Origin of the sequence: Anaeromusa acidaminophila DSM 3853 (genome assembly GCF_000374545.1) — a bacterium.
GTDB lineage: Bacteria > Bacillota > Negativicutes > Anaeromusales > Anaeromusaceae > Anaeromusa > Anaeromusa acidaminophila.
Window position 1 is genome coordinate 1 of record NZ_KB894593.1, and the last position, 57671, is coordinate 57671.

Consider the following 57671-nt stretch of genomic DNA (forward strand, 5'->3'; position numbering starts at 1 on the left):
ATTCTTCAATTTCCGGCAAATTGACGCTCGAAAAATTGCATCCACCAATCTTCTGGAACGGCTAAACAGGGAAATACGCCGTCGCACTAAAGTCGTAGGCATTTTCCCAAGTATGGATTCCTACATTCGCCTAGTGACCAGCTATCTTATCGAATATAGCGAGGACTGGTCTAGCGGGCGTTCTTATATAAATCCTATGCTTATCAACGAAATTCAACAACAGTTGAGCAAAAGCGCTTAGCTATTTCGGAGTGCGATGGTTTTTGCGAACATTCCTTGACACTATCTAAATTTACGAAAAATATCGCATTAAATAGAATAAAATAAAAGTATACAAAAAACAAAACTGATAAAACTGAAAGAACTTTATTGGAAAAATGTCGTATTGAATAGAAATATAGACTAAACGAGAGGAAATAAAAGAAAGAATGCTGGCAATGCGAGTGGTTGAGAAGATAGGATGGGAGAAGGATTTTGGTTACGTAAGTAGAATTAAGAAAAGACAGAAAAAATATAAAATATTAAAAAATAAAGCTAAATTGCGAAAAAGAAGGTAACCGGGTTGCGCCGGCTTGCCGTATTGCTTTCCGAAGTAAGCGGGAAAGGAGGAACTGAGAAGACGCAGGAAGGCAATGAATAAGGAATACAAGCTGAACCCCCGTTTTATTAAGGAGATGAAATAAGGAAGCAAAGGAGTGTATTGCATGACATGGATTCAGACATACGATCCTCTTGGTAATATTGTTGTCTCTGCTTTAGTAGCGGCTATTCCTCTTTTTATCATTCTCTTTATGTTGGGTGTACAGAGGGCCAAAGGGCATGTGGCGGCTGCGTTTGGCTTAACCTCGGCGGTGCTTGTTGCTATCTTTGCCTGGGGCATGCCTGCAGGCTATGCAATTAATTCTGTATTGTATGGGGCGGCATTTGGTATCTTTCCGATCGTCTGGATTGTTGTAACTGCTATTTGGGTGTACAACATGACCGTGGAGTCCGGTGAATTCGAAATTATTAAAAATTCGTTGGCTTCCATTACTGATGATCGGCGTTTACAGGCCTTATTCATTGCCTTTGCATTTGGGTCCTTTATTGAAGGCACTGCTGGCTTTGGTACTCCGGTAGCTATCACGGCAGCCATGTTGACCGGTTTGGGGTTTAATCCCATCTATGCAGCCGGTATTTGTCTGATTGCCAATACGGCGCCGGTAGCTTTCGGCGCAATCGGGATTCCGGTGGTTGTAGCGGCTCAAGTTGCCAACTTGGATCTGATGCATGTCAGTCAGGTTGTTGGACGCCAGTTGCCGTTCCTGTCCATCTTAGTTCCCTTATGGCTGTGCGTGACTATGGCTGGCTGGAAGCGGGCTATGGAAGTTTTGCCGGCTTTGATTGTAGCTGGCGTTTGCTTCGCAGGCACCCAGTTTTTTACCTCTAACTATGTAAATGCATATCTGCCGGACATTACCTCGGCAGTTGTGACCATTGTCGGTCTCTTAATATTCCTGAAAATCTGGAAACCGGCTACGATCTGGAAATTCCCTGATGAAAAACAAACTGGTGAAGGGAAAGTTGAGCTGCAATACAGCATGGGCGAAGTGCTACGCGCTTGGGCGCCTTACTTGATTTTGGCTCTCTTAGTGTTCTTGTGGGCGGATGATAAGTTTATCGGCCTGAAGAAGGTTCTTGTGAATATCGACAAACAGATGCCATGGTTTGCGCTGCAGTGGCCTGGTTTGCACAACATGGTTATCAAGGCTGCGCCGGTTGTAGCTAAAAATACTCCTTACGGCGCTATTTACACAGTGAATCTTCTGTCAGCGGCAGGTACGGCTATTTTCTTCTCCGGTTTGCTGTCCTTGCTGATCATCCCCAATTATGGCTTGGGACGCGCTATGAGTTGCTTGGCTCGTACCACAAAACAATTGGTTTTCCCGATTTGCACCATTGCTATGATTCTCGGTTTAGCGTATATTATGAACTTCTCGGGCATGAGCTCTACAATGGGCCTTGCTTTCACGAAAACAGGGACGCTCTTCCCATTCTTCTCGCCGATTCTTGGCTGGTTGGGCGTATTCTTGACTGGCTCGGATACGTCGGCGAATGCGCTATTCGGCAGCATGCAGCGTACCGCTGCCGAACAAATTGGCGTAGATCCTTACTTGACGGTAGCTGCTAACTCTTCCGGCGGCGTTTGTGGTAAAATGATTTCTCCCCAAAGTATTTCCGTTGCTACTGCTGCTACCGGTATGGTCGGTCACGAAGGCGATATCTTCCGCTTTACTGTGGGACATAGTATTGCGATGTTGATCTTTATGTCTGTGTTGACGTACTTGCAGGCGTATAGTTTGCATTGGATGCTACCTTAAGGAATTGAAGAAAGAAGGGCGGCAGGCGTAAGCCTGCCGCCCTTCTTAGTTGTCTTTTTTTTAGTTGAACGGTATAATGAAATACATGGATTTACGCAAGCAATAGCAGAGAAGGGTTGTGGCAATATGTTCAGCTTTAGTATGCCTGAACTGGTTTTGATTTTGGTGATTGCTTTGGTGGTTTTTGGACCAGGGAAATTACCGGATGTTGGTAAAGCCTTGGGACGGAGTTTGCAGGAATTTCGTAAAGCAACTACTGTGGCAAGCGAAGAAACAAAACCGGAAGAGTCTAAAACCATTGACGTGAAAGCCGTGGAGAAGGAACAACAGGCACCGGAGAAAAAGTGAGGTTGCGCATGTCCACAGATGATAAAAAACGTGAAGAGGATTCCCAGCCTGCCGTGATCAATACGGAGCCGGAGCCGGTGGAACCGCCGTCTGGCGAAGATGAGATGTCTCTAGTGGGCCATTTGGAAGAATTACGCCGACGGATTTTAATCGTTCTGGCTGCGGTGGCTGTAGGTTCCGGCGCTTGTTATTTTTATGCCGAACAACTGGTGGCCATGATTACGGCGCCAGCGGGGAAATTATATTATTTGAATCCGATGGAAGCCTTTTTTGCTTATTTGAAGGTTTCCGTATTTGCCGGCTTTTTGCTGGCTTTACCTATTGTTTTATACCAGGTATGGGCTTTTGTCGTACCGGCGTTAACACAGAAGGAACGCAAGATGCTGCTGGTGCTGCTTCCTTCTTCTGTGCTGCTGTTTTTTGTCGGTATTTTGTTTTCTTATTTTCTTGTATTACCAGCGGCTACCCAGTTTTTTATGGGCTTTGCCACGGAAACGCTAACACCAATGTTTTCGTTAGGCCAATATCTATCTTTTTTTGTTTCGATGTTATTGCCATTCGGCTTTGTGTTTGAATTACCGTTATTTGTAATTGTTTTAGCAAAAATGGGCATTATTACATCTGCTTTTTTACGTGCGAAACGCAAAGTGGTTTTGGTAGGTTCTTTTATTGTGGGGGCGATTATTTCGCCGACACCGGACGTGTTTACTCAGTCAATGATTGCCATTCCCATTATTCTGCTTTATGAGGCAAGTTTGTGGGTGGTGCGTTATATACTGCGCCGCTGACAAGGAAGATATTGCAGCAGGGAAGAGCATGCGGCGGACGCATTCTTCCCTGCTTTTTAGCGTTGAAGAAGCCATATAGAGCCGAGGAGAAAATGAAAAGCGGTCAATATGGTAGAAATATTGGTTTGGATAGAGAAAGGAGATTGCTTGTGGCCTATAATGATTTACGGGAATTCATTCGTGATCTGGAGCAGCGGGGACTTTTAAAGCGCATTCAGACCGAAGTGGATTGTGATTTGGAGATTACGGAAATAACTGATCGCGTTTCTAAGATGACCGGGGAAAAGAATGTAGCGTTGCTCTTTGAAAATGTTAAAGGGCATACTGCGCCGGTCTTGATGAATGCTTTTGGCAGTATGGAGCGCATGGCTTTAGCGTTGGGAGCGGAAAAACTTGACGATATTGCCGAGGATATTGCGGAAATTTTTCGATTGCCTCATATTTCTTTGCAAAACAAGCTTGATTTATTAAAGCTGATTCCGAAAGCGAAAAGCGCCATCAATTTTCCGAAGTATGTAAAAACAGGCCCCTGTAAAGAAGTCATTATTAAAGATGCGCCGACGTTGGAAGCGTTTCCTATTTTGCAATGTTGGCCAGACGATGCTGGTAAATTTATTACGTTGCCGTTGGTTTTTACCAAAAATCCTCGCAATGGCAAGCGCAATGTAGGCATGTACCGCATGCAGGTGTTTGACGGTCAGACGACAGGCATGCATTGGCATATTCATAAAAATGGCGCTGAAAATTTCCGGGCTCACCAGGAATTGGGCAAAGACCGCATTGAGGTGGCCGTAGCCATTGGAGCGGATCCGGTACTGACGTATTGCGCAACGGCTCCCTTGCCGAAGGATATCGATGAAATGGTATTTGCCGGCTTTTTGCGCAAAAAAGCCGTGGAACTGGTAAAATGTGAGACTGTAGACTTAGAAGTGCCGGCGCATGCGGAAATTATCCTGGAAGGCTACGTGCTGCTGGATGAGCTGCGCCGCGAAGGGCCTTTTGGAGACCACACGGGCTATTATTCACTGGCTGACGAATATCCTGTATTTCATATTACCTGCATTACCCATCGGAAGAATCCCATCTATCCGGCGACGATTGTAGGCAAACCTCCCATGGAGGACTGCTATATGGCCAAGGCGACAGAACGAATTTTCCTGCCTGTATTGAAGTCGCAGCTCCCGGAGATTGTGGATATCAATCTGCCTTTGGCAGGGGTGTTCCACAATTGCGCCATGATTTCCATTAAGAAGAGCTTCCCGCAGCACGCTAAGAAGGTAATGCACGCTGTCTGGGGCATGGGGCAGATGATGTTTACCAAGATGGTGATCATTGTGGATGAGCATGTTAATGTCCAAGATGAGCAGGAGGTTTGGTGGCGCGTATTTAACAATATTGACGCTCGGCGCGATATTGTGATGGTGGACGGGCCGCTGGACGTGTTGGATCATTCGTCTCCTATGCCGAATTGGGGGACTAAGGTTGGCATTGACGCTACCAAGACCTGGCCTTCGGAAGGGTACAGCCGCGAATGGCCGGATGAAATTGTTATGTCAGAAGAGGTAAAAAAACGAGTTGATGCGAAATGGAAGGAATTGAATCTTGAGTAAGATAAAAGCGCACATGGATAACATTGCCTTGTCGCACTCGGTATTCGCGCTGCCTTTCGCTTACATGGGATTGGTCTTGGCCTCGGGAGGCTGGCCTTCAGGCAGCGATCTTTTGTGGGTGACCGTCGCCATGGTGGGCGCCCGCAGTGCGGCATTGGCTTTGAACAACTTGATTGATCTAAAGTATGATCGCCTGCATCCGCGCTTTAAGGCTCGGCCAATGGTAACCGGCGCGGTGAAGCCTTGGGAAGCGGTATTGTTGATTGCGGTCAGTCTGGCGGTGTTCTTTTTTGCCGCCAGTCATTTGCATCCGATTTGCATTCCTTTAGCGCCGGTAGCGGTGATTCCGTTTACTCTGTATCCTTATATGAAGCGTATTTCCTGGACCTGTCATTTGGTGTTGGGACTGGCTCTTTCGATTGCGCCTATTGGCGCTTGGATGGCGGTAAAGGGCGAACTGACTGCGGCAATTGTGATTTTAGGCTTGGCGGTAGCAATTTGGATTGCCGCCTTTGATGTGATTTACGGCAGCCAGGATGTGCTTTTTGATGGACGGCAGCGTCTGCATTCCATGCCGCTGCGCTTTGGCTTGCGGAGGGCGCTATTTTTTGCCAAGCTGATGCATGGACTAAGTATTTTGTGCTTTCTTCTTGCGGGAGCGCTATTTTCTTTAGCCTGGCCCTATTACATAGGAGTGGCTTGCGCCGCAGCGGTGTTGGTATACCAGCATCGGCTGGTGGAACCGGATGATTTAAGTCGGGTGACGCAAGCGTATTTTATGCGTAATGGTCTGGTGAGTATTTTGGTGTTTATTTTCACGCTCATAAGTCTTTATATGTAGAAAAAGGAGGCTTGACCATGACCGCTCGTGTTTTGTCAGGCAAAGAATTTGCCCTGCAGATTAAAGAAGAAGTACGGCGGGATGCGGCGGCGCTGCTGGAAAAGACCGGTGTGATTCCTGGCTTGACAGTAGTGTTGGTTGGTGAGGATGCGGCATCCCAGGTATATGTGAACAACAAGCATAAGGCTTGTTTAGAGCTTGGCATTCGTTCGGATATTGTGCGTTTGCCGGGAACAGCAAGCAAGGAAGAATTACTTGCTGTTATTGAACTCTTGAATCAAGATAAGACAGTGCATGGAATTTTAGTGCAGCTACCTTTGCCGAAAGCGCTGCGAGCAGTAGAACAGGAAGTATTGCTGGCTATCGATCCGGCCAAGGATGTCGATGGTTTTCACCCGCTTAATGCGGGGCGGCTAGCGGTGGGAGACGAGCATCTCGTACCGTGTACGCCTGCTGGCTGTGTGAAAATGCTGGAGATGGCTGGGGTGGAAATTCAAGGTAAGCATGCCGTCGTTATTGGACGTAGCAACATTGTAGGGAAACCAATGGCGCAATTGCTGTTGGCCCGGAATGCCACGGTAACCATCTGCCATTCCCGCACGAAGGATTTGGCGGCTATGGCTCGTCAAGCGGACATTTTGGTAGCCGCTGTGGGTAAAACGCATTTTGTTACGGCAGACATGGTGAAGAGCGGCGCTGTAGTGATCGACGTAGGCATCAACCGTCTGCCAAACGGCAAGTTGGCGGGAGATGTTGATTTTGAGAAGGTGCAGCAAGTTGCAGGAGCTATTACGCCTGTGCCTGGCGGCGTAGGATTGTTGACGATTGCTATGCTGCTGGCCAATACGGTGAAGGCGGCGCAGTTGGCGGCACAGTAAGAAGCGATTTTGGAGGAGGGTATTGCAGTGAAGAGTGATGTGGAAATTGCCCAAGAGGCAATTATGAAACCTATCGCAGAAGTAGCGCAGCATCTGGGGATTCCCGAAGAAGGGCTGGAGTTGTACGGGCGTTATAAAGCCAAGTTGTCCAGAGAAGCTTGGGAAGCGGTACAAAATCGTCCTGATGGCAAATTGGTGTTGGTGACAGCCATCAATCCGACTCCGGCTGGAGAAGGGAAAACTACGACAACCGTTGGCCTGGGAGATGCTTTGAAGCGTTTGGGTCATAAGGTGGCCATCGCTTTGCGCGAGCCGTCGTTGGGGCCTTGTTTCGGAATTAAAGGCGGCGCCGCTGGCGGCGGTTATGCCCAGGTTGTGCCGATGGAAGACATTAACCTGCATTTTACCGGTGATTTTCACGCCATTACTTCAGCGCATAACCTGTTGGCAGCTGTTCTTGACAACCATATTCATCAAGGTAATGAGCTGAATATTGACCCGCGGCGCATTACTTGGCGGCGCGTGCTGGATTTAAATGATCGGGCGCTGCGCAGCGTGATTTGCGGCCTTGGGGGCAAGGTCCACGGCGTGCCGCGTGAAAGCGGTTTTGACATTACCGTGGCTTCGGAGATGATGGCTATCTTGTGTTTAGCCAGCGATCTGGAGGACATGAAGGAACGTATTGGCCGGATTATTGTGGGATATACGTACGATAATAAGCCGGTCACAGCAGCGCAGCTTAACGTGACCGGTGCGCTGACGCTATTGTTCAAGGACGCCATTAAACCAAACATGGTACAGACGCTGGAACATACACCTGCTTTTGTACATGGCGGTCCCTTTGCCAATATTGCTCATGGCTGCAATAGCGTGATGGCGACGAAATACGCCTTGAAGCTGGCGGATGTAGTGGTAACGGAAGCTGGTTTTGGCGCCGATTTGGGGGCCGAAAAGTTTTTGGATATCAAGTGCCGCTTTGCCGGCCTGCGTCCAAGCGCCACAGTTATTGTGGCGACTGTACGAGCCCTCAAAATGCATGGCGGCGTGGCGAAAGAAGAACTGGGCCAAGAAAACCTAACGGCTTTGGAAGCCGGCATGGCCAACTTGACGAAGCATATTGAAAACATGAAAAAATACGGTCTGCCGACGGTGGTAGCCATTAATGCGTTCCCGACGGATACGACGGCGGAATTAGCCAGAGTGGAAGAATGCTGCAAAAAGCTGGGCGCTGAAGTGGCTTTATCCGAGGTTTGGGCTAAAGGCGGCGCTGGCGGCGAAGAGCTGGCCAAGAAAGTATTGGCAGCCTGCGAACAGCCTAGCAACTTCAAACTGCTTTATGATGCAGCGCAGCCGATTAAAGAAAAAATTGCCGCCATTGCCAAAGAAATCTATGGAGCGGCGGATGTAAACTATACAGCGGCGGCGGATAAGGCCATTGCCGAGCTGAATGCACTGGGCTATGATAAGACCCCGATTTGCATGGCGAAGACCCAGTATTCTTTGTCTGACGATATGCGCAAGCTGGGACGGCCGGAAGGCTTTACTATTACCGTACGGGAAGTGCGCGTGGCCGCTGGGGCTGGCTTTTTGGTGGCCCTCACCGGCGACATCATGACCATGCCGGGGCTGCCAAAGCGTCCGGCGGCGGAACGCATGGATATCGATGTGAAGGGCCGCATCAGCGGTTTGTTCTAAAATTCGAAGGAGGAAGAGCATGTACCAGATTGTACGTAAAGAAAGTCTGTCTGCTGACGTCAAGCTTTTTGAAGTTGCGGCGCCGCGCATTGCCAAGAAAGCGCAGCCTGGGCAATTTGTCATTGTCCGTGTGGACGAAGAAGGGGAGCGCATTCCTCTGACGATTGCCGATTTTAACCGCGAAGCCGGCACGATTGTGCTGATTTTTCAAGAAGTGGGCGCTAGCACCCGACTGATGGGACAATTAGAGCAGGGCCAGAGCCTGCATGATTTAGTAGGGCCTTTGGGACAAAAAACACATATCGAAAAGCTGGGGACGGTTATTTGCGTAGGCGGCGGTATTGGCGTAGCGCCTGTATATCCCATTGCCAGGGGGATGAAACAAGCTGGGAACGAAGTGATTTCCATCATTGGCGCTCGCAACAAGGATCTCTTGATTTATGAAAAAGAAATGGCTGCGGTCAGTGATGAATTGGTGGTCACTACGGATGACGGCTCTTATGGCGAAGCTGGCCGTGTAACAGGTCCCTTGCAGCGGCTCTTGGAGTCCGGCAAGAAAATTGACTTGGTTATGGCTATCGGACCCGTCATTATGATGAAAAGCGTAGCGGAAACCACTCGTTCCTTTGGCGTGCCGACGGTTGTCAGCCTCAATCCAGTTATGGTCGACGGCACTGGCATGTGCGGCGGCTGCCGTGTGTCCCTAGGGGATGAAGTTAAATTTGCCTGTGTAGACGGACCGGAATTTGACGCCCATAAGGTTGATTTTGACGCGCTCATGTCCAGACAACGCATGTATAAGAGCCAGGAAGCTCGCCATACAGAACACAGCTGCGGCGGCCACGGTCATCATGAAGGAGGGCAATGCCAATGTCACTCTCGCTGAAAAAAACGCCTATGCCGGAACAAGACGCCATAGAGCGCGGCCGCAACTTCAAAGAAGTGACGTTGGGGTATTCTGAAGAACAGGCCTTGACCGAAGCGGCGCGCTGTTTGCAGTGCAAAACCGCTCCTTGTCGTCAGGGATGTCCGGTGGGAGTCGATATTCCCGGATTTATCGGCAAGCTGAAAACCGGCGACGTTGTTGGGGCCAGGGAAGTGCTGAAAGAATATAATGGTTTGCCAGCTGTTTGCGGCCGCGTCTGCCCGCAGGAAGAACAGTGCGAAAAGTACTGCGTCTTGGCGAAAAAAGGCGAGGCTGTTGGTATTGGCCGTTTGGAACGCTATACGGCTGACACGGTACGCAGCCAGGATGAACCGCAAGAAGAGACGGCTGCGGCTGACGCTCAGAAAGTCGCTGTCATCGGTTCAGGACCGGCGGGCTTGACCGCTGCTGGCGAAATGGCCAAGCGCGGCTATAAGGTGACGGTATTTGAAGCCTTGCACCGTCCGGGAGGCGTGCTGGTGTATGGCATTCCAGAATTTCGCCTGCCTAAAGAAGAAGTGGTTCAAGCAGAAATTGACGCCTTGCGGAAACTGGGCGTGGATATTGAAGTCAATGTCGTTATCGGCCAGACTTATACTATTGACGAGCTGATGGAAGAAGAGGGCTTTGAAGCTGTGTTTATTGCTACTGGCGCAGGGCTGCCTCATTTTATGGGTATTCCCGGAGAACAGTACAATGGCGTTTATTCGGCTAATGAGTTTTTGACCCGCTGCAATTTGATGAAAGCCTACCGTTTTCCCGAATGCGCTACCCCCATTCACGTGGGACGCCGCGTCGCCGTTGTCGGCGGCGGCAATGTAGCCATGGACGCCGCTCGTACGGCGCTGCGCCTGGGAGCGGAGAAGGTTTATATCGTCTATCGCCGTTCCGAAGCCGAACTGCCGGCGCGTTTGGAAGAAGTGCATCATGCCAAAGAAGAAGGCATTGATTTTCAGCTTCTCAACAATCCGGTGGAAATCTTGGGCGATGCTGAAGGCTGGGTACGCCAATTGCGTTGCATCCGCATGACTTTGGGCGAGCCGGACGCCTCAGGACGCAGACGTCCGGAAGCGGTACCAGGTTCGGAGTTTGAGCTGGATGTAGATACGGTGATCATGGCCATCGGCCAGGGCCCGAATCCGCTGGTGCAGCAGACAACCAAAGGTCTGGAAGTCAACCGCCGCGGTAATATTGTAGCTGACGCGGAAACCGGCGCTACCAGCCGCGAAGGCGTTTTTGCCGGTGGTGACGTTGTCACCGGCGCTGCGACAGTTATTTTGGCCATGGGGGCCGGCAAAAAAGCCGCCGCCGCCATGGATGAGTATCTGAAAAGCAAACGCAAATAATATAGACATAAAAAACACCATTGGAGGACCTTGCGGTCAGCCAATGGTGTTTTTGATACTATACCAGAATTTATAAGCTTTTACGGATGAAAATCCTAAATTTTCCAAGGACTAGGAAGTTCTGTATAAACGGCAGCATATCCAACCCCGTTGGCTTTCTTGATTCCTACTTCAGCACTGCGCCGCTGTTGGCCGAGGTGACCATGCGAGCGTAGCGGACCAGGTAGCCTTTGTCCACTTTAGGAGCTGGCGGCTGCCAGGCAGCCTTGCGCTTGGCCATTTCGTCATCGCTAATCGCTACATTCAGCTTGCGGCCAGGGATGTCGATTTCAATGGTGTCACCGTTTTGGACAAAAGCTAAGGGGCCTCCGTCTCGGGCTTCCGGGGAAATATGGCCGATGCAGGCGCCGCGGGTCGCGCCGCTGAAGCGGCCGTCCGTCAAGAGCGCTACCTTGAGACCCATGCCGGCGATAACGGCGGTGGGGTTGAGCATTTCTCGCATACCCGGGCCGCCTTTGGGGCCTTCGTAGCGGATGATGACGACGTCGCCGTTCTGGACTTTTTTGGCGATAATGGCATCGATTGCGTCTTCTTCGGAATCAAAGCATTTGGCAGGGCCGGTGAAGTTAAGCATATCCGGCGCTACGGCGCTTTCCTTGACGACCGCGGTATCTGGGGCTAAGTTGCCCTTGAGAATGGCGATGCCGCCTTTGTTCATGTAAGGATCTTCGACGGTACGAATGACATCAGGCCGTAAGATGACTGCCTGTGCTACACGTTCACCCATCGTGCCGTCAACAGTGCGGGCAGTTAAATCGATGACATTCTTTTTAGCCAGCTCTTTAATAACGGCGTTGATGCCCCCGGCTTCGTTCAGATCCTGCAGATGATGGCTGCCGGCAGGGCTGAGTTTGGCGATGTACGGCGTTTTGGCGCTAATTTGGTCAAAGGTTTCCGGCGCCAAGGGAACACCGGCTTCGTGGGCGATAGCCAGCAAATGCAGGACGGTGTTGGAGGAGCCGCCAATGCCCATGTCGACGGCAATAGCGTTGTGGAAAGCGGCAGGCGTTAAGATATCGCGCGGTTTGATGTCGTTAGCCACCAAATCTAAGATGACTTTGCCGGCTTTTTTTGCCAGCAAACGTCGTTGTCCGTTATAGACGGCTGGAATCGTGCCATTCCCGGGCAGGCCCATGCCAAGTACTTCTGTTAGGCAGTTCATGCTGTTGGCGGTGAAGAGGCCCGCACAGGAACCGCAGCCGGGACAGCCGGAGGCTTCGAGATCCTCTAACTCTTCGGCGGAAATTTTACCGGCCTCAAAACGGCCGGCAGCCTCAAAGAGATTGCTGACGCTGATATCCTTGCCTTGATGGCGGCCAGCTAGCATAGGACCGCCGCTGACGACGACCGAAGGAATATTCAAGCGAGCGGCAGCCATGAGCATGCCTGGAACAATTTTGTCACAGTTAGGAATGAGTACCAGACCATCGAAACCGTGAGCGGTTGCTACGGATTCAATGGAATCGGCAATAAGCTCTCGGCTGGCCAAGGGGAATTTCATGCCGTCATGGCCCATGGCAATGCCATCACAGATGCCGATAGCTGGAAATTCCATGGGAGTACCGCCGGCGGCCAAAACCCCCTGCTTGGCTGCTTCGGCAATTTCACGCAAATGCATGTGACCGGGAATGATTTCATTAAAGGAATTGACAATGCCGATGAGAGGCTTTTTCAGCTCATCAGGACCAAAGCCCATAGCATAAAAGAGAGTACGATGGGCGGCACGGGTGGAACCTTTTTTTACAATATCACTGCGCAAGAAAAGCTCACTCCTTTTCCTCTTGAGAGGTCTTTTGTTAAGATCATACACTGGAAAAATACATAATGCAAGATTGAAAAGCCTGAAAGTTATTGTAAGTAAAGCGGTGTTGACAAGGAATAAGCAAGCAGGTATGATAAAAATAATTGCATAGAAAGTGAAGATGGGAAGAGTAGACGTCGAATTGCGGTCAGAGAAAAGACCCTTGGCTGGAAGGTCTTACGGAAACGATGGTTGAAGGTCCTCCCGGAGCTGCTGCGCTGAACCCAATAGTAGGCGCAGCCGTCGGCGGCTATGTTACAGCCGTTAGAGTCCGGGGCGACCCGGAGAAGCAAGGTGGTACCGCGAAATGAGGCTTTTTCGTCCTTACAAAAAGGATGAAAAGGCCTTTTATTGTTGAAAGGGGAACAGGCATGACAGAGAAAAACTTATCCAGTGTGTATGATCCCAAGGGTGTCGAAGAAAAATGGTATACAGCTTGGGAAAAAGAAGGCTGCTTTCATGCAGAAGCTAATGAACAAAAAGATGCTTTCAGTATTGTAATTCCACCGCCTAATGTAACGGGGCAGTTGCATATGGGGCATGCTCTTGATAATACGTTGCAGGATATTTTAATTCGTTGGCATCGGATGCGCGGCGACGACACTCTTTGGATGCCCGGCACTGACCATGCAGGCATTGCTACCCAAATTAAAGTGGAAGAGATGCTGAAAAAAGAAGAAGGCAAAAGCCGTTATGATCTAGGGCGTGATGCTTTCATTGAACGCGTTTGGGAATGGAAACAGCAGTATGGCGACCGTATTACTAGGCAACTGCGGAGCTTGGGAGCTTCCTGTGATTGGGAGCGGGAACGCTTTACGATGGATGAAGGATGTTCTCAAGCTGTTCGGGAGGTCTTTGTTTCTCTATATGAAAAGGGGCTGATTTATCAAGGACACCGCATTACCAATTGGTGTGTGCGTTGTCATACGGCTTTAAGCGATATTGAAGTAGAGCATGAGGAAAAAGAAGGTCATTTGTATCATCTGCGCTATGAAGTGGAAGGTGAAGCCGGCCGTCACGTGATCATTGCCACCACGCGTCCTGAGACCATGTTGGGCGATACGGCGGTGGCGGTGCATCCGGACGATGCGCGTTACAAGGATTTAATCGGCAAAACTTTGATTCTGCCGGTGGTGAATCGTCGCATTCCTCTTTTAGCGGATGACTATGTTGATCCTTCCTTTGGTACAGGGGCTGTAAAAATTACGCCAGCCCATGATCCTAACGATTTTGAGATGGGGCAGCGTCACAAACTGGAACAGGTTGTAGTTATTGGACCCGAAGGAAATATGACCGAAGAGGCTGGTAAATACGCCGGACAGGATCGTTACGAGTGTCGCAAAGAGCTTTTGGCGGACTTGGAAGCGATGGGCGTTTTGGTTAAGGTAGAAAGCCATCCGCATGCAGTGGGCCATTGCCAGCGCTGCGGAACCGTTGTGGAGCCATTGGTATCTAAACAGTGGTTTGTGAAAATGGAACCATTGGCGAAACCGGCGATGGAAGTAGTTCGGGATGGTCGGGTGCAGTTTGTGCCGGAGCGTTTCAGTCGCACTTATTTGAACTGGTTGGAAAACATCCGCGACTGGTGTATTTCCCGGCAAATTTGGTGGGGACACCGCATTCCCGCTTGGTACTGCGAAAGCTGCGGCAAAACCATTGTTTCCCGGGATGATCTGACAGTTTGCCCGCATTGCGGCGGCGCTGTCGAGCAGGATCCAGACGTGCTGGATACGTGGTTTAGCTCCGCGTTATGGCCTTTTTCTACGATGGGGTGGCCGGAAAACACTGTGGAGTTGCGGCAGTTTTATCCCACAAGCGTGTTGGTAACCGGTTATGATATTATTTTCTTCTGGGTAGCGCGGATGATTATGATGGGCCTAGAATTCAAGCAGGAAATTCCTTTCCATCATGTCTTCATTCATGGTTTGGTGCGCGACAGCCAGGGACGAAAAATGTCCAAGTCGTTGGGGAATGGCATTGATCCGCTGGAAGTAGTGGAGAAGTATGGCGCCGATACGCTGCGCTTTATGCTGATTACAGGCAACACGCCTGGCAATGATATGCGTTTTTATTGGGAGCGGGTGGAAGCCAGCCGTAACTTCGCCAATAAAATTTGGAACGCTTCCCGCTTTGTGCTGATGAACCTGGAAGGCTTTAACGGCCAGGCGCCGCAGGCGGAACAGCTGACCTTGGCGGATCGCTGGATTCTCAGCCGCTATGACAAAGTGGCTAAAGCGGTGACCGATAACCTGGGCCGCTTCGAACTGGGAGAGGCAGCTCGCTTGGTGTATGAATTCCTTTGGGGCGAGTACTGCGATTGGTATATTGAAATGGCGAAGCCGCGTTTGTACAACAAGGAAGAAGCGGAGCAGCGCGCGGTGGCCCAGTATGTGTTATGGGAGGTTCTGGAAGGAACCATGCGTCTGCTGCATCCTTTCATGCCTTTTATTACCGAAGAAATCTGGCAGCATCTGCCTCATGAAGGCAGCAGCATTATGAAAGCCTCTTGGCCTTCTGCGCAGACGGAACGGAATGATGCCGCGGCAGAAACGCAGATGAACCTGATCATGGAGGCCGTCAAAGGCATACGTAACATGCGGGCGGAAATGAATGTGCCACCGGGACGGCGCAGCGAAGTGATTCTGCAGGCAGGCAGTGAAGATGTGCGCAGCGTGCTGCAGCAAAACGAAGGATATTTCCGTCAATTGGCGGCGGCAGAGCCTGTGACCTTGCCGGCAGTGGGCGCGGAAAAACCGGAGAACGCGATGGCGACTGTGGTAGCTGGGCTGGAAGTATACCTGCCGCTTAAGGGCTTGATTGACGTAGAAAAAGAAACGGCCCGCCTCTCGAAAGAGCGTGAAGCTCTGACCAAGGAACTAGCGAGGATTACCGGCAAGCTTGGCAACGAAGGCTTTATGGCTAAAGCACCGGCGGCGGTAGTTGAAAAAGAACGCGCTAAAGCGCAAGAGTGCGAGGAAAAATTAGGCGCAATCCGCGAACGCATGGACTATTTAGCAACGTTGTAATCTACGGAGTTCTACAATGCGCCGCTGCCCCCTCTGGTGGCAGCGGCGTTAGTTTTAAGGGAAAGCATTGCTTTATTTGCCATCCATCTTGTCGAGCCTTTTTTCTCTCTCTGCGTTGTCAAATCTTCGACATAGCGCCGCTATGCCTGTGATTTGTCGCCTAGATAGAAGCAAAAAATTCTTTGCCAATCTGGACAGCTCATTTCAGCAGTGCTTTCCTTCTAGCGATCAATACTCAATTTAGAAAGTGCGTAAACTTGAAAGGAGGTTTTTCGATGACTTATCAAGAGTCGATTGCATACTTGGAAGGTTTGTCGCGTTTTGGCATTCGTCTGGGTTTGGAACGGATGCAGGAGCTGGTAATTCGTTTAGGGCATCCGGAGAAAAAATATCCTACCATTCATATTACCGGCACAAACGGCAAGGGATCTACGACAGCTTGTTTGGCTGCTGTTTTGCGGGAAGCCGGTTTTCGTACCGGCATGTATACGTCGCCGCATCTGGAACGTTATACAGAACGTATGCGTATTGACGGCTTGGAAGTGGAAGAGTCTGTTTTTGCCGACGCGATTGAACAAACGGCTGCAGCGGCGCGAGAGATGGAGCGGGACGGCTTGGAACATCCGACACAGTTTGAGGTGCTGACGGCAGCTGCATTTGTCGTGTTTGCGGTCATGAAAGTGGACTACGCAGTAATTGAAGTTGGGCTGGGCGGGAGCCTGGATTCAACTAATGTCATTGACAGTCGGGTGGCGGTAATTACCAATGTGACCCTGGAACATGAGGATCGCTGCGGGTCTACGGTGAGGGAAATAGCTGAACATAAGGCGGGGATTATCAAGAAAAACGCTCAAGTCTTGACGGCTGCGCAGGGAGAGGCGCTTGAGGTTATCCGACGCCGAGCGGCTGAGTGCGGCGCGGTGGTGCAAGTGCTCGGCGAAGAATGGCAAGCCCAGATACAGTCTATGTCTTTAAACGGAATTTCCTGGAGGCTGCAGCAGCCTGACGGATCCAACTGGTCTTTGCAGGCGCGCCTTGTGGGGGAACATCAAGCATATAACGCCTCGTTGGCGGTAATGGCGGCGTTAGCATTAAGGGAAACCGCAGTGAACCAGGAAGCTGTTGCTAGCGGTTTGGCAAAGGCTTGCTGGCCGGGGCGCTTTGAAGTGCTGCGCACCCAGCCGCCGCTGGTGGTTGACGGGGCGCATAATCCGGCTGGCGCTGCGGTGCTGCGGCGCACATTGGACCAAGTGTTTCCAGGGGATGCGGTGCTTTTTTTATTAGGTATTTTAAAGGATAAGGATATTGATGGTATTACCAGCATTTTGGTGCGGGAACAAGATCGGGTCATTGCGGTGAGGCCTCTTTCAGAACGCGCCGCAGAAGCGAAGGATTTGGCGAGCCATTTTCCGCCGCACCAAGTGGAAGCAGTGCAGGATTGGGGAGAGGGTGTAAACCGGTTGTTGCAATTGGCGGAGCAAGAGCCGCAGAAAGTGGCTTGCGTAGCAGGGTCGCTATACTTGCTAGGCGCGGTACGGCCTCTTCTTCTGGGAAAATTGCAAAACAAATAATTACAAATCAGCAAAGAATACAAAATATTTAGATGATACATGTTTACCTCCTTGTCGAAATTTGGTAAAGTTGTCTACGGAAAGTGACAAGGAGGTATGGTCATGCGCATTGAAGAGTTTGCTCAGCGTTTTTTTCAAAACGCCTTGCCGGAGGGGACATGGCGTTATCATGGGACCAAGGGGCTGGTAGAACCTTTAGCGGAACCGCCAGTACCGGGAGCTAGTCCTGTCATTACTCTGGAAATTCTGCGGGGGCAGACTTCTAATCAATTACAGGCGCGCTCTTGGTTTCACCAGCAGCAACGTTGGCTGGATCATGCATCATTTACGTGCGAAGCGCATCCGCCGACCATTCGTGAAGCCTTGGGCGAAATGTCTCACCAGGTCAGCCGGCAGTTGCCGGAGGATGTCTGGATGCGGCGGGAGTTCAAATTTGACGTACTAGAGCTGCAACAGGCTTTTGCGCCTTGGCAAAAAATATAAAGAGAAAAAGCATTCCTGCCGAAGGAATGCTTTTTTTGTACGCAATCGCCGCTGTTTACTAGCGTTTCCTCTGCTAACTCTGGCCTTTTCTCTGTTTCTGTGTAAATCTCCTAACTCCGTCGTGTCCTCCATCTACGCCCGTTAAAAATCAGGTGCTTTTTTCTCCTGCGTACCCTCTATGGATGTCGGTTGCCATGCCATCCGTGGCGCAACCGACCCTAGTCGCATCCTGCGCCGTCGCCGGTTCTCCTGTTCGACCCAACTCCGTCTTGCTCGCTGTCTCTTGTATCCGCAGCAGGGACAGGCTATAATTGGTGGAGAACAAGGATGCGGAGGATGTTTATGAACGAAGTGTGTAAAAATGGTTGGGAAGGGCGGCTGGCTTTTTTGATAGAGCACTGCATTTACGCAGTGGCCTTTTTTTTGCCGCTTTCTTTAGATGTCGCAAGTGTGTTTTTAATGATCGGCACCCTAGGATGGGGGGCAAAAGCTATATGGTTTCGCAGTGGTCGTAACTGGCAAGTTACTTATTTGGATGGGGCGGTGGGAGCTGTCACTATTTTAGGGGCTCTTTCCATTTTGGCTTCGCCGGATCCTGGTTTTAGTCTTTATAATTACACGCATCTAATGGGACGATATGTGCTGCTGTACTATCTGGTGGTTTGCAATTTGCAATCGGCGGAACAATTGCGCAAGCTAATATGGGTTGTGCTGTGTTCTGCGTTTTTGGTGGCTGTCTATGGCTTATATCAGTATGTCGTTGGTTTTGATATTTCTGCGACGCAATGGGTGGACGGGGAACAGTTTCCGGAGCTTAAGACGCGGGTGTTTTCGACCTTGGAAAACCCTAACCTTTTGGCGGGATATCTGGTTATGATGATGGCGTTGGCCAGCGGGATGGCGTTTGCCGCCAGAAGCTGGAAGGAGAAAGGGCTGCTCCTTGGATTAACAGCGCTTTTCGGTCTTTGCTTAGTGTATACGTATTCGCGCGGCGCTTGGCTGAGCGTGGCTGCGGTTGTAGCCATTTATGGCTGGCTTCATAACCGTCGCATTTTTTGGATTTTTTGCTTGCTGCCACTAGGTTTGCTGGTGGCGCAAGACAGTATTTTGGCACGTTTGACTTCCATTTTAAATCCTACGGATACTTCATCTACTTTGCGCATCGCTTTATGGGAAAGTACGATCGCTATGATTATGGACAATCCTTTTTCCGGTATCGGCTGGGGAGCGTACTGGATGGTCTATCCGGAATATGACTTTTTTATTAACGACGGCCATACTAAAATTTTTCATGCTCATAATATGTATTTGAATATCGCTGCAGAAATTGGTTTACCAGGATTTGTCGCTTTTCTGACTGTAATGTATGGCCATTGGCGTAAAGCCCGAAGAGTTTTGAAAGAAACGAAGGATACGTGGTTGGCGGGCCTGTTATTAGGCTTGTTGGCGGCGCTAGGCGGCTTGTTCTTTAATGGCCTGACTGACTATGTTCTGTTCAATATACAATTGTCCATGCTCTTTTGGCTATTAAACGCTATCATCGTCGTTGCAGCCAAATCTTTATTCTTCTCAAAGTCAGAGGAGACTAGGTTTTGAAATTTTTATAACTAAGTTGCAGGAACTTACATTAAATAAAGCGAATATAGAGCAAAAAGTACAAAGCGTGTCAAGAGATGTTCATTCCAAATGCATCTTGACACGCTTTTGGTTTTATTTGAGAATTGTGAAAGCTCTAACTCAATTGTATACATAAAAGATTGTGTACAAGTGGTGGTGAAAAAATGGAGCAGGAAAAAATGAATGCTTGGCAGAAAGAATGGCCCATAAAGGGCTTCGATTTTTCACGGGCTGGCGATGGCGCTATGCAATTAAAAGATGTTATGCGTCGGTTGGGGCTTCCGGGAGATGTGATCCGTCGGGCTTCGGTGGGAGCCTATGAAGCGGAGTTAAATGTAATTATTCATGCGCGGCGTGGCGTGATGCGGGCGAGTGTAACGGCTGAGGAGACGAAAGTGGTTGTAGAAGATGAAGGACCAGGCATTGCAGATGTAAGTCAAGCAATGCGCGAAGGCTTTTCTACAGCACCGCCGGAAATTCGTGAAATGGGGTTTGGCGCGGGGATGGGCTTGCCGAATATGAAGCGTTGCGCCGATGAATTGGTAATCGACTCCAAACCGGGGGTGGGTACGTCGGTTTCTATGTTGTTTCGGCATCAGAGGGGAGCAGAGCATGAGTGACAGCTATTTTCATTCGGTGCGTTTAATCGAAGCGCGGTGCCGGGGCTGTGTAGTTTGTGCTAAACATTGTCCCATGGAAGCTATTCGAGTGCGTGCCGGGAAGGCGCGTATTTTGGAAGAACGTTGTATTGATTGCGGCGAATGTATCCGCCTTTGTCCGGCAAAGGCGAAGACAACTATAACAGACGCCATGGATTGCTTAGAACGATTTTCCTACAATGTGGCCTTGCCAGCGCCGTCGCTATATGCTCAATTTCCAGCAACCATATCAGTAGGGCGAATTTTGGGAGGTTTGCTGCAGCTTGGCTTTGATGCAGTGTGTGAAGTGGCATTAGGGGCGGCTGACGTGACTGCGGCAGTAAAACGATTGCTGCAAAGAAAAGACGTTCCTAAGCCGCTGATTTCCTCAGCATGTCCTGCGGTTGTGCGATTGGTGCAGGTGAAATTTCCGGATTTGATTCCTTGCCTGGTTCCTATGGAGGCGCCTGTGACGGTCACAGCTCGGCGGGCTAGAGCCAGAGCGGCGGAACAGACGGGGCTGTCGCCGGAAAAAATAGGGGTTTGGTTTTTGACGCCTTGTCCGGCGAAGATGACAGCGGTTAAACAAGCTGAAGGCATTATCGACGGGGCTATCGCTATTTCCCATTTTTACGGGGATTTGCTGGCGAAAGTTCACGACAAAGAATGTCCTGAGATTGAGGTGGAATCTAGCTGGCTGGGAGCCGGCTGGGCATTGGCCGGCGGGGAAAGTCAAGGCGTACTAGAAGATAGCGTGTTAGTGGTAGATGGAATAGAACAAGTCAGTCAGCTTTTGGAGCAGGTTGCTTTCGGGACGTTGGGGCAGGTGCGTTATATCGAGGCATTGGCCTGTGCCGGCGGCTGTATAGGCGGGCCCTTAACGGCGGTTAATCGTTTTGTAGGCGAGACGCAGCTTCGCGGGCGGGCTTCCATCTGGCCGGCGAAGACGCCTGAAAAACCCAGGGATGTAGAAGTGTTGCCGCTGCCGCTGCCAAAACCGGTGCTGCGCCTGGATCAGGATATACGCGAAGCGTTGCGAAAAGTAGAAAGTATGGAAGAAATGCTGTATAAGCTTCCGGGGTTAGACTGTGGCTCTTGTGGATCTCCGAACTGCCGGGCTTTGGCGGAGGACATTGTTCAGGGCCAGGCCAGCGAGACGGATTGTGTATTTTTGCTGCGTCAGCGAGTACGCGATTTAGCGCAGGAAATGAAAAATTTGGCGGAGAAATTGCCGCCTTCCTTGGATAAAAGCGAAGAAGAAAGCTGAGGTGGAGGTTGTGCTGGTAGCCGATTTAACGCGGGAATTGCCGCTGAAGCTTGCCGGAGGAGCGCAGGGGCTGCAACGTGAAGTGCAGGGAGGGTTTGTATCTGATTTGATGAGCTGCGCTTTAGCGCAGGCTGGCGAGGGGACTGTATGGGTGACCATGCAAAGTCATGTGAATTTGTTGGCTGTTGCTTCCTTGGCGGGCATGGCTGCAGTAATTGTTGCCGGAGGCGCCAAGCCGGAAGCAGAGGCGCTGGCTAAGGCGGACGAAGTAGGGATGCCTCTTTTAGTGACAGATTTGTCTGCCTTTGATATTGTTTGCCGGCTCCATGCATTAGGCGTGGGCCAAGAGTTATGCGAGCCTATTTGACGGATCTGCATGTGCATACGGTGTTGTCTCCTTGCGCTTCCGTAGAGATGACTCCTTCTTTGGTGGTGCAGACGGCGCTGGAACTGGGGCTGGATATTATCGCTGTTACTGATCATAACGCCGGTGATAATGCTAAAGCGGTTTGGCAGGCGGCACGACAAAGTTCCTTGACGGTTTGGCCGGGAATGGAAGTGGAGTGCGCCGAGGAAGCGCACTTGCTGGCGCTTTTTGATGATTGGTCTGCTTTTGCGCTTTGGTGCGCCAAAGTGGATGGCTGGCGTAATGGCAGGATGAATCAGAGTCGTCTTTTTGGGCCGCAGTGGATACTAAACGCAGAGGATGAGCTGTTGGGAGAACGGGAAGAGTTGTTGCTTTCGGCGTTAACGGCGGATGCGCGAACTCTTTGCGAGGAAGCGGTTTGCCTAGGAGGAATGATCATTGCCAGTCATGTGGACCGGCCAGCTTACAGTCTTTTGGGGCAGTTGGGAATCTGGCCGACGGAGTTACCTGTAGCGGCGGCGGAAATCTCTGCTTGCGTTGCGAGCGAAGAAGATGCGCGGCGGAAATTGCCGCTTTTACCGCAGTTGCTTCCTTTAGTGACGGCATCGGATGCGCATAGTTTAGAGGCGTTTTGTCAAGGCGGCAAAATACAACTAATGATGGAAAAGCCTACGTTAGCCGAGTTTTATCTGGCCTTGCACGGCAAGGGCGGACGCTGGCTGCGGTGGCATAGGCTGTAATAAAGAGGAGAACGCGTAAAAGGGGGATATAATGATGAATTTATCGAAGTCGGGATGTACATGCGGAGGGGCTGGCGAGACATATGAAGAACTTGCAGCAATTCTTGCACGCTATCAAGAGGTGCCGGGAGCTTTGATTCCGGTGTTGCAACAGGCTCAAGACGCCTATGGATATTTATCGAGGGAGGTATTGGAACGGATTGCCGAGGGGCTGCGTTTGCCAATAAGCCAAGTATACGGAGTGGTTACGTTTTACTCGCAGTTTCATCTGAATCCGCGAGGACGGCATATTGTTAGGGTGTGCCAAGGGACGGCTTGCCATGTAAGGGGCGCTAAAGCGATTTTAGAAGCCATGGAAAAAGAGTTGGGCGTGAAACCGGGCGAGACGACAGCGGATTTGAACTTTACGTTGGAAACGGTAGCCTGTATTGGCGCCTGCGGTCTGGCGCCGGTTATGATGATTGACGATGATACGTATGGCCGCTTGACGCCGGAAGGTATTGGAGGTATCTTGCAGCCGTATCGTGGACAGTCATGAAAGAGCTGTCGCTGCTTCTGTTGGAGCTTTTGCGAAATTCTCTAGAAGCGGGGGCTGCCCGTGTAGATATCCGCGTACGGGAAATTGGAGATTCTTTAACGTGGAGGATTGCTGATGACGGGAGAGGTATGACTCGTCAGGAATGCAAAGAGGCTTTGAATCCGTTTTATACGAAACGAACCACAAGATCTGTAGGTTTGGGTTTAGGTCTTTTAGATATGTGGACGCGCCATTGCGGCGGCAAAGTGAGAATGATTTCCCGGCCAGGTTTAGGGACGATGCTTTGCGCTTCCTTTTGCAGACGGCATCCGGATTTACCGCCTTGGGGCGATTTGCCAGGTACGTTGTGGACTTTGTCTGTTACGATGCCGCAAATTCATTTTCAGTACCTTCATTATCGAGATGGGCGGAAATGGCAGTGGAATTCATCGGCTACAACTGGAATGGACATGCTGACCTTGAAAGAGGTATTGGAAACAGGCTGGAATGCATTGAAAGAGGGGGAAAAGGCATGAAAACACTGGAAGAATTAAATCGTTTGCGTGAGCGTGTGCGGCAGGATATTCGTATTCGGCAGCAGACGGACACACGGATTATTATTGGCATGGGGACGTGCGGCATTGCCGCTGGCGCTCGTGAGGTGCTTAAGGCAACCTTGGAAGAAGTGGCTAAGCGGCACTTGGAAGGGGTCAGCGTGCAACAAACAGGCTGTATAGGCATGTGCGAGCAGGAAGTTCTTTTAGATGTGGTGCTGCCGGGACAGCCTCGCATTATTTATGGAAAAGTAACTCCGGATAAGGTGGAGCGCATTGTAGGCGAGCATGTAGTAAACGGGCGCATTATTGAGGAATGGGTTGTGGCTAAAATAGAGAATTAGGAGGAGGACCATGGAATACGTAAGGGCGCATGTATTGATTTGTGCCGGAACAGGCTGCACGTCGTCCGGTTCAAAAAAAGTGGAAGCCGCACTGCGGCGCGAGTTGGAAGAAAAAGGCTTAGCTCGGGAAATAAAAATCGTAGAAACCGGCTGTCATGGTTTTTGCGAAATGGGACCTTTGGTTATTGTATATCCGGAAGGCGTCTTTTATGTGCGTGTACAGGAGGAAGACGTTCCAGAACTGGTAGAAGAGCATTTTTATAAGGGGCGTATTGTCCAGCGGCTGCTGTATCAAGAACCGTTGACGGCAGAGCGCATTCCCGGATATGAGGATATTCAGTTCTATCGCAAGCAGCAGCGTTTAGTGTTGGCTAACTGCGGACACATCAATCCGGAAGTAATTGAGGAATATATTGCTGGCGGCGGTTATGAAGCATTAGGCAGAGCTTTGACGACGATGACTCCCCAGCAGGTGGTGGACGAGGTTAAGCTTTCCGGTCTGCGAGGGCGGGGCGGCGGCGGTTTCCCGACCGGTTTGAAGTGGAGCTTTGCCGCTAAAGAACCTCAAGGGAAAAAATATGTGGTTTGCAATGCCGACGAAGGAGATCCGGGAGCGTTTATGGATCGCAGCGTGCTTGAGGGGGATCCGCACCGGGTTTTGGAAGGCATGCTTGTTTGCGGCTATGCCATTGGCGCGGATGAAGGCTACATCTATGTGCGAGCCGAATATCCTTTGGCCATCAAGCGACTGAAGGTAGCCATCGCTCAAGCGGAAGCCATGGGGCTTTTAGGAGACGATATTTTGGGCTCCGGTTTCTCCTTTCATATTAAGATTAAAGAAGGCGCAGGCGCCTTTGTGTGCGGCGAGGAAACGGCGCTGTTGGCCTCGATTGAAGGTAAAAGGGGCATGCCGCGTCCCAGACCGCCGTTTCCAGCCGTGGCAGGACTTTGGGGCAAACCGACAAACATCAATAACGTGGAGACCTTTGCTAATGTGCCGCAGATTATTGCTAAGGGCGGCGCTTGGTATGCTTCCATCGGTACGGAAAAAAGCAAGGGAACGAAAGTGTTCGCTTTGACTGGTAAAGTGAATCATACAGGCTTAGCGGAAGTTCCCATGGGCATTACGATGCGGGAAATTATTTTTGAGATTGGCGGCGGCATTCAAAACGGTAAGAAATTCAAAGCTGTGCAAATTGGAGGACCTTCCGGCGGCTGTTTGCCTGAAGAGCTGTTGGACCTGCCTGTAGATTATGATTCCTTGCTGCAGGTAGGCGCGATGATGGGCTCGGGCGGTCTGGTGGTTATGGATGAGACAACCTGTATGGTGGATGTAGCTCGCTTTTTCTTGAATTTTACCCAGTCCGAGTCGTGCGGCAAGTGTACTCCCTGTCGGGAAGGTACAAAACGCATGCTGGAAATCCTGACCCGCATTACGGAAGGAGAGGGCCGAGAAGGTGATATTGAGCTGCTTGAAGAGTTGGGACGTAACATCAAGGCAGCTTCCCTTTGCGGTTTGGGGCAGACGGCGCCGAACCCGGTGCTCAGCACGCTGCGGTATTTCCGGCATGAATATGAGGCGCATATCCGCGAAAAACGTTGTCCTGCCGGCGCTTGTGCTAAAATGGCGGCGTATTCGATTACCGAGCTCTGTAAAGGCTGCGGTCTTTGTAAAAAGGTGTGTCCTGTAGACGCCATTTCTGGAGAACTCAAAGGGCGGCATATTATCAATGCGGAAAAATGCATTAAGTGCGGCAGTTGTCTGGCTAAATGTCCATTCCAGGCCATTGTTAAAGGATAAGAAGCAAAGGAGTTGACTTGTATGGATACGGTGCGTATTACCGTGGATGGCCAGACTGTTGAAGCGCCTAAAACGGCCACTGTGTGGGAAGCGGCGCGCTTGGCCGGTGTAAATATTCCAAATCTTTGTCATCATCCGGAATTGCGTCCGGAAGGGAATTGCCGTGTTTGTCTGGTGCAAATTGAGGGAGCGCGTTCGTTAGCCGCTTCTTGCGTACATCCTGTGGCGGAAGGGATGGTAGTGCATACTCATACGCCGGCGGTACGAGATGCGCGCAAGATGGTTGTGGAATTGCTCTTGGCCAATCATCCGGCGGATTGTTTGGCGTGTGAACGTAATGGAGACTGCGAGCTGCAGCAAATGGCGGCGGAGCTGGGGTTGCGGCAAGTTCGCTTTGAAGGCGAACGCCGGCGAGGTGAAAAAGACGCAGCCAATCCTTCCCTTGTGCGCGATCCGGAAAAATGCATTTTGTGCGGCCGCTGTATCCGGGCTTGCAGTGATGTACAGGGGGTACATGTGTACAGCTTTGCCAAGCGCGGTTTTTATGCGGAAGTGACGCCTGCCTTTGGTGCAGGGTTGGATGCGGCTGCCTGTACGTATTGTGGTCGCTGTGCTGCAGTTTGCCCGACGGCGGCTATTACCATCAAAAATGATACGGCGCCGGTTTGGGAAGCATTGGCGGATGCGGGCAAGCATGTGGTGGTTCAGACTGCGCCGGCAGTACGGGTCGCTTTGGGAGAAGCGCTCGGATTGCCTGCCGCCAGCATTGTAACCGGGAAAATGGTGGCGGCTTTGCGTCGACTTGGTTTTGACAAGGTGTTTGATACTGACTTCGCAGCTGATGTCACGATTATGGAAGAAGGTAATGAGTTACTGCAGCGCATTAAAGAAGGCGGCGTATTGCCGATGATTACTTCGTGCAGTCCTGGATGGATTAATTTTGCTGAGCTTTTTTATCCAGAGCTGCTGCCGCATTTGTCGACGGCGAAGTCGCCGCAACAGATTTTTGGCGCTTTGGTGAAAACGTACTATGCAGAAAAAAGCGGGATCAAGGCGGAGGATATAGTTTCTGTTTCGGTCATGCCCTGTACGGCCAAAAAAGCGGAAGCGGCGCGCCCGGAAATGTGCGACAGCGGTTTTCGGGATGTAGATTATGTGCTGACAACGCAGGAATTAGCGGCAATGATTCAGGAAGCAGGTTTGAATTTTGAAGCGTTGCCAGAAGAAGAGTTTGACGCTCCTATGGGGATGTCTACTGGCGCTGGCGTTATTTTTGGAAGCACTGGCGGTGTTATGGAGGCCGCCTTGCGGACGGTTTACGAGACCGTAACCGGCTGCGCCTTAGAGCAAGTGGAACTGCGCGAAGTACGCGGCCTGGAAGGAATTCGGGAAGCGGAAATTGACCTGCAGGGCACCGTTGTCCGTGTAGCTGTTGCGCATTCACTGCGTCATGCGCGAACCTTGCTGGAAAAAGTAAGAGCTGGTGAGGTCAATTACCATTTTATTGAGATTATGGCTTGTCCTGGCGGGTGCTTGGGCGGCGGAGGCCAGCCTCGTAGCAAACTGGCTGACTTTCGGCAGCGTCGTATGGCAGCTTTGTACGAGTGCGACGAACGAAGCGGCCTGCGTAAATCCCATGAAAATCCGGCGGTACAGGAGTTGTATGCTTCTTGGCTGCAGGCTCCGTTGAGTGAAAAGTCGCATCATTTACTCCATACGCATTACAAGCCGCAAAAACGAGTCTAAGTCATTTTTAACACGTTTTTTTAAGGAGAGGCTAGTAAACAGCTTTATATATAGAAATAGAAGGAAAGGCGAATTTACAGAATATAACAACTTTCGCCTTTCCTTTTGTAATGCGATTTTTTATATTCTATAGAGGAGGATTTTGTCATTGTAGTGCGAATAACAAAATAAAGATAAGTAAAGTTAAAGAAAAATTAAAGAGAAAATAATGATTTAAAAGAACAAAATGAAATCCCAGTGGAGTAGGGGGATTGTTTGTTGAAAGAGCATATCATGATTTCGAAGGCGACCATTGATCGTCTGCCGCTGTACTTTCGTACGTTGAAGCTGAGCCAAGAAGAGGGAATTGAAATTATTTCTTCTGAAGAATTGGGAAATCGCTTAGGGGTGACTCCAGAGCAGATTCGCAAGGATTTGGCTTCTTTTGGACAATTTGGGAAAAAAGGCGTCGGTTATTACGTGAGGGAACTTTTGCGCAATATCGGCGAAATTCTTGGATTGCACAACAAGTGGAATATTGCGGTTGTGGGGATGGGACATTTAGGTTGGGCTTTGGCGCATTATAAAAACTTTTCTTCTTTAGGTTTTAATATGGCGGCGCTTTTGGACGTAGCGCCGGAGCGTATTGGCATGGTTGTAAATGGCGTGACCATTGAACATGCGGACCAACTGGAAGAAATCGTCCGGCAACGGCAGATACAGATTGCTATTATTGCGGTGCCGGCGGAACATGCGCAATTGATGGTAGATCGTTTGGTGGCGGCCGGAGTCAAAGGGATTTGGAATTTTGCACCCCGCAAGATTGAAGTGCCGCGCCAAGTATCTTTGATTAATGAAGATTTGTCGGTAGGCTTGAGCAGTCTTTCTTATTATTTGACGCGTCAAGACTAAATGGAGTATTATAAATAAAAAAACTACAGTGAATACGTGTATACATTCACAATCGAGCAGGAATTTTATAACTAAATATAGTAATATATCTTGTATGAGTTTTTGTTTTATCGGTTCGTTTTGAAGCTGCATGGGTGTGAAAATGCCGTCAGTTGCCGCGAAACCGTCAATTGACGGCATTTTTGCGACCCTTTCCTTTTTTGCAGTGATTATCCTAGCTAGTTCATAATCTGAACGCAAGGGTGTCGGCCCTGAAAGCAAGGATTCTTACGTAACAGCATCAGTGCTGGAGGTGAGGTAGTAGGGAGATTACGTGGAAGGAATTTCCGGTAAAAATGCTTCTGTTGCCAGAACTAAGGAGGAGAGTTGTTAATGATTGACATTCGGGATCGCGTGCGCAATAAAGAACTGCATGCAAAGATTGTCAGCGCCGAAGAAGCTGCAGCCTTTATTAAACCCGGGATGAACATTGGCGCCAGCGGTTTCACTCCTGCCGGCTATCCGAAGGCTGTGCCTTTGGCGTTGGCGGAGCGAATGAAAAAAGAACCTTTCCAGATTAACCTTTGGACAGGCGCTTCCGTAGGTAAGGAATTGGATGGTGCGCTGATGGAGGTTGGCGGTATTGCCCGTCGTATGCCTTATCAGACCAACAATGATTTGCGTAAAGCATTAAATGCGGGTAAATTGGAATACTTTGACTTGCATTTGAGCCATTCCGCCCAAATGGTGCGTTATGGTTTTCTTGGCGGCAAGGTAGATGTGGCTATCGTAGAAGCCTGTGCAATTACGGAAGAAGGCCATATTATTCCTACGACCTCAATGGGGAACACCGCATCTTTTGTACAGGAAGCCGATGTAGTTATCGTAGAAGTGAATACCAGCCAGCCCTTGGCGTTGGAAGGTATGCATGATGTTTATACGCCGGAAGATCCGCCGCACCGCAAAGCCATTCCCTTGTGCAAGGTTGACGAACGGATTGGAACTCCCTATATTCCCTGCGGTCCGGATAAAATCAAGTATATTGTCGCTTGCGACATCAAAGACGATGTGCGCGGTTTTGCGCCTATCGATGATGATTCCAAAAAAATGTCGGAACTGGCTATTGAATTTTTCCATCAGGAAATCAAAGCGGGTCGTTTGCCGAAAAACTTACTGCCTTTGCAGTCTGGAGTAGGCTCCGTAGCCAATGCTGTTGTCAGCGGTTTTGTGAATTCCGACTTTGAAAACCTTGAAGTTTTCACCGAAGTTATCCAAGACGGCATGCTGGACTTGGCTGACGCTGGGAAACTTCGCTTTGCGTCCGGTACTTCCTTCTCGCCGTCTCCGGAGGGCTTGGAGCGTTTGTATAGCAATATTGACGAATATCGTAAATTGATGGTTCTGCGGCCGCAGGAAATTTCCAACAGCCCGGAACTGGCCCGTCGTTTGGGTATTATCGCCATGAATACGGCGATTGAATTTGACATTTATGGTAATGTCAATTCGACCCATATTATGGGCAGCAAAATGATGAATGGTATTGGCGGTTCCGGCGATTTCGCCCGTAACGGCTATTTGACCATGTTCTTCTCCACTTCAACGGCGAAGGACGGTGCTATTTCTTCGATCGTGCCTTTTGTGTCCCATGCGGATCACAGCGAACACGACATAGATGTCTTTGTTACAGAGCAAGGTTTGGCCGATGTACGCGGCCTCAGCCCGCGTGAACGGGCTAAGGTTATCATTGAAAAATGCGCTCATCCCGACTACAAGCCCATGTTGCTGGACTACTATGAACGTGCTTGCAAAGCGACAAAAAATGCGCATACCCCGCACATTTTGTCCGAGGCCCTTTCGTGGCATGTCCGTTTCCAAGAAACGGGCACAATGAAATTGAAATAAAGAAAGAGTAAAGGAGGCCCTTTGTTAATGAGCAATGAAGTTTTGAAAGAAAAATTGGCAGCCTATGCAGCCAAAGTGGAAAAGGCTATTGCGAAAAATCCTGAGCGCGGTAACCTGGCCCACAATCGTCTCTACACTCCGTTGGATATCGAAGGAACCGACTATGTCAACGATATCGGATTCCCGGGATCCTACCCCTTCACCCGTGGCGTACAGCCTACCATGTACCGTGGCCGTTTCTGGACCATGCGTATGTATGCCGGCTTCTCTACGGCGGAAGAATCCAATAAACGTTACCGTTACCTGCTTGAATCAGGCAGCACCGGCCTGTCTTGCGCATTTGACCTTCCGACTCAGATCGGTTACGACTCTGATGACGATATGGCTGAAGGCGAAGTAGGCAAGGTGGGCGTGGCTATCGACTCGTTGGCTGACATGGAAATCCTCTTTGATCAGATTGATCTGAGCAAAGTATCCACTTCCATGACCATCAATGCGCCGGCTTCGGTACTGTTGGCCATGTACATCGCTGTTGGCGAAAAACAAGGCGTTAGCGCTGATAAACTGCGCGGCACCATTCAGAATGACATCCTGAAAGAGTATGCGGCTCGCGGCACTTACATTTTCCCGCCTAAGCCGTCCATGCGTCTGATTACCAATATTTTCGAGTATTGCTCGAAAAACGTTCCCCAGTGGAACACCATCTCCATTTCCGGCTATCACATTCGTGAAGCTGGTTCGACTGCTTCCCAAGAAATCGCTTTCACCATCGCCAACGGCATTGCCTATGTCGATGCGGCTATTAAAGCCGGCCTGAATGTTGACGATTTCGCCGGACGTCTGTCCTTCTTCTGGAACGCTCATAACAACGTGTTGGAAGAAGTTGCGAAATTCCGCGCTTCCCGCCGCGTTTGGGCTAAAGTCATGAAAGAGCGCTTTGGCGCCACAAATCCTCGTTCCTGGATGCTGCGCGTGCATACCCAGACTGCTGGTTCCATGCTGACGGCGCAACAACCGGACAACAACATTGTCCGCGTGGCTTTGCAGACAGCAGCTGCCGTTCTCGGCGGTACGCAGTCCCTGCACACCAACTCCAAGGACGAAGCGTTGGCTCTGCCTACGGAAGATTCCGTACGCGTTGCTTTGCGCACCCAGCAGATCGTTGCTTATGAAAGCGGTCTGGCTGATGTTGTCGATCCGTTGGGCGGCTCCTACTATGTAGAAGCTCTGACTAACCAGATCGAAAGCGAAGCTCTCGACTACATCAAGAAAATTGATGATCTGGGCGGCGCTGTTGTTGCTATTGAAAAAGCCTATATCCAAAAAGAAATTCAGGATAGCGCTTATAAATGGCAGATGGAAGTGGAACGCAACGAGCGCGTTATTGTTGGCGTTAACAAGTTCCAAATCGAAGAAAAGCCTGTTGAAGGTCTGCTGAAAATCGATGAGTCCGTCGGTAAATTGCAGAAGGATAAATTGGCAAAACTGCGCGCTAGTCGCGACAATGCGGCTGTTGACGCTGCACTGGCTGCTTTGGAAGCGGCTTGCAAAGGCGAAGATAACCTCATGCCCTTCATCCTGGCGGCTGTTAAAACATATGCCACTTTGGGCGAAGTTTGCGGCGTAATGCGCAAAGTGTTCGGCGAGTATCAACCGGGAAGTACCCTGTAAGCGATAGAGTTAGGAGGCACAGCGAACGATGGAGAAAAAGATTCGTATTTTAGTAGCTAAACCGGGCCTGGATGGCCATGACCGCGGCGCAAAAGTCGTGGCTCGCGCTCTGCGTGATGCAGGTTTTGAGGTTATTTATACCGGCCTGCGCCAAACTGTGGAACAAATTGTAGAGACAGCTCTGCAAGAGGACGTAAATGTAGTGGCTCTGAGCCTGCTGTCCGGCGCTCATAACACCCTTTTCCCGAAAGTCATTGCCGGTCTGAAAGAAAAAGACATGGCAGACGTTTTGGTTGTTGGCGGCGGCGTTATTCCCGACAGCGACATTCCTTTCCTGAAAGAAGCCGGCGTAGCCGCTGTCTTTACTCCAGGAACTTCCACCGCTGACATCGTAGCTTTTATCAACGAAAACGTAAAATAAGCGTTTTAGCCTGTTCACAGGTTATGTTAGGAATGTGTGGCCGTCCGCCTTTAGGCGGGCGGCCATAAGGTGGTGCATTTGCCAATGAATATTGCAGAACAAGTGCTGGCAGGATCCCGGAGAGCGCTCTCTAAGGCGATCACCGCGGTAGAGAATGAGTACGATACGGCGGTAGACATTATGAAAGCCCTGTATCCTCATACTGGCCGGGCTCATGTTATCGGTATCACCGGTGCGCCGGGAGCCGGTAAAAGCACATTGACCGACAAACTTGCCAAAGCTTATCGCCGCCAAGGCAAGAAAGTAGGCATTATTGCCATTGACCCTACAAGTCCTTTTTCGGGCGGCGCTATTTTGGGCGACCGCATCCGGATGGTGGATCTCACCATGGACGAGGGCGTATTTATCCGGAGTATGGGCACCAGAGGCTCTCTGGGAGGCTTGTCGCGCAAAACGGCGGAAGCTGTGAAAATCCTTGACGCGTTCGGTATGGATGTAGTATTTGTTGAAACCGTCGGCGTTGGTCAGTCAGAAGTCGACATCGTAAAGGCTGCGGACACTACGATCGTAGTAATGGTTCCCGGCCTGGGAGACGACATTCAAGCGATCAAAGCCGGCATTTTGGAAATTGGCGATGTCTTTGCTATCAACAAAGCGGACAGGGAAGGAGTCGACAAGCTCCATGTCGAATTAGACATGATGCTCGACTTAAATCAGGAGCATACTGACTGGAGACCGCCTGTAAAGCGGACGGTAGCCAGCCGGGATGAAGGCGTAACTGAGCTGGTAGAGACCATTGGCGAACATTTTGAGTATCTGCAAACAAGCGGCGCCCTGACGGTGCGTCGGCGTGAGCGGACGAAAAATGAACTCTTGGATTTACTGGACGAGGAAATTGGCAGAAAAGTTATGCGCCATCTGCAGGAATCCGGAAACTTTGATCACTTGGTTATCCAAGTAGAGCAAAGAGAGAAAGATCCCTATTCGGTGGTGCGTGAAATTTTACACCAAGTGTTGCGCTGAGAACCTAGAGCAAGCTTAGAAAGAGGAGGTAGAACTGTGTTTAAAGCTTTGAAAGTAGACCATATCGGGATTGCAGTAAAAGATCTCGACCAGGCTAAAAAATTCTATACAGAAGTTTTAGGCCTGCAAGCCATGGGTGAAGAAGTGGTAGAAGAACAAAAAGTTCGCGTCTGCTTCATTCCTTGCGGCGACAGCGAAGTAGAGCTGTTGGAGTCCACCAGCCCGGATGGCCCGATTGCCAAGTTCATTGAGAAAAAAGGCGAAGGCATTCAGCATGTGGCGTTCCGCGTGGACAACTTGGAAGCTGCGCTTGCTTCCTTAAAAGAGCAGGGCGTTCGTATGATTGACGAAAAACCCCGCTATGGTGCCGGTGGAGCCAGCATCGCCTTCGTGCATCCGAAAGCGACCGGCAGTGTGCTGGTGGAGCTGTCCGAGCGCAAATAGATTATTGCGAGAATCTACAGGAGGTGTACGATGGCTACTGTTCAGGAAAAAATCCAAGAACTGAAAGCCAATCAGGCCAAGATCATGCAAGCCGGCGGCGCAAAACGCGTTGAAAAGCAACATTCTACCGGTAAGATGACGGCCCGTGAGCGCATTGAATTCTTTTTTGACCCCGATAGCTTTGTGGAATTGGATCAGTTTGTACGGCATCGTTGCGTAAACTTTGGCATGCAGACGAAAGAAATTCCCGCCGAAGGCGTTATTACCGGCTATGGTACGGTTAATGGCCGCCTGGTGTATGCATTTGCTCAGGATTTCACCTGCGAAGGCGGTTCTTTGGGTGAAATGCATGCCGCTAAAATCTGTAAAGTGTTGGATCTGTCCTTGAAAATGGGAGCTCCGATCGTTGGTATCAACGATTCCGGCGGCGCTCGTATTCAAGAAGCGGTTGACGCTTTGGCAGGCTACGGCAAAATTTTCTACAAAAACACTCTGGCATCCGGCGTTGTTCCCCAGATTTCCGTAATCATGGGACCATGTGCTGGCGGCGCTGTGTATTCTCCGGCTCTGACCGACTTCATCTATATGGTGAAGAACACCAGCCAGATGTTCATTACCGGTCCTGCAGTTATTAAATCCGTTACGGCGGAAGAAGTAACCGCAGAAGACCTCGGCGGCGCTATGACGCATAACTCCGTATCCGGTGTGGCTCATTTTGCTGCTGAAAATGATCAGGACTGCCTGGAGCAGATCCAGTATCTGCTGAGCTTCCTGCCCAGCAACAACCTGGAGGAAACTCCGGTTGTGGATACTGGCGACTGCCCGGACCGCATGTCTGACGAGCTCAACACCTTGCTGCCGGATAACCCGAACATGCCTTACGACATGTTCGATGTAATCCGCGAAGTGGTTGACAATGGTGAGTTCTATGAATCGCATAAGCATTATGCGCAGAACATCATCACCTGCTTTGCCCGCTTGGACGGTCGCGCGGTCGGTATTATTGCCAATCAGCCGAACGTTATGGCCGGCTGCTTAGACATCAACGCTTCGGATAAATCCGCGCGGTTTATTCGTTTCTGCGATGCCTTCAATATTCCGATTCTCACTTTGGTTGACGTTCCGGGCTTCTTGCCTGGCGTTGATCAAGAATATGGCGGTATCATCCGTCATGGCGCCAAAATGCTTTATGCATATTCCGAAGCCAGCGTGCCGAAAGTAACCGTAATTACCCGTAAAGCGTATGGCGGTTCCTATCTGGCCATGTGCTCTCAGGACTTGGGCGCCGATCAAGTGTTTGCTTGGCCGACTGCTGAGATTGCCGTTATGGGTCCTGCCGGTGCTGCTAACATCATCTTCCGTAAGGATCCTGATGTGGCTGCGAAAACCGAAAAATATGTTGAAGAGTTCGCAACTCCGTACAAAGCGGCTGAACGCGGCTTCGTTGACATCGTCATTGAGCCCAAGGAAACTCGTCCGCGCATTATTACGGCCTTCAACATGTTGTCCAGCAAGCGTGAGGCTCGTCCGGCCAAAAAGCACGGCAACCTCCCGGTATAAGGAAGGGTGAATGGCATGACAATTGATGCGAAAAATGTAAAACCCGAAGTAGTAGCGGTCATTGCCGCTGCAGTAGCTGCCATGATGGGCGGACAAGTCAAGGCGCTGCGGATTTCCAACGTTAGCTTGGCTTGGGCTCAAGCTGGACGCAGCAAGAATATGAATTCTCATTGATTGGTCTTCTAGATTTATAATCTTATAAATTGGAGGAATTTACACATGAAAAAATTTAACATTACTGTTAATGGTGCTTCCTATCAGGTAGAAGTAGAAGAAGTTATCGCAGCTCCGGCGAAAGCCGCTGCTCCGGCCGCTAAACCGGCTGCTGCTCCCGCTGCTGCTCCGGCCGCTCCGGCTGCCGCTGCTGCTCCGGCTGTTGTTGCTGATGGCGACACTCCGGTCAAAGCTCCTATGCCTGGCAAAATTATCCGTCTGGTTGCCGAAGCCGGCAAAGCCGTTAAAAAAGGCGACGTGCTGATGATTCTGGAAGCCATGAAAATGCAGAACGAAATCACAGCTCCTGTTGCGGGTACCCTCAAGTCCCTCAACGCTGTGGCTGGCCAAGGCGTAAAGCCTGGCGATGTTATCGCTGTTATTGGCAAGTAAGAACATATAAGGCAAAAGGCGCTTCTCCTGACGGGAGAAGCGCCTTTTCTCTTGGTTGCAGCTATTTACAGTGTGTGAGCAAATAGGGTACAATAAACCAGAGCGCTTTTGGGTTGTTTCTCTTTTTTCTCAAAGCGTTTGAATAGCCTATAACATAGGAGGAGATTGGATGGCTGTCCGTACCGGCTCGTTGGGCAGGGGATATGGCATGTTAGCGCTTTTTGTAGTAACTGGCGCTGTATTTGGCGGCATGTTGGGAGATTTTTTGGCGTCCTCTGGTTGGCTTAGCCCGCTGGCGCCCTATTTGACCCGAAAGTTTCCACTATTGGAAATGCCTCCGGTGCTGGTGAATCTATATGTGCTGCAGATCCAGTTTTCTTTGTCGTTATATCCTAATTTTATCAGTCTGTTGGGGATTATTGCCGCGGTGCTTTTATTCCGCCGACTATAAGGAGAGAGAGCTATGCAGGTGAAGCTGGCTTCAGCGTCTCCGCGCCGTAAAGAAATTTTGGAGCTGCTGGGGATTCCTTTTAGTATCGAAGTAAGTTCGGTAGAGGAAAAAAATGACGCACCAGTGCCGCCGGATAAGCTGGTAGTTGGCCATGCGTGCAGTAAAGCGCTGGATGTGGCGGCACATTCCGACGAGGATACTATTGTTATTGGCGCCGATACGATTGTGGTATGCGAGGGTGTTGTTTTGGGTAAGCCGTCTGATGCGGAGGATGCCAAGCGTATGCTTGCTTTGCTGGCTGCTAGAACGCATCAGGTATATACTGGCATTGCCGTTGTGCAGGGGAAACAAATTTGGAGCCATTGTGAAAAAACCGAGGTGGACATGGGCGCCATTAGCGAAAAAGAAATGGCTGCCTATGTAGCAACTGGCGAACCCTTGGACAAAGCAGGGGCTTATGCCATTCAAGGACAAGGGGCCCGTTTTATTCGCGGTATTCGAGGGTGCTATCAAAATGTAGTAGGATTGCCGCTGTTTGCGCTTGTCGATCTTTTGCGTCAGACCGACCTTCCCTTGTGATGCGGCGGCCGGCGAGGACCATACGGGAACTGCCGGAGAAAGAGCGGCCCAGGGAAAAAATGCTGCGCCTGGGAGCAAAAGGCTTGAGTGATGCAGAATTGTTGGCTATCTTATTGCGTACAGGCACAGTGGAAGAGTCAGCATTGTCCATTGCTCAAGGATTATTGAAAGAGTATGAGCAGCCGGGAGGCGTAGCTTTATTGGCTGCAGCCAAGCCGGAAGATCTATCGAAGTATAAGGGAATTGGCAATGTTAAAGCGATTACAATAACGGCTGCCATTGAATTTGGCAGGCGATTGTATGAGCGGCAAGTTTCTGGAGATATAACCAGCATTAGGCAGCCGGAGGATGCTGCTAATTGGTATTTGCATCGATTGCGTTACGTGCAGCAGGAAGAGTTCCATGTACTGTTGCTTTCGACGAAGCATCAGGTCTTAGCCAGTTGTTGCGTCGCCGTTGGCACCATGGATGCAGCTCTTGTCGATCCAAGAAAGGTGTTTCAAGAAGCGCTGCGCCATCAAGCAGCTGCTTTGATTCTAGCGCATAATCATCCTAGCGGAGATCCTTCGCCCAGCAAAGAAGACATTGCCTTGACTTTGCGCCTGGCGGAAGCCGGTAAGTTGTTGGAGCTGCCAGTATTGGACCATATAATCATCGGAGACGGGCGGTTTGTCAGCTTAAAAGAAAAAGGCTTACTTTATTGAGAACCCTTAGTAACTATTTTGGTATGATGAAAAGGAGTATGAACATGAAATTTTGGAATCCTTTCCGGTCTCTATCAAGGGACATGGGAATTGACTTAGGAACAGCAAATACCTTGGTGCATATGAAAGGGAAAGGCATTGTTGTGCGTGAGCCTTCTGTCGTAGCTATTCAAAAGGATAGCGGCCAGGTATTGGCTGTTGGCGAAGAAGCAAAGCAGATGATCGGCCGGACTCCTGGAAATATAGTGGCTATTCGGCCCTTGAAAGATGGAGTTATTGCTGATTTCGACGTAACCCATGCCATGCTGAAGTATTTTATTCGTCGCTCCATTGAGACGAATACCGTTATTCGCCCGCGGGTGGTTGTGGGCGTACCTTCCGGCGTTACGGAAGTGGAAAAGCGTGCAGTTATTGATGCCGCCATTCAGGCAGGAGCCCGGGAAGCCTATTTGATTGAAGAACCGATGGCGGCAGCGATTGGCGCTGGTCTGCCGGTACATGAGCCTATGGGAAACATGGTTGTTGACATTGGCGGCGGCACGACAGAAGTGGCTGTTATTTCGTTGGGCGGCATTGTGACTAGCCGCTCGATTCGCATTGGCGGCGACGAGATGGATGAAGCGATCGTTAATTATGTGAAGAAAAAATATAGCTTGATGATTGGCGAACGAACAGCAGAAGAAGTAAAAATGAAAATCGGTTCGGCGATTACGCGTGAAGAAGATATTGGCATGGAGATTCGCGGGCGGGATCTGGTTTCCGGCTTACCGAAAACGTTGCTCTTGAGATCAAGTGAAGTGCAAGCCGCTCTAAGCGAACCCATCAGCGGGATTATTGACGCTGTGAAAATTACGTTGGAAAAAACGCCGCCGGAGCTGGCGTCGGATATTATGGATCGAGGCATTGTCATGACAGGCGGAGGCGCTTTGTTGCATGGGTTGGACCGACTGATAAGCCGTGAAACAGGCATGCCGGTATATTTGGCGGAAGACCCGCTTTCTTGCGTAGGTATCGGCACGGGCCGCGTTTTGGAAAGCATTGACCTTTTGAAGCGTGTATTAATGGCTTCTCCCAAAAAATTGGGTTAGAGAGGAGTCAAAGCCGTGGGGTGGTTCGATAATAAAAAGGCGCCGCTGGGTATAGCGGCGCTATTATTGGTGATTTTGCTAGTGACGGCCACAAAAGGACCTGTGCGTATTCCTTTTGTGGAAGCGGCAGCAGTGACTATTCTTTCGCCTTTCCAGTATGTCTTTTCTTCTTTGGGGCATGGCATTCACAGTACCGGATCGCAGGTTAGCGATCTTTGGAATGTATATGATGATAATCAGCGGTTGCAAGCGGAAGTGGAGCAGTTGCGTCAGGAACGCTCGCAACTGGCGGAAGTGCAGGCGGAAAATATTCGTTTAAAGGTACTGCTGGATTATAAAGCCAGCTCGCCACAATTTGATTTGTTGATGGCGAAGGTCATTGCCAGAGATGCATCTTCTTGGACTAATTCGCTGACAATCAACCGTGGGACTGCTGATGGCATCGCTAAAGACATGGCCGTAGTTACGGCGCAAGGCGTTGTTGGCAGTGTTAGCAATGTGTATGCGCATACCGCGCAGGTGCAGTTGATTTTGGATCCACGCAATGCGGTAGGCGCCATGGTACAACGACCAGAGTCAAGAGTAGCGGCAGTCTTAGAAGGGCATGCTGCTTCGCCGCAACAGCCGCGTATGGTGAATATACCGCGTGATGCAGATATTATTATTGGCGACACTGTGGTTACATCCGGTTTCGGAGGCATCTATCCTCAAGGCATTGCTCTAGGGGAAGTGGTTGATGTTGTAAACAGCGAAGGCGGGCTTCTAAAATATGCAGTTCTTAAACCAGCGGTGCAATTTGATCGCTTGGAAGAAGTACAGGTGCTCGTTGGCTCAAGGCAGCCAGCGCCGGCGCCGCTGACGCCCCAACCACCGCCTGGCAATGCAGGAGGGAAAAAGTAGTGAAGCTTTTTGCCTGGTGCTTTAGTCTGATTTTTTTATTGACTTTGCAAACTACCTTGGCTCCAGCAATTTCTTTTCATGATATTCAGCCAGACTTTGTTGTTTGTTTTGTTCTATCCGCTGCATTTTTAGGAGGCCGTACACCAGGAACGATCAGCGGCTTGGTGGGCGGTTTTTTACAAGATTTAGCAACAGGAGGCATTTTAGGATTACATTTGATTCCTTTGACTTTGATGGGATATTTGGCTGGAATGGCGGAGCGCAAGGTTTTCAAGGATCATAGTCTGTTGCCTTTATTGGCGGCTGGAGGAGCTACGTTAAGCGAAGGCTTATTTGCAGTTTTTTTCCTCAAACTGATTGGCTTGTCGTTAGGATGGGGAGAAAGCATATATGAAATTGTAGTTCCTCAAGCGATTTATAACATGGTAGTGGCTGTGCCGGTATATGGTTTGGTTCGTCTTTTATACCGGATTCCCTAGAGGGTAATAATTGTGAAGCACGGCAGACGGTCTGTGCTTTCACTTGTTTTTGAGGATGGTAAGCATGTTTAAAAAAGACGAAAGTAGGGATGGCTGGTGCTTATAACTAAACGCTTGAGTCATCGCTTCGATGTCTTGTTTTTAATCGTCATTTTTATTTTTGTGGCGCTGATAAGTCGTTTGGCGTATTTGCAATTGTATCAAGGGGACTATTATAGCTTACTGGCGGATGGGAACCGGATTCGTTTGATTCCCTCCATGGCTCCTCGGGGGATCTTTTATGATCGTAATGGCGTAGCCGTTGTCTCCAATCGTCCTGGTTTTACCGTTTCCCTGCTGCCGCTGGTGGGACCTGTGGAAGACTCCGTATTGCAGCAGCTTTCAGCTATTCTAGTCATGCCTGTAGACGAAATCAAGCAGAAATTGGATCAACATGTTGGCTCTTTTGAGCCGGTGCGCATAAAAACCAATGTCGGGGCGGATATTGTTACCCGTATTGAAGAGCGGCGCAGCGAATTAAAAGGCGTAATGATTGAGATTCAACCGATTCGTAATTATAATTTCAATGAAATGGCGGCGCATGTGTTTGGCTATGTCAGCGAAATTAATGGTGATGAACTGGAAAAGAAAAAAGCGGAAGGCTACAAATCAGGAGACATTATTGGTAAATCTGGTTTGGAAAAAGTATATGATGCAGATCTTCGCGGCGTGGACGGCGGCGGGCAAATGGAAGTGGACGTTACTGGACGTCCGGTGACGGTGTTGGGGAAAAGAGAACCGCAGCCAGGCAATAATTTGGTGCTGACTCTTGATTCACGCATTCAAAAGGCGGCGGAAGAAGCCTTGGATGCACAACTTTACTATTTGCAGACACAAAGTCAATTTCGTAATGCCCGAGCGGCAGCGGCAGTGGTACTAAACCCGAAAACGGGAGAGGTTTTAGCGATGGCCAGCCGGCCGACGTTTAATCCGAACTTATTTGCTGGCGGAATTTCCAGTAAAGACTGGAATGCTCTGAACAACAATCCTTTTTATCCCATGAACAACAAGGCTATTTCCGGACAATATCCGCCGGGTTCAACCTTTAAAATTGTCACCGGCGTGGCGGCATTGGAGCTTGGCAAGGTAACGCCGGAGGAAAAAATCTTGGATACGGGCAAGCATTGGCTGATTCCTAAAGGCAATGCTGAAGGAGAAGCGTTAGGCTGGATTAATTTCAACGAAGCGCTATCTAAATCAGATAATGTGTATTTTTACGAAATGGGCAACCGCCTTGGCATTGATAATCTTGAAAAATACGCCCGCCTTTTCGGCTTAGGGGATTATACCGGCATCAAGCTGCCGGAAGAGGCTGATGGGTTGGTGGCTAATCAACGATATAAGAAAAAGGTTTTTGAGGAAGACTGGTATTTATCAGAGACCTTTGACGCTGCAATTGGACAAGGATTTCAATTAGCGACGCCGTTGCAAATTGGCGTATTGATGAGTCAGATTGCTAACGGCGGACATCGTTACCGTCCGTATTTGGTTAGTAAAATTTTATCTCCTAACGGGGAAGTGCTTAAGAATTTTGGCCCGGAAAAAACTGGCGAAGCGCCGGTTTCTCCGAAAACGTTGCAACTGGTGCGCGAAGGCTTGCGTGATGTGGCGAAAGAAGGCGGTACAGGCGCCACTTTATTCCAAGATTTCCCTGTGAGTATTGCCGGCAAAACCGGCACGGCGGAAAATCCTCATGGCAGCGATCATGGCTGGTTTGTAGCCTACGCTCCTTATGAAGATCCGCGAGTGGTGGTGGTCGTGCTTGTGGAGCAAGGCGGTTTTGGCGCGGGCTCTGCAGGGCCGATCGTCAAAAAGATACTGGAGGCCGCGTTTAATCTAAATCAGCCTCCTGGCGAGGGTGCAAGGCTTCTTCGGCCCGGAACTGTGCTATAGATGTTGGAACGCTGGAGAGTAAAGAAGGAATCTCGATAAAAACAGAGAATATATGCAAGAATGTTTTCATTTTTAGCGAGATGTAGGGAGTCGTCATGCAAGATATGGTAGTGTTTAAGGGGAACCGGGGAGGCATTCAACTTTTCCTGGCTGATACTGATAATATGGAGGCGTTGTTCAAAGAACTGGCGGAAAAGTTAGCGAATGCATCGCAATTTTTTCTGGCAGGAACTCGTCTTCAAGTAAAAATTCCTTCTTCATGGAGGGACGAGGCGGTAGAACAGGAAAAATTGACGCAGCTGTTGGCGAAGTACGAGTTGCAGTGGGAACCGTTTGAAGAAACAGAAGAAAAATCTCTTCAAGCGGAAACATTGTACGTAACAAGGACCTTGCGCAGCGGCCAGGAAATCCGCCATGAAGGGGATATTGAAATCACCGGGGATGTGAATCCAGGTGCTGTCGTTGTGGCTGGGGGAAATATTCGCATTGTTGGAGCTTGTAGAGGCGTAGTTCACGCCGGATTTCCATCAGACCGCAGTGCGCATATTATAGCGGACCGTCTGATGGCTAGCCAGATTCGTATTGCCGATTTGATCGCCAGGGCGCCGGATGAAGTGTTGGAACAACCGAAACAGACGGAAATGGCCCGCATTGAAAACGAGATTGTTGTAATTGCGCCGATCGAACAAGAGGAGGACTAACCATGGGAGAAGTTATTGTTGTTACTTCTGGTAAAGGCGGTGTTGGTAAAACGACGACAACCGCTAACCTTGGCACTGGTTTTGCATTGCAAGGCAAGAAAGTGGCGCTGGTTGATGCCGATATTGGCTTGCGAAACCTAGACGTGGTCATGGGTCTGGAAAATCGCATTGTATATCATTTGGTCGATGTGGTGGAAGGAAACTGCCGGTTGAAGCAGGCCATGATTCGCGACAAACGTTACGAAACCTTGTTTTTGCTGCCAGCGGCGCAAACAAGGGATAAATCCGCGGTTAATCCGGAACAAATGAAAGCGTTGTGCGAGGAATTGCGGCAGGAGTTTGACTATGTGCTTATTGACTGTCCTGCGGGCATCGAGCAAGGCTTTAAAAACGCTATTGCTGGTGCGGATCGGGCTGTTGTGGTGACAACACCGGAAGTATCCGCTATTCGTGATGCGGATCGTATTATTGGGCTTTTGGATTCTGAGCAAAAGGAAAACACCCGCTTGGTCGTAAATCGCATTCGCCCTAAAATGGTGCAGCGCGGCGATATGATGAGTATTGACGATATTGTAGAAATTTTGGCGGTTGAGTTGCTGGGCATTATCCCGGAAGATGAGTTTATTGTCGTATCAACCAATCGCGGCGAGCCGGTTGTGACCAATCCAGCGGCCGCTTCTTGTCAGGCCTATCGCAATATGGTGCAGCGATTGATGGGCGAAGAAGTTCCATTGTTGTCTTTTGAAGAGGAAGATGGCTTTTTTGGACGGTTAAAACGGATTTTGGGCCTGTAAGGAGGGACAAAGATGTTAGCACTTATCCAAAAAATTTTCGGGCGTGAAAATAGTGCGTCTAAAGATATTGCCAAAGAGCGTCTGCGTCTTGTTCTTGTACATGACCGGGCCAGTGTGTCTCCGCAGATTATGGAAGCCATGCGTGATGATTTGATCAAGGTAATTTCAAAATACATGGAGATTAATGAGCACGACATGGAATTCAGTCTGACAAATGATAAATCTGCAGTGGCGTTGATTGCTAATATTCCTGTGCAACGCATGAAGCGTTAATAGATCGTTTCAAGGCATGCTGCATAGCGAAAGGGTAGATCAAAGAGGAAGGAAACATCGCGTGCAATGCTTAACCGAAGACTATTGCGCAATCTTGACTGGACCCTTATCGGAGTAACGGCGTTGTTGCTTTTGTTAAGTCTGGTTATTATCGGCAGCGCTACGCACATCAATAATCCTTCGGAAGAACGATATTGGTTTGTGCAACGGCAAGGGCTGTTTGCTATTTTGAATGTGGTGCTGATAGTAGGATTGCTGAACTTCGACTATCGCTCCCTAGGGCGGCTGGCGCAACCGCTATATGGCTTTAACTTAGTGCTGCTTCTAGCGGTAATGTTTGTGGGACAGAGCGCGCTGGGCGCGCAGCGATGGATTCAGGTAGGGCCCATTAGTTTACAGCCTTCGGAATTTTCCAAGCTGATCATGATCATTGCTTTGGCAAAATTGTTAGAGGGGCGGGTCGGAAAACTCAACTCATTCCGAGAAATATTACCCGTATTTTTGTATGTGGCAATACCGTTCCTGTTGGTAATGAAGCAGCCGGATTTGGGAACGTCGCTGGTATTCTTAGCGATTCTTTTCGGTATGATTTTTATCGCAGGAATTAATGCAAAATATTTGATGGCTATTTTTGGCGCCGGTTTGGCGTTTATGCCTATTTTTTGGCATTTTCTTAAGGATTACCAAAAAAAGCGTTTGACTGTTTTTTTGGATCCCAATGTTGATCCTTTGGGATCTGGGTATCATATTATTCAGTCGAAAATTGCTATTGGTTCAGGCATGCTTTGGGGGAAGGGGCTTTTTGGCGGGACCCAAAGTCAGTTGAACTTTCTGCCTGAAAACCATACGGATTTTATTTTTGCAGTCATTGGTGAAGAGTTGGGATTTTTGGGCTCTGCGCTGCTGTTGCTCTTGTATTTTGTTCTGCTCTACCGGGGGGTTAAAATCGCCGGAGAAGCCAGAGATAATTTTGGCTCTCTGTTGGCGACAGGAGTAACGTCGATGCTGGGGTTCCATGTGCTGGTAAATGTCGGCATGACTGCCGGAATTATGCCGGTGACAGGCATTCCCTTGCCCTTTATGAGTTATGGAGTTAGCGCGCTGACTACTAATTTGCTTAGCGTCGGCCTGCTGTTGAATGTGTACATGCGCAGACAGAAAATTATGTTTTGAAGTGGCCTGATGGCGAAAGCTATTGTAACAGGACGCCCCGTAGTGGTCATGCGCCTATTCGGTGCTATGGCGCTGGAGGCGTCTTGTTGACGTTTTATTAAGAGGAGGATAAATAATGCTTCATTTGGATGCGGCCATGCTAAGTCGTGTGGAAAAGCCCGCCCGTTACACCGGGCAGGAGTATAATAGCGTGCACAAGGAATTGCATTCTGGTATCGTGCGTATGGCGTTGTCTTTACCGGATGTGTATGAAGTAGGCATGTCAAATTTGGGGTTAAAAATATTATACCAGTTAATGAATGAGCGAGAAGACGTGGCCGTGGAACGCGTATACGCGCCCTGGGTGGATATGGAGAAAGAAATGCGTGAGGCCGGATTACCCTTGTATTCATTGGAAACACGCACGCCGATTCGGGAATTTGATTTGGTCGGCTTTTCTTTGCAATATGAAATGAGTTATAGCAATGTGTTGAATATGTTGGACTTAGCGGGTATATCTTTGCTAGCGAAGGAGCGGCAAGAGAATGAGCCTTTGATTCTCGGCGGCGGTCCTTGCGCGTTTAATCCGGAGCCTGCTGCTGACTTTTTCGATTGCTTTGTTTTGGGAGAAGGCGAAGAAGTCTTAGGCGAAGTAATCGAGCAATATAGTGCGTGGAAAGAAGCTGGCAAACCCGGCGGGCGCCAGGAGATTTTGCGTCGTTTGGCTACTTGCCGCGGCATTTATGTGCCTTCTTTTTATGAAGTTCGGTATGATGATACATCCTTTGATACGGTTGTAACTCCGTTGCAGCCAGAGGCGCCGGCGTGCGTGCAAAAACGCGTGGTGGCAGACTTGGATGCGATGGGAACGGCAACGCGGCCGATTGTTTCCTATGTGGAATCGGTGCATGACCGGATTATGCTTGAACTATTTCGCGGCTGCACGCGGGGCTGCCGCTTTTGCCAAGCCGGCATTATCTATCGTCCGGTACGGGAACGCAAACAAGAGACTTTGCAGGAATTGGCCAAGGAAATGTTGGAGCATACAGGCTACAATGAAATGTCTTTGACATCATTAAGCTCTGCTGATTATTCCTGTTTGGAGCCGTTAGTGGAAACTTTGCTGGAGAAACACAAAGCGGAGGGCGTTAGTTTATCGCTGCCTTCTCTGCGGATTGACAGTTTTTCTGTGGATTTGGCCCATAAGGTACAACAAGTGCGCAAAAGCGGTTTGACATTTGCACCGGAAGCGGGAACGCAGCGCTTGCGAGATGTAATTAACAAAGGGGTTACTGAAGAGAATCTGCGCCAAGCGGTTAGTGCGGCTTTTTCCTCCGGCTGGTCGACGGTAAAGCTCTATTTTATGATTGGTTTACCTACGGAAACAGATGAAGACGTGCTGGGAATTGCGGATTTGGCCTATAAGGTCGTAGATTGGTATAAAGCGGTAAAAGGAAGAAAAGGCGTTAAAGTGACGGTTAGCGTTTCCTCTTTTGTGCCCAAACCGCATACGGCGTTTCAGTGGTTTCCTCAAAACAGTCGTGAGGAAATTGAACGCAAGCAGCAATTGTTGCGGGAGCGGATTCGAGGCGGCGGCGTTACATTGAGCTGGCATGATTCACGGACCAGCTTTTTAGAAGGCGTTTTTGCCAGAGGCGATCGGCGTTTGGGAGCCGTGTTGCTTGCAGCCTGGCGCGGCGGTGCGCGCTTTGACGGCTGGTCGGAGCATTTTAACTATCGGACCTGGATGGAAGCCTTTGAAGCTTGTGATGTAGATCCGCATCAATACGCCAACCGTGAGAGACGGCTTGAGGAGAAGTTGCCTTGGGACCATTTATCCTGTGGTGTGAATAAGGAATTTTTACAGAGTGAATATGCAGCTGCGCTGGCGGCGACGTTAACAGAAGACTGTCGGCGAGGGGCTTGCGGCGCCTGCGGCGTCTGTCCGGCGCTGGGCGTTTCTGTTCAGGATTGGAGGAGCAAAAATGCATAAGGTTCGGATGGAGATTACCAAAGAAGAAGAAGTTTGCTTTATTTCCCACTTGGATTATGCTCGCGCCATGGAACGAGCCATTCGTAGGGCTAAGCTGCCTGCAGCATATTCTGAAGGCTTTAATCCGCATATGAAACTGGCTTTTGCTTCGGCTTTATCGGTGGGCGTAACCAGTGAAGGCGAGTATATGGACTTAGAACTAACGGAGACAGTGGTATTGGAGGACTGTGCCGCTAGGCTGAACAAAGCTTTGCCACGAGGCATTCGCGTGAAACGGTTGTGCTATCTTCCAGAACGGGCGCCTTCTTTGATGTCTCAGATTAACCGCGCCGCTTACCGCGTGGTTTTGCGTCTGTCAGAAAGCGAGGCGGTTCAAGGGGCTGCGGCTTTTCAAAATGCCGCAACCGTTCCGTACACTAAGCTGTCCCCTAAAGGAAACCGGAATATTGACGCCAAGACGTATGTGCCGGGAACATTGACGGTGCAGCCTTTGTCCGCTGAAGAGTGCGCTCTTTCCTTTTCTATTCGTATTACTCCTACAGGCAGCATGAAGCCTGTGGAGGTTGTTGAAGCGGCAGGCGCGCTGGTGGGGCAGGGGCAGCGCTGGCGGGCTGCGGCTCGGATTCATCGCGTGGGCTTGTATGTAGACGATGAGCAAGGTCAAGAGCAAAGCTTGTTTGGAACTGGCGAGGTTGTGGAGGCCCTGCCGTCATGAGACGGTACTTGGTAAATGTGACTCCCGAAGAGACACGTCTGGCTCTTTGCGAAGATGACCTTCTTTTGGAAATTGCCGCGGAGCGTCAAGGAGCCGGTCCCTTGGTCGGTAATATTTACAAAGGACAGGTGCAAAATATTCTGCCTGGCATGCAAGCTGCCTTTATTGATATTGGGACGGAAAAAAATGCTTTTTTATATTTAGGAGATTTGCCGGAAACGTCTAGGCAGGCAGGATCCCTGAGCGTCGGGCAGGAGCTGATTATACAGATTGCGAAGGATGCAGTAGGAAGTAAGGGCCCCAGAGCGACAGCGCAGGTGACCTTACCCGGACGTCATGTGGTATTGATGCCTGGCGCTGACTATGTGGGCGTTTCCAGGCGTATTGAGCCCGAAGAAGAGCGGGAGCGTTTAAAAGAATTGGCTGAATCGCTGCGTCCAGAGGGGATGGGCTTGATAGTGCGCACAGTTGCGGCTGAGTGCGGCAAAGAAGAGTTAGAAAAAGATATATCCTATCTGTGCAATCTTTGGCAGACCTTACTGGCGCGGCAGCAGCGCAGCCAGGCGCCGCAACTGCTGTATCGGGACGCCGACTTGGTCATTCGACTGATTCGGGACCAGTTCACCCAAGATGTGGATGAAGTGCTTGTAGACCAGCCTGATGCCTATCAGCGCATGCGGGAGTTGCTGCTGCGTATTTCTAAGGAACTGGCGGAACGGGTAAAACTATATGCTGCAAAAGAAGACATGTTTGGGCGTTTTGGCGTGGAGGAGCAATTGGCCTTATTGTTCGACAGGGAGATTCCTTTAGAGTGCGGTGGCTTTATTGTTATTGATCAGACGGAAGCCTTGACGGCTATTGATGTAAATACTGGAAAGTTTATTGGCAAAAGCACGCTAGAGGATACGGTATACCAAGCCAATTTGGAAGCGGCGGAAGTGATAGCGAGACAACTTCGCTTGCGTGACATAGGCGGTATTATTATTATTGATTTTATCGACATGGAAAGCGAAGCAGCGCGCCAGGGCGTTTTAGAAACCTTGCAAAAAGAATTGCGCCGGGATCGAACCAAAACCCATATTATGGGGTTTACTTCCTTGGGACTGGTAGAAATGACTCGTAAAAAATCGCGGCAAAGCATCGGTGCGTTGCTGCATGCTTCATGTCCTTGCTGCAGCGGTCGCGGCCGTATTCGTTCCAGTGAAACTGTTTTTTTGGAAATCGCCCGCGAACTTCGACGGCGGCAACGGCAGAATTTACTGCAGGGGAATGTGACCTTGCAATTGTCGTCTTTTCTGGCGGAACAGCCTTTCTTAGGCCAACGTTTGCGAAACTGGGAAAAAGAATTTTGTCGTTCGTTCTCCGTGGAAAGAAACACGTCCTTGCACCCGGAACAGTATGTGCTGTTAGGCTAACAAAAAAAGAAAATTTTACTAAATAGGCAAAACGTGTTGACTTGTTTGTATTTGCCTGTTATAGTAAAAGCCAAGGAAAAAACGAACAGGCAATGACCGGGAGAAGTACATCGGGTTTCTTTTGCAGAGAGCTGTGGGGCGCTGTGACACAGTAAAGAAGGCGATGGAAATACACTCGTGAGCTGCGGTCCGAAAGGATAATTTCCAAGTAGGATACGACGGAGCGCCACCGTTATCAGAGGCTAAGGTATCGGCATTGACCAGCCTGTACCTGAATGAGAGGCTTGCGTTGCAAGCAGGGTGGTACCGCGGATGCATGCATCCGTCCCTGAGAGGGGACGGGTGCTTTTTGTTTTTTAAGGAGGTGGTTGCCATGGAAGATGGCTATGCCTATCAGATACGGTGTATACAACAAACGAGGGAAAAAATAAATGCGCCCTGCGGCGCCTAAAAGGAGATATTTATCATGATTGTAGTTATGAAAAAGAACGCTCACCAGGAAGACGTACAACGAGTAGTGGAATACATTGAACAGGCAGGATTGCGGCCGCATCTTTCGGACGGCTCTACCCATACCATTATTGGCGTGATTGGAGCGCGTGAGGCGATTGACGTACTGGCCTTAGAAGCCTTGCCAGGTGTTGAAAAAGCAGTGCCTGTCAGTTCCGGGCTGAATTTGGTGAGTCGAGATGTCAAGGAAAGCAACACAATCGTATCGGTTGGCAGTGCTCAAATTGGCGGCGACGAGCTGGCCGTTATGGCAGGGCCCTGCGCGGTGGAAAGCAAGGAGCAGCTGAGAGAGGCAGCGTTGGCTGTAAAAGCCGGCGGCGCTCAATTCCTGCGGGGAGGCGCCTACAAGCCGCGTACTTCTCCTTACGCCTTTCAAGGGTTGGAGGAGCAAGGTTTGAAATTTTTGGCGGAAGTCAGCCAGGAAGTGGGCCTGAAAGTGGTTACCGAAGTAGTGGATGTGGAGTCTTTGGATCTAGTAAGTAATTACGCGGACATGTTGCAAATTGGCGCTCGCAATATGCAGAACTTTAAGCTGCTGCAGGCGGTAGGCAAGAAAGGCAAGCCGGTTTTATTGAAACGAGGCTTGTCGGCGACGATTGAGGAATGGTTGCAGGCGTCGGAGTACATCTTGCGCGAAGGCAACTTTCAACTGGTCCTTTGTGAACGAGGCATTCGGACCTTTGAGCCTTTCACGCGGAATACTTTAGACTTGAGCGCTGTTGCGGCTGTGAAAATGCTAAGTCATCTGCCGATTATCGTGGACCCCAGTCATGCTACAGGGAAATGGAACTTGGTGGCGCCTATGGCCAGAGCCGCCATTGCTGCTGGCGCTGACGGACTGATGGTAGAAGTTCATCCAGAACCAGCGCGGGCTCTTTGCGACGGAAATCAGTCCTTGACGCCTAAGAATTTTAATCTGTTGATGGACGAGGTTCGTTCCTTTGCCGGCTTGATGGGCAGGAGCCTATCGTGAGACGGATTGCGATTTTAGGCTTAGGTCTGATTGGCGGTTCGTTGGGTATGGCGTTGCGGCACAGCGGCGCCGATGTCTTTATACATGGATTTGACAAAGCAGAGCCAGCAAGGCGGTTAGCGTTGGAAAGAGGAGCTGTGGATCGTTGCTTTGCTACCGCTGGTGAGGCGGTAGAACAGGCTGATATTGTCATTTTAGCGACACCAGTATTGCAAATGGCGTCTTTAATGACCGAAATTGCGGAAAAATTGCCTGCCGGATGCGTTGTTTCTGATGTGGGAAGCACTAAGTCGGCTGTTTCGGAAACATTAGAGTCATTGCTGCCGGAGCGTTGCTCCTATATTGGCGGTCATCCTATGGCGGGCGGCGAAAGAAGCGGCATGGAAGCGGCGCAAAAAAACTTGTTTCAGGGACAGTGGTACCTGCTGCTGCCCGGGAAACGAGCTTCGGAGGAGCAGGTGGAATTGCTAAGGGACTTGCTGCTTCCGTTGGGAGCCAAGGTTGCCGTTATGCATCCTCAAGAACATGATCAATGGGCGGCTGTAATTAGCCATATTCCCCATGTCACGGCGGCAGCGCTGGTGCATTTGCTAGCCAGAGCGGAGCTGGGGGACGCTCGGGTGCAAATGGCGGGGGGCGGTTTTCGGGATACAACGCGTATTGCTTCCTCTGATGCAGACATGTGGGCGGATATTTGCATTAGCAATGCCGAACATATACATCGACAAATTGGAAAACTGCAAGAAATTCTTGCAGAATGTGCGCAAGCGGTTGAGTCTGGCGACCGGAAGAAGCTGCATGATTATTTTTTACAGGCTCGCACTTTTCGTGAAAGCTGGCTGATGGATTTACGTTAATCTGCCTTGGAAATTTGCAAACGTAAGGCAGGAACTTAGCAGCGAGCGACGAAGACCTATGTAATATGTGAAAGTTATGTGAATTCGAAGGCGGAATTGGCAGAACTGGATAGGTCTGGAGGCGTTTGCGATGCAACCATTTCGCCAGCAAGGAGCTTCGCTGCTGGAACTGTTGGCGATCTGCTCAGTAATTGTGATCTTGATGGCGGCAAGTACGCTTTATTGGCGCTTGCCTAGAGGAGCCCCTACGGAGGTAGGGGCTCAACAATTGGCGGCGGATTTAGCGTTGTTGCGCCAATGGTCGGTTAATACCGCTATGGGAACGGCGGATCATTTTTGCGAGCAGCCTGTTTTTCCCTCGATATATTTTGTGGGATCTCCTATTACGAGCTATCAATTATTGCGAAATGGAGTTGTTTGCAAGACTGTTCATTTGCCAGACGGAGTGGTGCTTAATTCTCCTTGCGGCCGTCAATTTCAATTTAATCAAGCGGGGCGTATGTCTGCGGGGGTTACACTGACTTTGCGGCGCAATTATTGGCCGACGCAGGCAATGCTTGTAGTCTTGGATATGCCGGGGCGGATTGAGGTGCGCAATGGCTGGATGTAAGAAGGCGCAAGCGGGAATTATCCTAGCAGAGACGCTGCTGGCTTTTTTCATCTTCTTCAGTGTCGGCGGCGCCATATTTGCTTTTTTGAAGACGGAATGGTTTGCTGTGCAAGAAGCTAAAGCGCAGTCGGAGGTCTCGTTGGCAGCGCAAGAGGAATTGGAGCGCTTGCGCACAGGAGAAGTTTCAGCAGGACAGGAAGAACGACAGCTTTCAGGAAGACTGGTCGTGCAGTGCCGCCGAACGTTGCAGATTAGCACAATCAGCCCTTCTTTAAGGGAGGCGGTTGTATGTTTCAGCTGGCAAGGCGCAGACGGGCGCAAGCGAGAACTGCAATACAGTACTTTGTTTCCATGAAAAAAAGGCTAAGAATCCTAGATTCCAAGGGATTTACCTTGGCGGAGCTTCTGGTTGTCATGCTATTGTGGGGAGTGCTGTTGAGTTGCATCGTTCCTGCAGCTAAATTAGGCGTAGAACTGACCCAAGATTGCTTTTCACAAATTCTTTTGCAGAGGGAAGCTCGCTTTCTAATCGATGCTATTTCCAGGGATGTAATGCAGGCGAGTTATGTGGAGTCGCCTGACGCAACACATTTGAAGCTGTATTTGAAATATCAAGCGGAAAAGCCTTGTACGAATGTCAGCTATTTTTTTGATCAATCCATGCTGCTATTACGCAGAGAACAGAATGGCGGCGGCGCTCAGCCAGTAAGCAGCGGAGCCGGGGCCGTGCGAACTTTGCCGTTGCGCCAATGTGCATTTTCTCTTGTTCGTGGCGGCGGAATAGTTAACGTGCGCGTTCAGTTAACAGTACAAGATGGACCAAGGCTATTGTCGTTGGAAACACAAGTCTCTTCCTGCAACGGGTGGGGGCGTGAACATGGGTTGTAACAGTTGGAGAAAAAGCGGCAGTATTCTTGTTGCGGTCTTGCTTCTTTGTTTTTTTCTATTAGCAATAGGAACTGGCATTGTAACTTATATACATAGCGAAACGGCTACGGCAGCCTCGGTGAGTCGGGGAATCCAGGCGCAATATCTGGCAGAAGCAGGAATTCAGGATGGTATCGTCAAATTAGCTTCTAATAGAGCGTTTACGGGCTCATATAGCCGTAACCTGGGCGGAGGAGATACTTATAAAGTAAGCATTTTACCTCGTCAACCATGGCGGCGGCTGATTGTTTCACAGGCGAATTTTCAAGGAGAATCGCGGCAGCTAGTTGTAGAAGCAGACCTTTCTTTGAATCTTCCCCAATGCCTGTTGGCGACAGAAGGAGATTTGTCTTTAGGTGAGCAGGACTATCTACAAGGCATAGTTTCAGCAGGAGCAACGATACGCGCCAGCCAAGGCGTGTTTGTGGATGGTCCTTGTTTAGGACAAAAAATGGAGAACAATGGGAGCGTGAGCGTAGGGGGCTGCCATCCTGCGGCTGATTTGACGGTGCCTATTCCGGCTGGAATTGAGCGCCGAAATACCCCTCTATTGCCGACGGATCAATTTGTTAACGGCGATTTTTATTATTCCGGCACGCTGTTGCTGGAGCAGCCTTCGACAGGACAGGGCGCCAGCGGTACAGTTTATGTGGATGGAGATGTTTATGTACCTGCTTATTATCACTTTCGAGGACCATGGTTGTTAGCGGCGAGCGGTTCTATTATTGTCGGACATGACGCCAATCTGGAACAAGTTTGGTTGTGGGCTGGACAAAACCTGAGCGCGGGCGCTCGGGTGCAGCTTGTTGGCGGAGCTTGGAGCAAAGGGAGTCTACAGATTGGCGAACAAGCGCATTTATACGCAGCTGCGCCACCTCTTTTTCCAGCATTGCCTTCTGTAAGTACGGATGTCTTTTTGCTTCGCTCCTGGAATACTTATGAATTGAAGGAGGGTCTTTGAATGAATGTAAAAAACTGCATGGAAGAACTGGTCTGGAGCCATTTGGATCGCGTTTTGGATTCGTATCCTGAGAATGTATGCCGTTGTCCGCGCTGTCGTAACGATTTAGCGGCTTTGGCGCTGAATTTTTTACCGCCGCGCTATGTGGCCACAGACCGAGGCGAGATTTTTACTAAAATTAGAGGCTTGGAAGCGCAATTTACAGTCGATGTGATTAGTGCCATCAGCATGGCTGCGGTTATCGTTAATAAAAAACCTCGTCATGATGAATCCGCCTCGCCGGAGTAAAGAGTCTTGTGGGAACGTATGCGGCAGATTTGGCGGCGGCGGAAATCTGCGGCAGTTTTTGGGATTGATTTTGGCGCTAGCCATCTGCAAGTGGCGGAATTGAGGCAAACAACTGGCGGGCCTGTGCGTTTGCGGCAATTTGCTATTGAAGATAGACCGTGGGGTGAGAAGGCGGTTTCCTCGCAAATGGAGGGGGAACTTCTGCGGGATGCCTTAGGCCGTAATGGAATGCAGGCAGAATTTGCTGTAGCAGGTATTGGATCAGAACATTCTTATTTTCAAGTGTTTCGGTTTCCTAGTATGCCTGAAAGAGAACTATTGGAAGCAGCGCGCTGGGAATTGCAGCCTTTTCTGAAGGAGAATGGTAAACACTATTATTACGATATGGCTGTTCTGAAAAGCGCTTCTTCAACTGGAGACACTCTGGTGTTTGCTGCTGCCGCACTTAAAGAATGTGTTGACTGGCTTGTCGCTGCAGCATACGAGGCTGGTGTAAAACTAGCGGCGGTGGAACCGGAAGTGGTGGCTTTTGCACGCGCCAATGGAGATCCGGGAGAGGCCCTGTTGGTTAAGGCGGAAGCAGAGCATGCGCATTTGTGTTTTGTTCATCGAGGAATTCCTGAGCGTGTTGAAACGATTGTCAGTGAGAAAGCAGAGCTGTCTGGCTTGGAATTAGCGGCAGTTTTAACGGAAAGAACGGCGGCTTATCAGACGTTGCATGAGGGATGTTCTCTGCAAAGCATCTATTTAGGCGGCGAGCGTCTAGCGGAAGAGGCGTTAGGGAGAGTTGTAGCCAAACAGACGGGGCTGGCTGTACAACAAAATGCTTGTTGGCAGCAGGTAACAGCGGATCCTCTTTTTGACAAGACATTTTTAGAGACGGCGGCTCCAGTCTTGTCTCTTAGTATCGGATTGGCTATGAGGGGGTTCCAAAGTGGTTTGCGTTAACTTTCTGCCGCCGGATCAGCGAGGTGGCAGAGATTGTTTACAAAAATTAATATGGTTTCTTACAGTTGGTTTTTTCATCTTGGCAGTGAGTATAAGTTTTTTTTATTTTTGCCTGTTGCAACGGCAAGAGGCAAAATGGCAGCAGGCTTGGGATCACTATCAGCTCTTGCTGCCAATGGAGGCGTCTCGACGAGAAGAAGCGCAGATGCAAGAACAAATTGAAAGAAAAGGGCAGCTGGTGCAGAAGGTGCTGCAGGGGAGCCTTCCTTGGGGCTATGCCTTGGATACCATTGGAAAGAGGCTGCCGCCGCAAGTTTGGTTACAGGAAATCAGTGCTGAAGCAGGCGGTCAATTGCGCTTAAAGGGGATGGCGCTTACGCAACGGGATGTAGTGGCTTTTATGAAAAATTTAGAGAGTCAGCCGGCTTTTAGCGGCCTAAGCCTTGGGTTGGTAGAAGCGGATGAGCAGAGACTAGAACATTTTGAATTGTCGTTACGGCTAAAAAGGCGATGACAGTTTCCGTGGTTTTTTGGTATCGTCTTTGGCGGAAACAGTCTTCGTTGCGTAAGTCGGTTGCTATTTTGGCGGCTGTGTTTATTTTGTTTATGGGAATTGTTTTTTCTTATATTATGCCTTGCCGAGAGCAGCTGCTGGCGTTGGAAGAGAAAACCAAGCTGCAAGAAGAAGAAAACGAACAATTGGAGCAATACGGCTTACAGGATCAAAGTTCCAGGAAAGTAGAGACGCAAGAAAAATATATATTGTTGCAGCAGAAGTTACCAGCGGGGCCGGAAGTAGGGGCGTTTTTGCTGGAACTGGAGCAAGCGGCGCGAGATTCCGGGGTATCAATTGTGCAGGTGCGTCCTCGAGAGGCGCAACAAGAGGCTTCCTGGCTTCAGCTTCCTGTAGAATTGGCGGCTCGCGGCTCTTTTCAAAGCATGCAACTTTTTCTAACTTTTTTGGGTAGGCTGAATCGGCTGGCAGTATTGCAAAGTTTGGTGCTGCAGGAACAACAAGAAGATGTGCAAGCTAAACTAACAATTACTATATACTGTGATAAATAGAAATGAAGCATAGAGCAGGAGGGGTAGCACTCATGATACGGTATTTGACAGCGGGAGAATCGCATGGACCATCTTTGACAGTGATTATGGAAGGAGTGCCCGCAGGGGTAAAACTGGAAGAAAAGTTGATGCAACAAGAGATGGCGCGGCGCCAGCAGGGGGTAGGTCGCGGCGGCAGGATGGCGATAGAAACCGATACGGTCCGAGTTACATCAGGAGTGCGTTTTGGAGAAACCCTAGGTTCGCCGGTGACTTTGGTGGTGGAGAACCGAGATCATGCTAATTGGCTCGATAAAATGGCGCCTTTTGGAGAAGCAGCAGGAGATGCGGTTACTGCCGTGCGGCCTGGCCATGCGGATTTAACTGGCGTATTGAAATATGATCGACAGGATGCACGGGATATTTTGGAACGAGCCAGCGCTAGGGAAACGGCAGCTCGCGTAGCTGCCGGAGGCGTATGCAAACAGCTTTTGGCGGCTTTGGGTGTTCAAGTCCGATCGCATGTTGTCAATTTAGGCGGCGTGGAATCTCCGTTGCAAGGCATGGCGGCTTTTCGAGCTTGGCGGCAACCGGATCCGCAGACAGCCTGTCTGGATGAGGCGGCTTCGCTGGCTATGAAACAGAGAGTGGAAGAGGCGAAGAACGCAGGGGACACACTGGGGGGCGTGATCGAGGTTTTCGCAGACGGACTTTGGGCGGGCCTTGGCACCTATGCCCAAGGAGATCGGCGCTTGGATGCGCGTTTAGCGGCGGCTATGGTTTCGATTCCCGCTATTAAAGGCGTTGAGTTTGGCGAAGGCTTCCAATATGCAAACCTGCCTGGAAGCCAAGCGCATGATGAAATTTTCCATGCTGACTCGCAAGGTTTTTTCCGCCGTACCAATCATGCTGGCGGTTTAGAAGGCGGTATGAGCAACGGGGAAGTGGTGTGGCTGCGCCTCGTAATGAAGCCGATTCCTACGTTGATGCAGCCGTTGGCTACGGTGGATTTGCGGACTAAGGCAGCCGTAGACGCCTGCAAAGAACGCAGTGATGTCTGCGCGGTGCCGGCTGCGGCCGTAGTGGCGGAAGCGATGCTGGCTATTACCTTGGCGCAGGTGATCAGTGAACAATTTGGCGGTGATTGTTTCCAGGATCTAAAACAAAACATTGATGCTTATAAACAGCGTTTGGAGAAGCGAGCATGAGACGCAATCTTGTTCTAATTGGCTTTATGGGAACTGGCAAGACTACGATTGGCAGGATTTTAGCGGCAAGGCTTGGTTATCCTTTTGTTGATAGCGATCGTAAATTGGAAAGCCAGGAAGGGAAAAGCATTTCTGAGATTTTCGAGCAATTAGGCGAAGAAGCTTTTCGCAGTAAGGAAAAGGAAATGATTGCCCGTCTATCGCGCTATACAGGAACCGTTATTGCCACTGGCGGCGGTGTGGTTCTGGACGAGGAAAATGTAAAACGCTTGCGGCGCAATGGAATTTTGGTTTTACTCCAGGCCTCGCCGGAAGTTATTTTGGAGCGTACCGGCCGAAGACAAAATCG

General features: G+C 50.0%; 59 protein-coding genes and 2 other annotated features (1 of these 61 running past the window's edge). Of the genes, 58 read left to right on the plus strand and 1 reads right to left on the minus strand.

What is annotated here, in order from left to right:
• From C508_RS18250 to gltA, 10 genes are all read left to right on the plus strand, one after another.
• A partial coding sequence (locus tag C508_RS18250; RefSeq protein ID WP_018703249.1) for a transposase occupies positions 1-241 on the plus strand: 241 nt, incomplete at its 5' end.
• A gap of 463 nt (positions 242-704) precedes the next feature.
• Positions 705-2360, plus strand: coding sequence for an L-lactate permease (locus C508_RS0109745; RefSeq protein ID WP_018703374.1), 1656 nt, complete (start codon positions 705-707; stop codon positions 2358-2360).
• A gap of 126 nt (positions 2361-2486) precedes the next feature.
• Positions 2487-2708 carry a twin-arginine translocase TatA/TatE family subunit gene (locus C508_RS0109750; protein ID WP_018703375.1) on the plus strand — a complete coding sequence of 74 codons (222 nt, stop codon included), beginning with the start codon at positions 2487-2489 and terminating at the stop codon, positions 2706-2708.
• An 8-nt stretch (positions 2709-2716) separates the two neighbouring features.
• Positions 2717-3496 carry a twin-arginine translocase subunit TatC gene (gene tatC / locus C508_RS0109755; RefSeq protein ID WP_018703376.1) on the plus strand — a complete coding sequence of 260 codons (780 nt, stop codon included), beginning with the start codon at positions 2717-2719 and terminating at the stop codon, positions 3494-3496.
• Between the two features lie 149 nt (positions 3497-3645).
• Positions 3646-5106 (plus strand): menaquinone biosynthesis decarboxylase, encoded by a 1461-nt coding sequence (locus C508_RS0109760; RefSeq protein WP_018703377.1) that lies wholly within the window; start codon positions 3646-3648, stop codon positions 5104-5106.
• A complete protein-coding gene (locus C508_RS0109765) occupies positions 5099-5947 on the plus strand; it encodes a UbiA-like polyprenyltransferase (protein ID WP_018703378.1) in 849 nt (282 codons plus the stop codon). Before C508_RS0109760 ends, C508_RS0109765 begins: the two co-directional genes overlap by 8 nt.
• Before the next feature lie 17 nt (positions 5948-5964).
• Complete coding sequence (gene folD, locus C508_RS0109770; RefSeq protein ID WP_018703379.1) at positions 5965-6825, plus strand: bifunctional methylenetetrahydrofolate dehydrogenase/methenyltetrahydrofolate cyclohydrolase FolD; 861 nt, start codon at positions 5965-5967, stop codon at positions 6823-6825.
• Between the two features lie 27 nt (positions 6826-6852).
• Entirely contained in the window at positions 6853-8520 is a 1668-nt protein-coding gene (locus C508_RS0109775) for a formate--tetrahydrofolate ligase (RefSeq protein WP_018703380.1), read from the plus strand.
• A gap of 19 nt (positions 8521-8539) precedes the next feature.
• Positions 8540-9406, plus strand: a complete 867-nt coding sequence (locus C508_RS0109780; RefSeq protein ID WP_018703381.1) for a sulfide/dihydroorotate dehydrogenase-like FAD/NAD-binding protein — start codon at positions 8540-8542, stop codon at positions 9404-9406.
• Entirely contained in the window at positions 9391-10791 is a 1401-nt protein-coding gene (gltA, locus tag C508_RS0109785; protein ID WP_018703382.1) for an NADPH-dependent glutamate synthase, read from the plus strand. The genes C508_RS0109780 and gltA overlap by 16 nt, the downstream gene beginning before the upstream one ends.
• A gap of 166 nt (positions 10792-10957) precedes the next feature.
• Here gltA and ilvD read toward each other — a convergent pair whose 3' ends face one another.
• Positions 10958-12610, minus strand: a complete 1653-nt coding sequence (gene ilvD / locus C508_RS0109790; protein ID WP_018703383.1) for a dihydroxy-acid dehydratase — start codon at positions 12608-12610, stop codon at positions 10958-10960.
• Positions 12611-12761: 151 nt separating this feature from the next.
• Positions 12762-12981, plus strand: a binding site (T-box leader).
• A 42-nt stretch (positions 12982-13023) separates the two neighbouring features.
• On the opposite strand from ilvD, the gene C508_RS0109795 reads away from it, so the two are divergent.
• The 48 genes from C508_RS0109795 to C508_RS0110030 form a co-directional block, all read left to right on the plus strand.
• Positions 13024-15678, plus strand: coding sequence for a valine--tRNA ligase (locus C508_RS0109795; RefSeq protein ID WP_018703384.1), 2655 nt, complete (start codon positions 13024-13026; stop codon positions 15676-15678).
• A gap of 275 nt (positions 15679-15953) precedes the next feature.
• Positions 15954-17249, plus strand: coding sequence for a bifunctional folylpolyglutamate synthase/dihydrofolate synthase (locus tag C508_RS0109800; protein WP_018703385.1), 1296 nt, complete (start codon positions 15954-15956; stop codon positions 17247-17249).
• A gap of 102 nt (positions 17250-17351) precedes the next feature.
• The gene (locus C508_RS0109805) at positions 17352-17732 is read left to right on the plus strand and encodes a hypothetical protein (RefSeq protein WP_018703386.1); all 381 of its coding nucleotides are present in this window, start codon (positions 17352-17354) and stop codon (positions 17730-17732) included.
• A gap of 342 nt (positions 17733-18074) precedes the next feature.
• Positions 18075-19328, plus strand: a complete 1254-nt coding sequence (locus C508_RS18255) for an O-antigen ligase family protein (protein WP_018703387.1) — start codon at positions 18075-18077, stop codon at positions 19326-19328.
• A 185-nt stretch (positions 19329-19513) separates the two neighbouring features.
• On the plus strand, positions 19514-19969 hold the full coding sequence (locus C508_RS0109815; RefSeq protein WP_018703388.1) for an ATP-binding protein: 456 nt from the start codon (positions 19514-19516) through the stop codon (positions 19967-19969).
• A complete protein-coding gene (locus tag C508_RS0109820; RefSeq protein WP_018703389.1) occupies positions 19962-21254 on the plus strand; it encodes a [Fe-Fe] hydrogenase large subunit C-terminal domain-containing protein in 1293 nt (430 codons plus the stop codon). Before C508_RS0109815 ends, C508_RS0109820 begins: the two co-directional genes overlap by 8 nt.
• A 1-nt stretch (position 21255) precedes the next feature.
• Entirely contained in the window at positions 21256-21621 is a 366-nt protein-coding gene (locus tag C508_RS0109825; RefSeq protein ID WP_018703390.1) for a DRTGG domain-containing protein, read from the plus strand.
• A complete protein-coding gene (locus tag C508_RS0109830) occupies positions 21606-22361 on the plus strand; it encodes a PHP domain-containing protein (protein WP_018703391.1) in 756 nt (251 codons plus the stop codon). Before C508_RS0109825 ends, C508_RS0109830 begins: the two co-directional genes overlap by 16 nt.
• A 34-nt stretch (positions 22362-22395) precedes the next feature.
• Positions 22396-22899 (plus strand): NADH-quinone oxidoreductase subunit NuoE, encoded by a 504-nt coding sequence (gene nuoE, locus C508_RS0109835; protein WP_018703392.1) that lies wholly within the window; start codon positions 22396-22398, stop codon positions 22897-22899.
• Positions 22896-23414, plus strand: coding sequence for an ATP-binding protein (locus tag C508_RS18260; RefSeq protein ID WP_018703393.1), 519 nt, complete (start codon positions 22896-22898; stop codon positions 23412-23414). Before nuoE ends, C508_RS18260 begins: the two co-directional genes overlap by 4 nt.
• Positions 23411-23776 carry a (2Fe-2S) ferredoxin domain-containing protein gene (locus tag C508_RS0109845; protein WP_018703394.1) on the plus strand — a complete coding sequence of 122 codons (366 nt, stop codon included), beginning with the start codon at positions 23411-23413 and terminating at the stop codon, positions 23774-23776. The genes C508_RS18260 and C508_RS0109845 overlap by 4 nt, the downstream gene beginning before the upstream one ends.
• 10 nt (positions 23777-23786) lie before the next feature.
• Positions 23787-25577, plus strand: a complete 1791-nt coding sequence (gene nuoF / locus C508_RS0109850; protein WP_018703395.1) for an NADH-quinone oxidoreductase subunit NuoF — start codon at positions 23787-23789, stop codon at positions 25575-25577.
• A 21-nt stretch (positions 25578-25598) separates the two neighbouring features.
• A complete protein-coding gene (locus C508_RS0109855; RefSeq protein WP_018703396.1) occupies positions 25599-27323 on the plus strand; it encodes an NADH-dependent [FeFe] hydrogenase, group A6 in 1725 nt (574 codons plus the stop codon).
• A gap of 273 nt (positions 27324-27596) precedes the next feature.
• The gene (locus C508_RS0109860; RefSeq protein WP_037350842.1) at positions 27597-28214 is read left to right on the plus strand and encodes a redox-sensing transcriptional repressor Rex; all 618 of its coding nucleotides are present in this window, start codon (positions 27597-27599) and stop codon (positions 28212-28214) included.
• 372 nt (positions 28215-28586) lie between these two features.
• A complete protein-coding gene (locus C508_RS0109865; protein ID WP_018703398.1) occupies positions 28587-30095 on the plus strand; it encodes a succinyl-CoA:acetate CoA-transferase ScpC in 1509 nt (502 codons plus the stop codon).
• Between the two features lie 27 nt (positions 30096-30122).
• A complete protein-coding gene (locus C508_RS0109870) occupies positions 30123-31766 on the plus strand; it encodes an acyl-CoA mutase large subunit family protein (RefSeq protein WP_018703399.1) in 1644 nt (547 codons plus the stop codon).
• A gap of 28 nt (positions 31767-31794) precedes the next feature.
• Complete coding sequence (locus tag C508_RS0109875; protein ID WP_018703400.1) at positions 31795-32187, plus strand: cobalamin B12-binding domain-containing protein; 393 nt, start codon at positions 31795-31797, stop codon at positions 32185-32187.
• A gap of 84 nt (positions 32188-32271) precedes the next feature.
• Positions 32272-33210 (plus strand): methylmalonyl Co-A mutase-associated GTPase MeaB, encoded by a 939-nt coding sequence (gene meaB / locus C508_RS0109880; protein ID WP_018703401.1) that lies wholly within the window; start codon positions 32272-32274, stop codon positions 33208-33210.
• 36 nt (positions 33211-33246) lie between these two features.
• The gene (gene mce, locus C508_RS0109885; protein ID WP_018703402.1) at positions 33247-33654 is read left to right on the plus strand and encodes a methylmalonyl-CoA epimerase; all 408 of its coding nucleotides are present in this window, start codon (positions 33247-33249) and stop codon (positions 33652-33654) included.
• Positions 33655-33684: 30 nt separating this feature from the next.
• A complete protein-coding gene (gene mmdA, locus C508_RS0109890) occupies positions 33685-35214 on the plus strand; it encodes a methylmalonyl-CoA decarboxylase subunit alpha (RefSeq protein ID WP_018703403.1) in 1530 nt (509 codons plus the stop codon).
• A gap of 15 nt (positions 35215-35229) precedes the next feature.
• A complete protein-coding gene (locus C508_RS20490; RefSeq protein ID WP_018703404.1) occupies positions 35230-35388 on the plus strand; it encodes a hypothetical protein in 159 nt (52 codons plus the stop codon).
• Between the two features lie 45 nt (positions 35389-35433).
• Positions 35434-35820: a biotin/lipoyl-containing protein gene (locus C508_RS0109900; protein WP_018703405.1), complete on the plus strand. Its 387-nt coding sequence runs from the start codon at positions 35434-35436 to the stop codon at positions 35818-35820.
• A gap of 169 nt (positions 35821-35989) precedes the next feature.
• A complete protein-coding gene (locus tag C508_RS0109905) occupies positions 35990-36271 on the plus strand; it encodes a DUF4321 domain-containing protein (RefSeq protein ID WP_018703406.1) in 282 nt (93 codons plus the stop codon).
• A 12-nt stretch (positions 36272-36283) separates the two neighbouring features.
• Positions 36284-36850, plus strand: a complete 567-nt coding sequence (locus C508_RS0109910; protein ID WP_018703407.1) for a Maf family protein — start codon at positions 36284-36286, stop codon at positions 36848-36850.
• Positions 36850-37554, plus strand: coding sequence for a RadC family protein (gene radC, locus C508_RS0109915; RefSeq protein ID WP_026319468.1), 705 nt, complete (start codon positions 36850-36852; stop codon positions 37552-37554). The genes C508_RS0109910 and radC overlap by 1 nt, the downstream gene beginning before the upstream one ends.
• A gap of 44 nt (positions 37555-37598) precedes the next feature.
• Positions 37599-38642: a rod shape-determining protein gene (locus tag C508_RS0109920; RefSeq protein WP_018703409.1), complete on the plus strand. Its 1044-nt coding sequence runs from the start codon at positions 37599-37601 to the stop codon at positions 38640-38642.
• A 15-nt stretch (positions 38643-38657) separates the two neighbouring features.
• Entirely contained in the window at positions 38658-39542 is an 885-nt protein-coding gene (gene mreC / locus C508_RS0109925; protein ID WP_018703410.1) for a rod shape-determining protein MreC, read from the plus strand.
• Complete coding sequence (gene mreD / locus C508_RS0109930; RefSeq protein WP_018703411.1) at positions 39542-40021, plus strand: rod shape-determining protein MreD; 480 nt, start codon at positions 39542-39544, stop codon at positions 40019-40021. The genes mreC and mreD overlap by 1 nt, the downstream gene beginning before the upstream one ends.
• A gap of 96 nt (positions 40022-40117) precedes the next feature.
• Positions 40118-41953, plus strand: a complete 1836-nt coding sequence (mrdA, locus tag C508_RS0109935) for a penicillin-binding protein 2 (protein WP_018703412.1) — start codon at positions 40118-40120, stop codon at positions 41951-41953.
• Positions 41954-42048: 95 nt separating this feature from the next.
• Positions 42049-42654, plus strand: a complete 606-nt coding sequence (gene minC, locus C508_RS0109940; protein WP_018703413.1) for a septum site-determining protein MinC — start codon at positions 42049-42051, stop codon at positions 42652-42654.
• Between the two features lie 2 nt (positions 42655-42656).
• Complete coding sequence (gene minD / locus C508_RS0109945) at positions 42657-43448, plus strand: septum site-determining protein MinD (protein WP_018703414.1); 792 nt, start codon at positions 42657-42659, stop codon at positions 43446-43448.
• A gap of 12 nt (positions 43449-43460) precedes the next feature.
• Positions 43461-43721 (plus strand): cell division topological specificity factor MinE, encoded by a 261-nt coding sequence (gene minE, locus C508_RS0109950; protein ID WP_018703415.1) that lies wholly within the window; start codon positions 43461-43463, stop codon positions 43719-43721.
• Positions 43722-43787: 66 nt separating this feature from the next.
• Complete coding sequence (gene rodA, locus C508_RS0109955) at positions 43788-44894, plus strand: rod shape-determining protein RodA (protein WP_018703416.1); 1107 nt, start codon at positions 43788-43790, stop codon at positions 44892-44894.
• A 115-nt stretch (positions 44895-45009) separates the two neighbouring features.
• A complete protein-coding gene (locus tag C508_RS0109960) occupies positions 45010-46866 on the plus strand; it encodes a TIGR03960 family B12-binding radical SAM protein (RefSeq protein WP_018703417.1) in 1857 nt (618 codons plus the stop codon).
• Positions 46859-47581 carry a TIGR03936 family radical SAM-associated protein gene (locus C508_RS18265; protein WP_018703418.1) on the plus strand — a complete coding sequence of 241 codons (723 nt, stop codon included), beginning with the start codon at positions 46859-46861 and terminating at the stop codon, positions 47579-47581. Before C508_RS0109960 ends, C508_RS18265 begins: the two co-directional genes overlap by 8 nt.
• The gene (locus C508_RS0109970) at positions 47578-48996 is read left to right on the plus strand and encodes an Rne/Rng family ribonuclease (protein WP_018703419.1); all 1419 of its coding nucleotides are present in this window, start codon (positions 47578-47580) and stop codon (positions 48994-48996) included. Before C508_RS18265 ends, C508_RS0109970 begins: the two co-directional genes overlap by 4 nt.
• Before the next feature lie 83 nt (positions 48997-49079).
• Positions 49080-49329: a binding site (T-box leader), on the plus strand.
• A 133-nt stretch (positions 49330-49462) separates the two neighbouring features.
• Complete coding sequence (gene aroF / locus C508_RS0109975; RefSeq protein ID WP_018703420.1) at positions 49463-50479, plus strand: 3-deoxy-7-phosphoheptulonate synthase; 1017 nt, start codon at positions 49463-49465, stop codon at positions 50477-50479.
• Entirely contained in the window at positions 50476-51336 is an 861-nt protein-coding gene (locus tag C508_RS0109980) for a prephenate dehydrogenase (RefSeq protein ID WP_018703421.1), read from the plus strand. Before aroF ends, C508_RS0109980 begins: the two co-directional genes overlap by 4 nt.
• A 130-nt stretch (positions 51337-51466) precedes the next feature.
• The gene (locus C508_RS0109985) at positions 51467-51946 is read left to right on the plus strand and encodes a pilus assembly FimT family protein (RefSeq protein WP_018703422.1); all 480 of its coding nucleotides are present in this window, start codon (positions 51467-51469) and stop codon (positions 51944-51946) included.
• Positions 51933-52301, plus strand: coding sequence for a type IV pilus modification PilV family protein (locus C508_RS0109990; protein WP_018703423.1), 369 nt, complete (start codon positions 51933-51935; stop codon positions 52299-52301). The genes C508_RS0109985 and C508_RS0109990 overlap by 14 nt, the downstream gene beginning before the upstream one ends.
• On the plus strand, positions 52235-52834 hold the full coding sequence (locus C508_RS18270) for a prepilin-type N-terminal cleavage/methylation domain-containing protein (RefSeq protein WP_083928073.1): 600 nt from the start codon (positions 52235-52237) through the stop codon (positions 52832-52834). The genes C508_RS0109990 and C508_RS18270 overlap by 67 nt, the downstream gene beginning before the upstream one ends.
• A complete protein-coding gene (locus tag C508_RS0110000; protein ID WP_018703425.1) occupies positions 52824-53834 on the plus strand; it encodes a pilus assembly PilX N-terminal domain-containing protein in 1011 nt (336 codons plus the stop codon). The genes C508_RS18270 and C508_RS0110000 overlap by 11 nt, the downstream gene beginning before the upstream one ends.
• Positions 53835-54122: a late competence development ComFB family protein gene (locus C508_RS0110005; protein ID WP_018703426.1), complete on the plus strand. Its 288-nt coding sequence runs from the start codon at positions 53835-53837 to the stop codon at positions 54120-54122.
• 6 nt (positions 54123-54128) lie between these two features.
• Entirely contained in the window at positions 54129-55070 is a 942-nt protein-coding gene (pilM, locus tag C508_RS0110010) for a type IV pilus biogenesis protein PilM (RefSeq protein WP_018703427.1), read from the plus strand.
• Positions 55057-55584 carry a PilN domain-containing protein gene (locus tag C508_RS0110015; protein WP_018703428.1) on the plus strand — a complete coding sequence of 176 codons (528 nt, stop codon included), beginning with the start codon at positions 55057-55059 and terminating at the stop codon, positions 55582-55584. The genes pilM and C508_RS0110015 overlap by 14 nt, the downstream gene beginning before the upstream one ends.
• A gap of 8 nt (positions 55585-55592) precedes the next feature.
• On the plus strand, positions 55593-56135 hold the full coding sequence (pilO, locus tag C508_RS0110020; RefSeq protein ID WP_169342526.1) for a type 4a pilus biogenesis protein PilO: 543 nt from the start codon (positions 55593-55595) through the stop codon (positions 56133-56135).
• A gap of 32 nt (positions 56136-56167) precedes the next feature.
• Positions 56168-57322, plus strand: coding sequence for a chorismate synthase (gene aroC / locus C508_RS0110025; protein WP_018703430.1), 1155 nt, complete (start codon positions 56168-56170; stop codon positions 57320-57322).
• Positions 57319-57671 carry the 5' portion of a shikimate kinase gene (locus tag C508_RS0110030; RefSeq protein ID WP_018703431.1) on the plus strand. Its footprint extends 196 nt past the window's final position, so 353 of the gene's 549 nt are visible here — the first part of the coding sequence; its start codon is at positions 57319-57321; its stop codon lies beyond the right edge, outside the window. The genes aroC and C508_RS0110030 overlap by 4 nt, the downstream gene beginning before the upstream one ends.

Bases quoted from the DNA above. Each gene is read 5' to 3' on its own strand.
- C508_RS0109745 (WP_018703374.1), top strand. From the start codon at position 705: ATGACATGGATTCAGACATACGATCCTCTTGGTAATATTGTTGTCTCT.
- C508_RS0109750 (WP_018703375.1), top strand. From the start codon at position 2,487: ATGTTCAGCTTTAGTATGCCTGAACTGGTTTTGATTTTGGTGATTGCT.
- tatC (WP_018703376.1), top strand. From the start codon at position 2,717: ATGTCCACAGATGATAAAAAACGTGAAGAGGATTCCCAGCCTGCCGTG.
- folD (WP_018703379.1), top strand. From the start codon at position 5,965: ATGACCGCTCGTGTTTTGTCAGGCAAAGAATTTGCCCTGCAGATTAAA.
- C508_RS0109780 (WP_018703381.1), top strand. From the start codon at position 8,540: ATGTACCAGATTGTACGTAAAGAAAGTCTGTCTGCTGACGTCAAGCTT.
- gltA (WP_018703382.1), top strand. From the start codon at position 9,391: ATGTCACTCTCGCTGAAAAAAACGCCTATGCCGGAACAAGACGCCATA.
- C508_RS0109795 (WP_018703384.1), top strand. From the start codon at position 13,024: ATGACAGAGAAAAACTTATCCAGTGTGTATGATCCCAAGGGTGTCGAA.
- C508_RS0109800 (WP_018703385.1), top strand. From the start codon at position 15,954: ATGACTTATCAAGAGTCGATTGCATACTTGGAAGGTTTGTCGCGTTTT.
- C508_RS0109805 (WP_018703386.1), top strand. From the start codon at position 17,352: ATGCGCATTGAAGAGTTTGCTCAGCGTTTTTTTCAAAACGCCTTGCCG.
- C508_RS18255 (WP_018703387.1), top strand. From the start codon at position 18,075: ATGAACGAAGTGTGTAAAAATGGTTGGGAAGGGCGGCTGGCTTTTTTG.
- C508_RS0109815 (WP_018703388.1), top strand. From the start codon at position 19,514: ATGGAGCAGGAAAAAATGAATGCTTGGCAGAAAGAATGGCCCATAAAG.
- C508_RS0109820 (WP_018703389.1), top strand. From the start codon at position 19,962: ATGAGTGACAGCTATTTTCATTCGGTGCGTTTAATCGAAGCGCGGTGC.
- C508_RS0109830 (WP_018703391.1), top strand. From the start codon at position 21,606: ATGCGAGCCTATTTGACGGATCTGCATGTGCATACGGTGTTGTCTCCT.
- nuoE (WP_018703392.1), top strand. From the start codon at position 22,396: ATGAATTTATCGAAGTCGGGATGTACATGCGGAGGGGCTGGCGAGACA.
- C508_RS18260 (WP_018703393.1), top strand. From the start codon at position 22,896: ATGAAAGAGCTGTCGCTGCTTCTGTTGGAGCTTTTGCGAAATTCTCTA.
- C508_RS0109845 (WP_018703394.1), top strand. From the start codon at position 23,411: ATGAAAACACTGGAAGAATTAAATCGTTTGCGTGAGCGTGTGCGGCAG.
- nuoF (WP_018703395.1), top strand. From the start codon at position 23,787: ATGGAATACGTAAGGGCGCATGTATTGATTTGTGCCGGAACAGGCTGC.
- C508_RS0109855 (WP_018703396.1), top strand. From the start codon at position 25,599: ATGGATACGGTGCGTATTACCGTGGATGGCCAGACTGTTGAAGCGCCT.
- C508_RS0109860 (WP_037350842.1), top strand. From the start codon at position 27,597: ATGATTTCGAAGGCGACCATTGATCGTCTGCCGCTGTACTTTCGTACG.
- C508_RS0109865 (WP_018703398.1), top strand. From the start codon at position 28,587: ATGATTGACATTCGGGATCGCGTGCGCAATAAAGAACTGCATGCAAAG.
- C508_RS0109870 (WP_018703399.1), top strand. From the start codon at position 30,123: ATGAGCAATGAAGTTTTGAAAGAAAAATTGGCAGCCTATGCAGCCAAA.
- C508_RS0109875 (WP_018703400.1), top strand. From the start codon at position 31,795: ATGGAGAAAAAGATTCGTATTTTAGTAGCTAAACCGGGCCTGGATGGC.
- meaB (WP_018703401.1), top strand. From the start codon at position 32,272: ATGAATATTGCAGAACAAGTGCTGGCAGGATCCCGGAGAGCGCTCTCT.
- mmdA (WP_018703403.1), top strand. From the start codon at position 33,685: ATGGCTACTGTTCAGGAAAAAATCCAAGAACTGAAAGCCAATCAGGCC.
- C508_RS20490 (WP_018703404.1), top strand. From the start codon at position 35,230: ATGACAATTGATGCGAAAAATGTAAAACCCGAAGTAGTAGCGGTCATT.
- C508_RS0109900 (WP_018703405.1), top strand. From the start codon at position 35,434: ATGAAAAAATTTAACATTACTGTTAATGGTGCTTCCTATCAGGTAGAA.
- C508_RS0109905 (WP_018703406.1), top strand. From the start codon at position 35,990: ATGGCTGTCCGTACCGGCTCGTTGGGCAGGGGATATGGCATGTTAGCG.
- C508_RS0109910 (WP_018703407.1), top strand. From the start codon at position 36,284: ATGCAGGTGAAGCTGGCTTCAGCGTCTCCGCGCCGTAAAGAAATTTTG.
- radC (WP_026319468.1), top strand. From the start codon at position 36,850: ATGCGGCGGCCGGCGAGGACCATACGGGAACTGCCGGAGAAAGAGCGG.
- C508_RS0109920 (WP_018703409.1), top strand. From the start codon at position 37,599: ATGAAATTTTGGAATCCTTTCCGGTCTCTATCAAGGGACATGGGAATT.
- minC (WP_018703413.1), top strand. From the start codon at position 42,049: ATGCAAGATATGGTAGTGTTTAAGGGGAACCGGGGAGGCATTCAACTT.
- minD (WP_018703414.1), top strand. From the start codon at position 42,657: ATGGGAGAAGTTATTGTTGTTACTTCTGGTAAAGGCGGTGTTGGTAAA.
- minE (WP_018703415.1), top strand. From the start codon at position 43,461: ATGTTAGCACTTATCCAAAAAATTTTCGGGCGTGAAAATAGTGCGTCT.
- rodA (WP_018703416.1), top strand. From the start codon at position 43,788: ATGCTTAACCGAAGACTATTGCGCAATCTTGACTGGACCCTTATCGGA.
- C508_RS0109960 (WP_018703417.1), top strand. From the start codon at position 45,010: ATGCTTCATTTGGATGCGGCCATGCTAAGTCGTGTGGAAAAGCCCGCC.
- C508_RS18265 (WP_018703418.1), top strand. From the start codon at position 46,859: ATGCATAAGGTTCGGATGGAGATTACCAAAGAAGAAGAAGTTTGCTTT.
- C508_RS0109970 (WP_018703419.1), top strand. From the start codon at position 47,578: ATGAGACGGTACTTGGTAAATGTGACTCCCGAAGAGACACGTCTGGCT.
- aroF (WP_018703420.1), top strand. From the start codon at position 49,463: ATGATTGTAGTTATGAAAAAGAACGCTCACCAGGAAGACGTACAACGA.
- C508_RS0109985 (WP_018703422.1), top strand. From the start codon at position 51,467: ATGCAACCATTTCGCCAGCAAGGAGCTTCGCTGCTGGAACTGTTGGCG.
- C508_RS0109990 (WP_018703423.1), top strand. From the start codon at position 51,933: ATGGCTGGATGTAAGAAGGCGCAAGCGGGAATTATCCTAGCAGAGACG.
- C508_RS18270 (WP_083928073.1), top strand. From the start codon at position 52,235: ATGTTTCAGCTGGCAAGGCGCAGACGGGCGCAAGCGAGAACTGCAATA.
- C508_RS0110000 (WP_018703425.1), top strand. From the start codon at position 52,824: ATGGGTTGTAACAGTTGGAGAAAAAGCGGCAGTATTCTTGTTGCGGTC.
- C508_RS0110005 (WP_018703426.1), top strand. From the start codon at position 53,835: ATGAATGTAAAAAACTGCATGGAAGAACTGGTCTGGAGCCATTTGGAT.
- aroC (WP_018703430.1), top strand. From the start codon at position 56,168: ATGATACGGTATTTGACAGCGGGAGAATCGCATGGACCATCTTTGACA.